Below are 57,671 nucleotides of genomic sequence, written 5' to 3'. Positions count from 1 at the left end.
GGGACGAGCGGAGGACTCGCCGCTGTTGATCGGGTCGATCAAGTCGAACCTGGGTCATCTGGAGGCGGCGGCCGGTATCGCGGGTTTCATCAAGGCGGTGATGGCGGTTGAGCGGGGCAGCATCCCGCCGAGCCTGCATTTCCAGACGCCCAATCCGCACATCCCCTTCGGTCAATTGCGGCTGAAAGTCGCTGCGGCGCAGCATCAGTGGCCCCCAACCGAACACTTGCGCCGCGCCGGCGTGTCTTCATTCGGATTCGGCGGCACCAACGCGCACGTGGTGCTCGAGCAGGCGCCGACCACCGATAGCATTGCCCAGAACGAGATTTCAGCAGTGACGACACTGCTGGTTTCGGGCAAGAGCCAAGAGAGAATCGCGTCTCTTGCCGGGATGCTGGCTGACTGGATGACCGGCCAGGGCGTGAACGTGCCGTTGGTCGACGCTGCCCACACGCTCAACCACCACCGCACCGTTCATCCCAGATTCGCCACGGTGAGTGCCCGTGATCGCGCCCAGGCGGTGGCGGGCCTGCGAGCACTCGCCGAGGGTCGCTCCGTGCACGGAGTGACGCCTGCACACGACGGACCCTGCGGTGCGGGCACGGTGTTTGTCTATTCCGGGCAGGGTGCCCAGTGGGCGGGTATGGGGCGGCGGCTGCTTGTCGATGAGCCGGCGTTCGCGGAGGCAATCGATCAGCTGGAGCCGGTTTTCGTTGAGCAGGTGGGCTTTTCGTTGCAACAGGTGCTAACCAGTGGAGAGTCGGTGAGCGGGGACGCACGGGTGCAGCCGGTGACTATGGGGTTACAACTGGCGCTGACCGCGTTGTGGCGGTCCTACGGCGTTCAACCCGATGCCGTGATCGGGCACTCAATGGGGGAGGTGACAGCGGCGGTGGTGGCCGAGGCGCTCAGCGTGGACGAGGGGTTACGCATGATCGCCATTCGGTCGCGGTTGATGTCGCGACTGGCCGGCCAGGGCGCGGTAGCGCTCTTGAAACTCGACGCGGCCACCACCGCCGCACTGCTTGGCGACTATCCCGATGTCAGCGTGGCGGGTTACGCCTCACCGCGCCAGACGGTGATCGCCGGCCCACCGAAGCAGGTCGACGACGCGATCGCCGCCGTGCAACGGCAGAACCGTTTCGCCAGGCGGGTCAACATGGAGGTGGCATCGCACACCTCGCTAATGGACGCGGTGCTGCCCGAATTGCGTGCCGCATTGGCGGATCTCATACCCAAAGCACCTGTCATTCAGTTCTTTTCCACGGTCGCGGATCCCGCACGCGTTCCGGTGCTGGACGTTGACTATTGGGTGGCCAACGTGCGCAGGCCGGTCCGGTTCAGCGACGCCGTCACCGCCGCAGCTCAACACCACACCAGTTTCATCGAGATCAGCGCTCATCCGATGCTGACGCAAGCCATCACCGAAACGCTGGAAACGGTCGGCCATCACCACAGCATCGGCACCCTATGGCGCGACAGCGACGACACCATCAGCTTCCATACGAGTCTCAACGCCGTTCATACCACCAAGCCACCAGTCACACCGCATCCGCCGGAGCCGCATCCAGTGCTGCCCACGACCCCGTGGCATCATGGCCACCACTGGATCACTCGCAAGCGGCCACTGCCTCCGCGTGAAAGTGTTGGTACTGGCAGAGATTCGGTCGCACCGAACGTAGGCGTCGTGCCGTCGGAGTGGTATTGCGAACTGGGTTGGCCAATTCACCCTCTGCCGTGCGCCGTACGCAACGGCGCCAACGACTACTGGCTGGTGGTCGCCGAGGACAGTCTCGGAGCCGCCCTCGGTCGCATACTCGGCGACGACTCCCGGCTCAAGCTGCTGACGCACTCGACGCTGTCCGGGCACGCTGACCAGGCCGCGCTGCTGCGCGATGCCTTGGCCGGAGTCACCCACGTACTCTACGCTCCGGAAAGCTCATCGGGCGGCATGGACGCCCGCTTGGGTTATCGGCTGTTCAATGCCGCCAGGAGCGTGGCTGCAGCGATAGCCGGGTTGGCTTTGCCGCCGCGGTTGTTCCTGCTGACACGCAACGCTCAACCGATGTCGCCCGGGGATCGAGCAAATCCAGCGCACGCGGTGCTGTGGGGGTTGGGCCGGACACTAGCGCTCGAGCATCCTGAACTGTGGGGGGCCGTCGTTGATATCGACGAGTCGGTACCGGCGGAGCCGGCCGCCCGGTATCTGCTGGCTGAAGCGCTCGGTGGCGGCGGGGAGGATCAGGTCGTCTACCGCGCCGGCCTGCGACATGTCCCGCGCCTGCGCAGTCTTTCGGCCCCATCGACGGCGTCGGGTCAACTCGATGGGCAGCGCAGTCATCTGGTCATCGGTGCAACCGGCAACATCGGGCCGCATCTCCTTCGGCAGCTGGCTGACATGGGGGCCGCGAATATTGTTGCAGTGTCCCGCAATCCGGGTTCGCGGCTAGAGGACTTGGCGGCCGCGCTGTCGGCACAGGGCACGACTTTGACCACAGTCGCCGCGGACGCGTCGGATGAAGCGACGATGACCGCGCTGGTTGATCGGTTCGGCACCGATTTTGCCCCGCTGGGCGGAATCTACGTGGCTGCCTTCGGCGGTGGCCCGGTGACTCTGCGCGACATGACCGACGAGGACGTCACGGCAATGTTCGCGCCCAAGCTTGACGTGGTGTCGCTGTTACACCGACTGTCGCTCAATCAGCCAGTGACGCAGTTCGTTTTGTTTTCTTCGATCTCTGGGCTCGTCGGCTCGCGCTGGCTCGGTCACTACGCGGCAACGACCACCTTCCTTGATACCTTCGCCTTCGCGCGGCGCGCCGCCGGACTGCCGGCGACCGCCATCAACTGGGGACTGTGGAAATCACTGGCCAGCAATCAGAACGACGAACAGCAACGGGTGAGCTCCGAATCCGGACTCGAGCCGATGCCTGATGAGGTCGCGATCCAGGGATTGCGGTTGATCACCGGTCCCCACGTGCCAGCCCGATGCACCATCGTCGCCGCCGACTGGTCCCGGTTGGCAACGGCGTATCGCACCCGGGCACCGCTGCACATCGTCGACGACCTCGTGCCCGTAGAGGAAGGAGACCAGCCCGCCGCCGCGGCCCCGACCACGGAGTTCCTCGAGGCATTGCGCACGTGCGACCCGGCGCAACGGCGCGCACTGCTAGCGGATCACGTAACCAAGCTAGTCGCCGAGGTGATGGGCATGGACTCACCACAGTCGCTGGATCGATCGACCGGCTTCTTCCAATTCGGCATGGATTCGCTGATGAGCCTGACACTTCAACGGGCACTGGGGGAAACGATCGGAGTGACGGTGCCAACCTCGGTGGTGTTCGACTACCCCACAGTTGAAGCGCTCACCGACTACTTGGCGGCACTTCTTGCCGAATTCGCCGAGTTTGGCGGCCAGCACGGCGCGCCCAACGGCGAGCTCACCGAGGACGAACTGTTGCAACAGCTGTCGGAACGGCTGAGCGGAGCACGATGACCACCGCAGCCTCGGACCGACGGACGATCATCAGCGAAGCACTGCGCAAGATCGATGAGTTGACGGCGCGCCTTGAGATCGCCGAAAAATCCGATGTAGAACCAATTGCCGTGGTGGGCTTGGGCTGCCGATTTCCCGGTGGTGTCAACAATCCCGGGGAGTATTGGACGCTCCTGCGAGAGGGGCGCAGCGGTATCGTTCGGGTGCCGCCGGACCGGTGGGACGCCGACGCGTTCTACTCCGATGACCACACAGTGCCGGGCACCATATGCACACGGGAGGGCGGCTTTCTCACGTCTTGGAAGCCCGACGAGTTCGATGCGGAGTTCTTCAGCATCGCTCCGCGCGAAGCCGCGGCCATGGACCCGCAACAACGGTTGGTGCTCGAAGTAGCCTGGGAGGCACTGGAAGACGCTGGCATCACCGCACAGGCGATCCGCGGAAGCCAGGCTTCGGTCTTTATCGGCCTGACGACCAACGACTACGCGATGGCCTTCGCGGGCAAGGTACGACATATCGACGCGTATGCGTCCTTCGGAAATGCGTCGAACTTCGCCGCCGGACGGTTGGCGTATTTCCTCGGTGTCCGCGGTCCTGCGCTTGTCATCGATACAGCGTGTTCATCGTCTCTGGTGGCGGTACATCTGGCCTGCCAGAGCCTCCGCAGGTGGGAAAGTGACACCGCGTTGGCAGCGGGCGTCAATCTCATCCTGCGGCCGGAAAACAGCATTGCCTGCTCACGGTTCGGAATGTTGTCCCCTGACGGCCGTTGCAAGACCTTCGACGCGGGTGCCGACGGATATGTCCGCAGCGAGGGCTGCGGCGTAGTGGTGCTCAAACGAATCAGCGATGCGGTGCGCGACGGCGATCGGATGCTGGCGGTGGTCCGCGGTTCCGCAGTGAACCAGGACGGGGCCAGCAGTGGGCAGACCGTGCCCAACGGGCCGGCCCAACAAGCGCTGCTGCGTCAAGCCTTGGCGGCATCGCGACTGCAGCCATCGGATATCGACTACGTCGAGGCGCACGGCACCGGCACAGCACTGGGCGACCCGATCGAGCTCGATGCGTTGAGCCACGTCTTCTGCGAACGTGACGGCGCCGCACCGTTGGTGGTTGGGTCGGTCAAGACCAACTTGGGCCATCTGGAATCCGCCGCCGGTATCGCCGGATTCATCAAGACCGTGCTCGCCGTTCGGAATGGTTACATTCCCCGACACCTCAATTTCGAGCGTTTGACGCCGCATGCCAGCGAGGGTGTCTCTGAATTCATGATCGCATCGCAGCCGATGCAATGGCCACCGGTGCGACGCCAACGGCGGGCCGGGGTGTCGTCGTTCGGAGTCAGCGGCACCAATTCACATGTGGTGGTCGAGCAGGCTCCCGAACCTGATCCTGTTCTGCCGCAAGCTAACCCGGTGGTAACGACGCTGGTCATCTCTGGCAAGACGCCCGCGCGGATCGCGTCGACGGCGCAGAGGTTGGCCGACTGGTTGGAGGCCGACGGCCACGGTGTCGCATTGCCGGATGTTGCTCACACCGTGAATCATCACCGATCCCGATACCCGAAGTTCGCCACGGTGAGTGCGCGTGACCGCGCGCAGGCATTGGCCGGGTTGCGGGCGCTGGCCGAGGGCCGCTCGGCTGCGGGAGTGTCAGGCGCTCATGTAGGGCCGTGTGGCGCTGGCACGGTGTTCATCTACTCGGGCCAGGGGTCGCAATGGGCGGGGATGGGCCGTAGGCTGCTGGGCGACGAGCCTGCGTTTGCGTCGGCAGTGGCCGACTTGGAGCCGGTTTTTATTGCGCAGTGCGGCTTCTCGCTGCAGCAGACGCTCGACAATGGCGATCCCATTGTCGGCATTGATCGTATTCAGCCCGTGCTGGTCGGGATGCACTTGGCGTTGACTGCGCTATGGCGGGCGTACGGCGTTCACCCCGACGCGGTGGTCGGGCATTCGATGGGCGAGGTGTCGGCGGCGGTGGTCGCCGGTGCGCTGAGCCCGGGTGAGGGGCTGCGAGTAATCGCGACTCGGTCGCGGCTGATGGCGCGGCTGGCCGGTCAGGGCGCCATGGCGCTTTTGGAGCTGGGTGCCGTCGACACTGAGGCGCTGATCGGCGGGTATCCCGGCGTCGGCCTGGCGGTGTATGCCTCACCGCGTCAAACGGTGGTCGCCGGTCCGCCCGATCAGGTAGACGCGGTCATCGCGCTGGTAGCCGCCAAGGATCGGCTGGCCCGCCGCATCGAAGTCGACGTCGCCTCCCATCACCCCACCGTCGATCCGATACTCCCCGAATTACGCTGCGCTCTTGCCGATTTGATGCCGCGAACGCCGTCCCTCCCGGTGATCACCACCACCGCTGACCACATGGCCACTGGGACAACCATGTTCGACGCGGAATATTGGGCAGCCAACCTCCGCCAGCCGGTGAGGTTCACACAGGCTGTGGCCGCGGCCGCCGAAAAACACAGCATGTTCGTGGAAGTCAGTCCACACCCGCTCCTGACACATGCCGTGAGTGACACCCTGGGACGCGCTCACCACCACAGTATCGGAACCCTGCAACGCGACACCGATGACACACTGACGTTCCACACCAACCGCAACGCCACGCACACCATCCACCCCCCACAAACCCCACATCCCTGCGAACCGCATCCGCCCATTCCGACGACCCCCTGGCACCACACACAGCACTGGATCAGGTTCGACAAGCAAGTGGAGGCCGCAGGCGGCACGCCCAAACCAGGCACGTTGCTCGGCGAACACATCGCGGTTACCACCACACCTCCGGCAGATGTTTGGCAGGCGCGACTGGCGCCGGAAGCGAGGCCGTATCCGGGTGATCACCGCATCAGTGGCGTAGAGCTAGTCCCGGCATCCGTTGTGTTACTGACACTTTCGACAGCAGCATCCGAGTGTGGTGCACCGATGTTGTCCGATGTCCGTTTCGAGCATCCCATCGTCGTCGACCAGCCGAAGGTGATTCAGGTGGTCGCCACCGACCGATCGATCATCGTGTCTTCAAGCCCGGCGGCCGACGCCCCCGCGGACCGTTGGGTACGGCACGCGACCGCCCGAATGTCTCAGCGGCGTGAGGCCGACAATCGTGAGCGCACCGATACCGTGTGGACGGACCAACCGCTCGACTTCGACGTGTCGTCGATTGCCGACCTTCAGCGGTCATGGGGCCTCGAGGGACAGCCGTTCGCGTGGTCGATCGCGTCCTTGCAGTCGATGTCGGGCGGGCTCTGCGCCGAGGTCGACTTGCCACAGGCTTCCACGGTCGCACTCCTCGACGCCGCCGTACATGTGGCACGCCTCGCGGACGGCACGAACCCCCGCCTGATGTTCCCGGCCTCCGTTGAAAGTGCCCGGCTCGCTGCAGGAGTCGCCGCCGGGCGCGGTCGGGTTGAGATACGTCGGCGGCGCGGTCCGGGTGACGAACTCGTCGTCGATATCAGCGTCACAGCTCCCGACGGTATTACGAGTGTCGATATCCGCGGCTTGCGGTATGTGAGTGTTGACTCAGGTCCTGGTGCGGACAGCGAGCCGGCCTCAATCGCGCACGTGATCGAGTGGCGACCATGGGCGGGGCATGCTGCCGGGACACCCGTTGATGCGTCGGGCACGCTTGCGGTTGTCGGGGGCAGTGAGGCCGTCCAATCACTGCGCGAGAAGCTCGCCGATGCGGGCTATCCAGTGGCCGATGCCGCCGAAGCGCGATACGTCGTGTACCTCGCCGAACCCGAGGCTGTCAGCGGGGGTGACACCGATCTGGACTGCGCCGTTCGATCGTCGGCGGAGGTCGCTGATCTTGTCCACCGGCTCGCAGAACGCGACGACAACCACCCGGCAACCCTTTGGATCATCACCCGCGGAGTGCGAGAAGGGTTGGGTGACAACGGATTATGCCAGAGCTGCCTATGGGGGCTGGCCGGTGTCATCGAAGCTGAGCAGCCGCAACTGTGGGGTGGCCTGCTGGACCTGCCAGCCGGCGAGGACATCGCTGATCACGCTGTGAGGCTGTCGTCGGTGCTGGCTACACCGGCCAGATCCATTTTGGCGCTGCGTGGTGGCGAGTTCCTCGCGCCCGCCTTGGCGGCGGTGTCCGGTGAACGCGTACGAGAGCCGCTGACGTGTCGCCCGGATGCGGCGTATCTGATCACGGGAGGCCTGGGCGCGCTCGGACTGCTCACGGCCACATGGCTCGCCGACCGTGGTGCGCGTCGCCTGGTACTGGCCGGCCGCACCGCACTGCCGCCCAGGCGCGACTGGGACAACGACGCGAACGGCACGAACCTTCGTCGCGCGATCGCCACGATCCGGGCGCTGGAGTCCAGGGGCGTGACGGTCGAGGCCGTGGCGCTCGACGCAGGATCGGCTGATGCAGTGCAGCATCTGCTCGCCAGGCGCGACGGTGATGGGGCCGCGCCGATACGCGGTGTCGTGCACGCCGCCGGGGTCACCGACAGCCAACTGCTCACCGAGCTCGACGACACGCGACTGCGGCGCACGATGTGGCCGAAGATCGCGGGCGCACAGGCACTTCATCAAGCGTTCCCCCCGGCCACTGTCGACTTCTTGTACCTGATTGCCTCGGCAGGGGCGATATTCGGTGTTCCTGGCCAAGGCGCGTATGCCGCGGCGAACGCCTACCTAGACGGCCTCGCCCGTGCGCGTCGCCAGAAGGGCTGCCATACCGTCAGTCTCGACTGGGCAGCCTGGCGGGGGATTGGATTCGCGACCGATGCGCCGGTCGTCGCGCAAGAGCTGGAACGGATGGGGTCGCGGCCGATCACCCCGGAGGAAGCATTCGCCGCGTGGAAACACGTCGACTGCTATGACGTCGCGCAAGCGGTGATGATCCCGATGCGCTCCGCGCCCACGGGCGACCAGCCGCCGAAGCGGGCATGGACGCAGATGGCGGCCGAGGACATGCTTGGCGAACTCGAGACCGAACTGCGAACCATCGTGTCCCGCGAACTGGGGATGCGGAATGACGAATTGGAACTGGACCGACCGTTCGCCGACATGGGTCTCAACTCCGTGATGGCCATGTCGGTGCGACGAGAAGCCGAGTTACTTGTCGACACTGAGCTTTCGGCGACGATGATGTGGAACCATCCGACGATTGCGTCATTGGCTGCCTACCTGGCCAACAAGCTCGCATCACACGGCACCGACAGCGACATGGATGGAGTGTCGGCCGAGACTGATGGCCTTCTCGACGCGCTGTTCGACACGGTGGAAGCCTCCGCCTGCAATGAAGGCGGTCTCTGATGGCAGCCACCGCCTTCAGCCGGATCGCTGCTATGACCAACGCCCAGCGCGACGCGCTGGTGGATCAGTTCGGCAAGGCGTCACGGCTCGCCGCAGCCGAACCCGTGGCGGTGGTGGGCATCGGTTGCCGCTTCCCGTGTGATGTTGTAGGACCCGAACGTTATTGGACTTTCTTGGCCGATGGCAGAGATGCGGTCGGTGAGGTGCCGCCGGATCGCTGGGACGCTGACGCCTATTACGACCCGGACCTCGCCGCGCCGGGGCGCATGGCTTCCAAATGGGGAGGGTTCCTGCGCGAAATCGCGGAGTTCGACGCCGATTTCTTCGGGATCTCTCCCCGCGAAGCCGAAGCAATGGACCCGCAGCAACGCGTGCTGTTGGAGGTGGCCTTCGAAGCGCTCGAGCATGCTGGCATCGCGACCGACCACCTCGGCGGGATTCGGGCCGCGGTGTTGATGGGAGTGTATTACACTGAGTATCAAGGTATTTCGGCGGCGAATCCAGACGCGATAGACGCCTATTGCGCCACCGGCAACGCCCACAGCATCACGGTGGGGCGCATCGCCTACACGTTGGGACTGCGCGGTCCCGCGGTTGCGGTTGACACAGCGTGCTCATCGTCGCTGGTGTCGATCCATCTGGCCTGCCAGAGCCTACGGCTGCGCGAGAGCGATGTCGCCCTCGCCGGCGGCGTCAATCTCATCTTGCGCCCGGAAACGCAACTCGCGCTGTCTAAATGGGGGATGTTGTCGCCGCGGGGCCGGTGCCGCGCATTTGACGCTGGGGCGGACGGCTTCGTGCGCGGCGAGGGTGCGGGGGTTGTTGTACTCAAGCGCCTCATCGATGCGGTGAGTGACGGGGACAGGGTGCTTGCAGTCGTACGTGGCTCGGCGGTCAATCAGGATGGCCGCTCCAACGGTCTCACCGCGCCGAACGCGCTGGCGCAGCAAGACGTGATCTCGCGCGCATTGCAGTCGGCCGATGTGACCGCGAGCTCGGTCAATCTCATTGAGACGCACGGCACGGGTACCGCGCTGGGTGATCCAATCGAGTTCGACGCGTTGGCCGCGGTCTACGGCCGGGGAGACGGCCCGTGCGCCTTGGGAGCGGTGAAGACGAACTTCGGTCACCTCGAGGCCGCAGCCGGGATCGCCGGGTTCATCAAAGCGGTTCTGGCGCTGCAGCGCAGTAGGATTCCGACGAACCTTCATTTCACACATTGGAACCCGGCCATCGACCCGGTGCCGACGCGGCTGTTCGTTCCCACAGAGACCACGGCGTGGCCGCAGTGTGCAGGTCCGCGGCGCGCCGCGGTGTCGTCGTTCGGTTTGGGTGGCACCAATGCGCATGTGGTGCTGGAGCAGGGACCTGATCCGTTATCGTCGTCGCGCGACGGTGAGTCTCCCGCGGTGACGACATTGGTCGTGTCGGGCAAGACGTCTGAGCGGCTGGCGTCGACGGCTGCGATGCTGGCGGATTGGATCGAAGGCGACGGGTCAAGTGTGGCGTTGTCGGCCGTAGCCGAGACGCTCAACCACCGAGCCCGCTACGCGATATGCGCCACAGTGTGCGGACGCGATCGTGGTGAGGCAGTCGATGGGTTGCGCGCGCTGGCCGCCGGCCGATCCGCACCGGGGGTGCAGGAGCGGCGAGGCGAGTCGCGGGGCCCGGGCATCGTGTTCGTGTACTCGGGTCAGGGCTCGCAGTGGGCCGGAATGGGCAGGCGATTGCTGGCCGACGAGCCTTCTTTCGCCGCGGCAGTGGCCGAATTGGAGCCAATTTTCGTTGCGCAGTGCGGCTTTTCGCTGCAGCACGTCCTGCAGGCCGGTGAGCCGATAGCCGGTATCGATCACATCCAGCCAGTCCTCGTCGGTATTCACCTGGCGTTGACGCAACTGTGGCGCTCGTACGGGGTGCAACCGGATGCCGTCATTGGTCACTCGATGGGGGAGGTGTCGGCGGCCATCGTCTCCGGAGCGCTGACTGTTGCCGACGGACTGCGCGTGATAGCGACGCGGTCGCGGTTGATGGCGCGGCTGTCCGGCCAGGGTGCGATGGCACTGTTGGAATCGGATGCGCCGGCCACCGAAGCGTTGATCGCCGACCACCCCGACGTCGCGCTGGCGGTATACGCCTCACCGCGTCAAACGGTGATCGCTGGACCGCCCGACGAAGTCGACTCGTTGATCGCGGCCGTCACGGCGCAGAATCGGCTCGCACGACGCATCGACGTGGACGTGGCTTCTCACCATCCGACTATCGATCCGATACTGCCCGAGTTACTCGGTGCCCTGGCGGATTTGGATCCTGTCACCCCGAAGATCCCGCTGATCAGTGCCACCGCGCCTGCCGGTCAGCCGCCGGCATTCGACGCGTCCTACTGGGTTGCAAATGTCCGCAACCCGGTACGATTCGCGCAGGCGGTGGCGGTTGCCGCGGAGAACCACTCCACGTTCATCGAGATCAGTCCCCATCCGCTGCTGACTCATGCGCTCACAGAAGCCATCGAATCGGTCAGGCCGGGCGGGAATGGTTTTGTCACCGGCACTTTGAACCGCGACGACGACGAAACATTGACCTTCCACACGCAACTCGTCGGCGTTCAGACGCCGACGGGTAGTACCGGTAGCCGGAGCCGGCTGGCCGACGTCCCGCCCACACCATGGCAACATCAACGCTACTGGTTAGCGAACCGGCCGACGGGCCAGATGCCGACCGGTGCCCACCTGCTGCTGGGCATGCACGTCGAAATGCCTTCGGGTCACGACCACGTTTGGCAGGCCGACGTGGGAACCGATGCCGTCGGCTGGTTGGCGGACCACAGAGTACACGGCCAGCCCGTCATGCCCGCAGCAGGTTTTGCCGAAATCGCGCTTGCCGCAGGCAGCGAAGCTCTCAGCCTGCCGCCGGCAGGGGTGGCGGTGACCCGGCTCGAAGTGGAGCAGATGCTGCCACTGAACGGCGAGACACGGGTGACAACACAGCTCACCCGAAGCGCGGACGACGAAATACGAATCGAGATCCATTCCAGGTCAACGGGCGGTCATTGGTGTCGCCACGCGGTGGCACAAGTCGAGGCAACGCAGCCCTCGCATCGTGCGGTTCTGGCCAACGAGGAGGCGGACCCAGGAACTGAGGTGGCAGTTGGGGATTTCTACAGTGCGCTGCGCCGCACGGGCGCACAACACGGCCCAGCCTTTGCGGCGTTGACTCGGATCGTGAGGCGGGACAACGGATCCGCCGAGACCGAGATCGCACTGCCCGACACGGCTACCGCACACCGAGGCCTCCGAATCCATCCCGTGATGCTCGACGCAGCGCTGCAAACACTTGCTGCCGCCATGCCCGCCGAAACACTGGACGCCTCAACGGAAGTCACATACCTGCCGGTTTCGATCGATCGCATTCAGCTGCTCGGCGCGGTGGGGCGGCGAGGGCGCTGCCGCGCGGAACTCGTCAGCCTGGACGACGACGGCGCCGGCAAGCTGGGGCGTATCACGCTGATGGACGCGTCGGGGACACCAACGGCGGAGATCAGCGGGGTGTATCTGCGACGCGTCGAACGCCGAGCGGTGCCATTGCCACTGGACCAGAAGATATTCGATACCGGCTGGCTGGAGTGCCCTACGCCGGCGCGTAACGATGTGTTGCCTGCCGGCAGTTGGTTATTGCTGCACAACGACTCCGATAGCGAGGCACTGGCAGACGCCTTCGCGACCCGCCTCGGCTCACCGAGTATGAGAGTAATCACCGAAGACCTGTTTGATGAGGCCGCGGTGCTCGAGGCGTTCGCGAAGACCGCCTCAGCTCCTGGACTTCCGCCCGCCGGGGTAGTCATCCTGGTCGGAGGGCACCTATTCGACGGCACTGCCGCACCCGACGCGCTTCAGCGTACGCGCGAATTGATCTGGGCCATCTCGACGACGCTGCGGGCGGTCATCGGCGGCTGGCATGGGCAATCGCCGAGGTTGTGGTTGGTCACTCGCAGCGGTCTCGCGGTTACAAAAGATGAGTCGGGCGATCCGGGGATCGGTGCGCTTCGAGGCCTCGTACGTGTGCTCGCCTACGAGCACCCGGATCTGCACACCACGCTGGTCGATGTGGGCCCGGCGGACGATGCCGTTGCCACGGTCACCACTGAACTTCAATCACCGGCCGCCGACGATGTGATCGCCTGGCGTGGCGGGCGCAGATACGTCGAACGACTGAGGCGCGCGGCCCTGAGTGTTGCAGTCCACGATCCGGTTGTCCGGCGCGACGGCTCATACGTCGTCACCGGTGGCCTCGGTGGCCTTGGCATGGTCGTCGCGCGGTGGCTCGTTGACAGGGGAGCCGGCCGGGTCGTCCTCAACGGCCGCACTCCGCCCTCAGATGCGCAGGAGGCTGACCTGGCCGACCTGCGTGCTCATACCGAAATCACGTTCGTCGCAGGCGATATCGCGTCACCCGGAGTGGCGGAGCAGCTGGTGTGTACTGCCGAAGAGAACGGACTGCCGTTGCGCGGAGTAATGCACGCCGCTGCCGTCATCGAGGACGCTCTGGTGGCGACTCTCAACAAGGAAAGCTTGGGCCGCGTGTGGGCGCCGAAAGCGGAGGGCGCGCTGCGGCTGCACGAAGCGACTGCACACAGGCAGCTCGACTGGTGGGCGGGCTTTTCGTCGGTGGCCTCCTTGCTCGGCTCGCCGGGGCAGGGCGCGTACGCGTGCGCCAACGCATGGCTCGACGCACTCGTCGAGTGGCGCCGAACTTCGGGTCTGCCTGCCATTGCGCTCAATTGGGGTCAGTGGTCAGAGGTCGGAGTCGCCCGGTCGCTGAGGTTCGGCGTACTTGATCCCATCAGCCCCGCTGAAGGTGTCGCAGCCTTGGATTCGCTGCTGGGCAGCGACCTCGTGCGGGTCGGTATCACCCGGCTGCGTCTTGATCGCGCGGCGGCAGCGTTTCCAGAGATCCGCAAGCTTGGTTACTTCGCCGAGATGGTTGAGGAACTCGACGCCATCGATTCCGGGGGCGATTGGCCCGGTGTGGATGCCCTGCGCGAACTCACGCCCGATGACGTCGACAGGATCGTCACAGAACGGTTGCGCCAGCGCATCTCGGCGATCATGGGCTACCCCGACCAGTCGGCAATTCCGGGAACGAAGCCGTTGACGGAGATCGGAATGGACTCGCTCATGGCGGTGCGCATCAGGAACACCCTTCGTGATGATTTCGGGGTGGAGCCAGCCGTGGCCCTCCTGTTGCAAGGTGCTTCGTTGGGAGATCTCGCCAATGAACTCACTCAACAGTTGGGCCTGGGCTCGCATGACGACGCGGACAGACCCAACGCGCTGCGCGACCGAGCGCATCAACGTGCCGCGGCACGCCAACGTGCCGCCACACGGCGAAAGGTAGGACAACGAGTGTGACCAGCAGTGCCCGGATGTCATCGGGCCCGGAATCGCTGCCGCCCAACGCGATCGCCATCACCGGTATCGCGGGCAGATTCCCCGGCGCCGACTCGGTATCGGCGTTCTGGCGTAATTTGCGCCGCGGCGAGGAGTCGATCGTGACGCTGGCGGAAGACGAGCTCATCGCGGCCGGCGTACCCGATACCGCCCTCGCCAACCCGGCGTATGTGCGGCGCGCGGCACTCCTAGACGGCGTTGCCGAGTTCGACGCGGAGTTCTTCGGTTTTACGCCGCAAGCCGCCCGAATGATGGATCCGCAACACCGCCTGTTTCTGCAGTGTGCATGGCATGCCCTGGAAGACGCCGGTTGCGACCCGGCGCAGTTTGACGGGTCGATTGGGGTGTACGGAACGAGCTCTGCCAGCGGATATCTGCTGCACAACCTGATGTCGCACCACGACCCGAATCGGATCATCGGGCAGGGCGCTACCTTCGACATGATCAACCTGTCGATGCAGAACGACAAGGATTATCTGGCGACTCGGGTGTCGCACCAGTTCGATCTGCGGGGTCCGGCACTCTCGGTCCAGACGGCATGCTCATCGTCACTGGTCGCGGTACACCTTGCCTGCCAAAGCATCTCGAGCGGTGAGAGTGACATGGCCCTTGCCGGCGCCGCGTCGATCCGCGTGCCCCACCGCGTCGGCTACTGGCATGATCCGGGCTCGATGGTGTCGCGGAGCGGGCATTGCCGGCCTTTCGACGTGAGGGCGGACGGCACGGTCTTCGGCAGCGGCGTCGCCGTCGTGGTGCTCAAGCCGTTGACGCGCGCCCTCGAAGACGGGGACCGCATCCACGCCGTCATCAGAGGATCGGCAATCAACAACGACGGGTCGACGAAGATGACCTATGCGGCGCCAAACGCCGTCGGCCAGGCAGAAGTAATCGCTGAGGCGCATGCGGTGGCGGACGTCGACGCGTCAACGATCAGCTATGTCGAAACTCACGGAACCGGAACGCCTTTGGGCGACCCAATCGAGATCGAAGGGCTGCGCCAGGCGTTCGACCTATCCACCGCAACCCGACCGGGGCCGTGCGTGATCGGTTCGGTCAAGTCGAACATCGGGCACCTCGAGGTCGCGTCCGGGATTGCGGGCCTGATGAAGACGATCCTTTGTCTCGAGCACAAGGCTTTGCCGGGGACACTGCACTACACGAGTCCGAATCCTGAACTGCGGCTTGACCGCGGCATGTTTGTCGTACGAAGCGAGCACAGCGCATGGGAATGCGGCGGCGTTCGCCGTGCGGGGGTCAGCTCATTCGGCGTCGGTGGCACCAATGCGCACATCGTGCTGGAAGAGGCACCCCCGGTGCCGGCGCCTGCCGTGCAGAACGGTCCGCGGGTCCTCCTGCTGTCAGCGCGGACGGCCGAATCTTTGCAGCAATTCAGGTCGGCGATACATGCCGAATTATCGGACGCCGACACTGAGCTCAACTTGCCTGATGTCGCGTTCACTCTTGCCAACCGCCGTGCGGCGGATATCCGACTGGCGGCAGTGGTCAAGGATCAACAGGATGCGGCGGCAGTGCTGGCCGCCGATGAACACGACAACGTGTTCATCGGCGAAGCGCCCCACCACGAGCCGGGTTCGAGTTCAGTGGCGTTCATCTTCCCCGGCCAGGGGGCGCAACACGTCGGGATGGCGCAAGGGCTCTACGAGACCGAGCCGGTGTTCGCCGAGCACTTCGATCGATGCGCGGCCGGGTTCGCCGAGGAGATGGGAATCGACCTTCGCGGAATGGTCTTCGACGCGGCGGGACGGGACCTGGACCGCACGGACCACGCCCAGCCCGCGCTCTTCGCAGTCGAGTATGCGCTGGCCCTGCTGGTCGAGTCCTACGGCGTTCGCCCGACGGCCCTCGCCGGACACAGTATCGGTGAGTATGTGGCAGCCACCGTCGCCGGAGTCTTCGATCTGCCGATGGCGATCAAGGCGGTGTCGGTGCGCGCCCAGCTGATGCAAGCCGCACCTCGTGGCGTCATGGTGGCGGTGCCATTGAGCCCCGAGGCGGCCACCGAGCACCTGACCGATGCCGTCGACCTTGCCACGGTCAACGACCCGCACAGCTGTGTCGTTGCCGGCTCTGACGAAGACATCGGCGAGTTTTCACGGCGCCTGGCCCGACACGGCATCGTCACTCGTCGCGTCCGCACATCGCATGCCTTCCATTCCAGGCTGATGGAGCCTGTCATCGACGAGTTCAGAGGGTTCTTGTCACGGATGACCTTGTGCGAACCGCGGATTCCGCTGCTCTCGAACGTCACCGGAACATGGATGTCGGCCGCCGACGCGACGAGCCCAGCTAACTGGGCACGCCAGATACGAACGACTGTCCGATTTTCCGACGAGCTCGACGCGCTGCTCGCCGATCCGGCTCGCGTGGTGGTCGAGGTCGGTCCTGGCGGCAGTCTGACCGGCTCCGCGATCCGACACCCGAAGTGGTCAAACGAGCACCGCGCCGTACGGCTGATGCGCCATCATGCCCAGAACCGCAACGATCACGACACATTCCTGCTCGGCCTCGGGCAGCTTTGGTCAGCGGGCATCGAAGTCGATTGGACGGCCGGGTTGGGAGACAGTCAGCCGCACCGGATCTCGCTTCCCGGTTATCCCTTCGAGCGACAACGGCATTGGGTTGATCACAAGGCCAGCGTCGACGGGACGGCGGGTACGCCCGTGACGAATCGTGCAATGATGACGCGGTCGGGTGGATCTGAGCCGAATACCCGTACAACCAACGACGGCTCGCAGATAGAGGCTGTCCTACAGGAGATTTGGTCGCGGTGCCTCGGCGTCGACTCGATCAACCGCAACTCCAATTTCTTCGAGGTCGGCGGCGACTCACTCATCGCGATCAGCGTCGCGATGAACGCCGCCAACGACGGACTCGACATCACGCCGCAGGACCTCTATGAGAACCAGACAGTCGCCGCGCTCGCCGAGAGCTTGGCCGCTCGGTACGCGGCGGGCCTGGCTCGTCAGTCGACAACGGATGTGCTGCATCCGCCTGCTCCGCCGAACATCTCGTACTTCCTCGAGCACGGGCTGCGGGAGGCGGGCCGGTGGCGCGTGCCGCTGATCCTCCGATTGCGCCCCGACATCCAGGCGGAGGATGTCCGCGCCGTGCTCACCGCTGTGACGAACCATCACGATGCGCTGCGCCTGCGGATCACTCAGCGAGCAGGAACGTCGGAGCAGCATGTCGCCGATCCACAGCACTTCTCCGAACTGACCACCCACTCCCTTGCCGCTGGCCTCACAGCGGGCAGTGTCGAGGAAAGGGACGCGGTGCTCGGCATTCTCATGGACCAGATCCGCACAGAGGACCTGTGCAGTGCACCGTTGCGCGCCATGTTCATCCGGGGGGTGGCGGGCGCACCGTGTTGTCTAGCGATGAGCCTGCACGGCATGGTGAACGACAACGTGTCCCGCGACATACTGTTCGCCGACATATTCACGGCCTTCGACCAGCTGTTGTCGGGCAAAATAATTGCACTGCCACCGGTCACCACACCATGGCGGGAATGGTCACAACGCTGCGCCGGGCTCGCCACGCATCCCGCCGTCGTCGGAAGCCGCGACTACTGGCTGAACAATTCCGCCAAAGCCACGCTGCACATAGCCGATTCGGCGTCCTGCCAACCGGAAGTCGACGACTTAGCGCGACTTTCAACCACGCTCACCTGGTCACAGACAACGGAGATTGACGCTGCCCGGCGGGAATTGCGCGTACCAATCGACGCCATCCTGCTAAGCGCATTAGGCCGAGTGATTGCGGCCGCTGTTGGTGATGGATCCATCACCGTGGACCTCGAGGGACAGGGTCGATCGGTCCTCAAACCCGACGTTGGCGTACACCGCACCATCGGCTGGTTCACAACCATTTACCCGATCGATCTACCCTGCAGGAACAGTCAGGACGTCACCGCGAGCGAGATTTTGGACAAGGTGCACGACACGCTGAAAGCGGTCCCGCACTACGGAATCGGTTACGGGCTGTTGAGATACATGTACGCCCCGACCGCACGGATGCTGGGCGGTATTGGGCGCTCGGACATTCTCTTCTCGTACGTCGGCACGATTCCGGAGCTGCCGCACGTTTCATCCACCGATGCTCCGGTGCAATTCGACGGCGACACGGCAATGCCGGTGCGGGAAGCCATCCCGGGCTTGGGCCATGCGATCGAACTGCGCGTCTACCGCTTCGCCGGCGCGCTACATCTGGACTGGTGGTATGACACCCGGCGAGTTGAACCGGCCATGACGCAGTCGCTAGCAGACGGCCTGCCGATCGCCCTGACGGAACTGGTCCAGGAGGCGTTCGCCGGAACCGAATTCGAGACCGGCAGTGTCGGATTGGCCTTAGTCGACTTGTCGTCGGCCACCAGCGGCATAGGAGAACGTGATGGCTCAACACCGTAAGGCGGTCGTCGTCGACGGGATCCGAAAGACGTTTGGCTCCGTTGTCGCCCTTGACGACATCAGTTTTGATGTCGGTCGCGGCGAAGTGCTCGGGTTGCTCGGACCCAATGGGGCAGGCAAGACGACAACAGTGGACATTCTGTCGACGCTGACGCGGCCGGATCACGGCTATGCGGAGGTCGCCGGCCATGACGTCGTGTCCGATCCCGCAGGAGTGCGCCGGTCAATCATGCTGACCGGGCAGCACGTCGCCATTGACGACATGCTGACCGGTAGAGAGAACATCGTGATGTTCGGCCGATTGCAAGGCTTGGTGAAATCGGAGGCACGGGCGCGGGCGAAGGATCTGCTCGACCACTTCGAGCTGTCCGACGCAGCCGACCGCCGCGTCAGCACGTATTCCGGCGGGATGCGCCGGCGGATCGACATCGCGTGCGGACTCGTGATCCGTCCCGAAGTGGTGTTCCTCGATGAACCCACAACAGGACTGGACCCTCGTAGCAGGCAAAGCATTTGGGACCTGGTCTCTGACTTCAAACAGGCCGGCGTCGCCACGTTGCTGACTACGCAGTACCTCGAGGAGGCCGACGTGCTCAGTGACCGCATCATCGTGATCGATCACGGCACGATCATTGCGGAGGGAACTGCCGATGAACTCAAAGAGCGTACGGGAGCGACCTACTGCGAGATCGTCCCGCGCGATTTGAAGGATGTGCCCGCGATGGCCGAGGCGCTCGGCCCCTTATTGCCCACGAATGCCCGGTCCGCGCTGACGCCTGCATCCGACCGTATTGCGATGCCCGCACCCGAAGGGCCGAACACTCTCGTGCAGGTGCTGCGCCAGCTCGGCGCCGCCAACATCGAGTTGCTCGACATCGCTCTGCGGCGGCCATCACTTGACGAGGTATTCCTCGCGCTGACAACCGAAAGCAACGGTGGGACGCCCGCGAAACGCGGTGAAGCGGTGATGCTTTCGTGACTATCACCTCAGACCTCCAGTCGGCGGCCCGACCGACGACTTCCACCGCTCAGCAGTGGTGGGTGTTGTCGGTTCGGCTGATCAGGCCGACAGTGCGAGACGGGGAGTTGCTCACTCAATTCACCAATTCCATCTTCTTCACGGCCGGCTTCTACATCCCGCTCAAGAACCTCATGGGCGCCTTTGACGAGGGGATGAGTAGCTATGCGCAGTACCTGACGCCGTTGATCGTGCTGCAGGCGGTGTCGTTCGCCGCCATATCGGCGGCTTTCCGGTCGGCGAACGACTCGGTGCAGGGGATAAACCGCCGGTTCAAGGCGATGCCGATCGGCGCGCTGACGCCGCTGGCGTCACGTATGTCAGTCAGCATGTACCGCTGCGTCATCGCATTGGCCATATCGCTGATCTGCGGCCACGTAATCGGCTTCCGGTTCCACGGCGGCGCCGTATACACCGTGTCCTTCTGCCTTTTGGTCTTGCTGATCGGGGCGGTGCTGTCGTTCCTCGGCGACCTGATCGGCGCTGCGAGTGAGAATCCGGAGGCCACCGCGCCCTTGTTGCTTGTGCCGCAAGTGATCTTCGGGCTTCTCTCGGCTGGGATTCAACCGGTGGAACGGTTTCCGGAATGGATACAGCCTTTCGTCAGGAATCAACCGGTATCCCAGTTCATCTACGCTCTGAGGCCGCTGGCCGGCGATAGCACGGCCGCGGCGGGCGAGGTGACGTGGTGGGTGCTCGGCTCAGCGCTGGCTTGGGTGATCGGATTGATGGTGATCCTGATCCTCATGCATCGCCGGGTTTCCATGAGGCGGCGATGATGGCCGTATTGGTGCACGATATCGCGCGTTCGGCCCGGAACGGCTTCGACGGCGCGCGACGCGACTGGTGGCTCCCCCCCGGCGCCTCGGGTCGCCATCGCATGCGACGGTTTCGCGAGAATTCACCGCGTTCCCTCGTGCAGCACACCTGGCTGCTTACCAGTCGAATACTCCGCAGGTGGAGCCGCGATGCGGCGACGGTAATCGAGTCGTTAGTGATGCCTCTTGCCCTGCTCGTGACCTTGAACATCGTTCTGGGCGATGGTATTTCACAGGTCACCGGGCACAGCGCCCTTTACGGCACCGCTCCGCTGGCGGCGATGGTCGGTGCCATGACCGGAGCGATGGTCACGGGAATCAGTCTGATGAGTGAACGCACAGAGGGCCTGCTGTCCCGCCTCTGGGTGTTACCCGTGCACCGGGCAGCGGGCCTGTTGTCGAGACTGGCGGCCGATGCGGTCAGGATCGTGGTGACCACCGGGGTCGTCCTTTGCGTTGCGCTGCTGCTGGGGTTGCGCTTTCGTCAGGGGTTCTCGGGATATGTTGCATGGCTTGTCATCCCGGCTGCATTGGGGGTGGCATTCTCGGTCTTCGTCATCACGCTAGCGTTGTACGCGGCCAACGCGGTGATGATCGAACTCACGGAGGGCATTTGGGCAGTGCTGATGTTTTTCAGTACCGGTTTCGTGCCACGCGACCAGTTCCCCCGGTGGATACAGCCGGCCGTCGAACACCAACCCGTCAGTTGCGCCATCGAGGCGATGCGCGGAGCGTCACTCGGTGGTCCGGTACTGGCGCCGACCGTGGAAATGCTGCTGTGGGCGGCAGGCATCGCAGCCGCCTGCGCGGTACCGATGGCGGTCGGATACCGACGAGCGAGCACACGCGAATGACCAGTGGGGAAGTCTGAATGATGTTCTCAACGTCGGTAATCCGAAAACTTGCGCCGAGCGAAGAATGGTACGCGCAAAGTATGACGTTCGGTGCGATCACGCTAGCGCTCAGTGGTCAACTCGATGGTGAGGCAATGTCGGCGGCTTTCGACGCGCTCCTCGATTGTCATCCGGTACTCGCCGGTCACCTCGAGAAGGACGCTGATGGCCGGCATCAGATCGTCGCTGATGACTTCCTGCATCCCGGCATATTGGTAATCGACGACGACAGCAGGAACGCGCCGGCCATCTCGCTCAACCCCGCTGTGGCGCTGATCAATCTGATGGTGAAGCACACCGGAGGACGGAGCGAATTGACGCTCTATGTCCACCACAGCATCGCCGACGGTCATCACGCGGCTGGTCTGCTGTTCGAGCTCTTGTCGCGCTACACGGATGTGGTATGCGGCGGCGGGACCACCGCGTCGATAAGCGTGCAGCCCGCCCCCGAATCGCTGGAGACCGTGCTGGAACAGAGAGGCATTCGCAAGATCGCACGGTCGGGTCTCGAGCGATTCATGCCGGCGATGTTCGCCTACGAATTACCCCCTCCGCGCCGCGCGGCACCGGCCATCGACCCGGAGAAACCGGTGGCGGCCCCCGCCGCGCGCGGGCGGTTGAGCCAGCACGAGACGACTGCGCTGATGGAGTTCGCGCGGGCCCATCGGTTGTTCCTCAACCCGCTGGTCTCGGCCGCGATCCTGTTGGCCGAGTGGCGATTACGCGGAACGCCTGCCATACCGGTGCCCTACGTCTACGTCGTGGATCTGCGAATGCTGCTCAAACCCCAGGTGTCCGCGATGGGCGCAACCAACCCGTTGGGAATGGCCACCTATCTCGCGGCGGTCCGGCCGGACACGACGCTCGTCGGCCTCGCGCGCGACGTCGCGGCCCAGTTTGCGGCCGACATGTCCGACGGTGTGGTGCAGCAATCGATGCTTCACTTCAAACCGCAGTACGACGAAGGTCAGCGTGGGCTGCCCGATGTCGTGTCGTCCACGAACCTCGGCCGGACACCGGGCCTACGCACACCTCCTGATGTGCACGTGGAGGATTGGCGAACGGACATCTATCGCGCGTCGTCAGTCGTCGACATGTATTCGGTCGGAATCTTCGGCGAGCAGCTGGCTGTCGAGCATCACACCTACGCGCCTGAGCCGCAAAAATCCGTTGATTCTGTGCTTCAGATCCTGCGTGCTGCCGCGCTGGACTATCAGCGGTCGAGAACGGCTTGATCATGCTGTGGCTCAACGTTTCCGAACGCATAGCGATGGTATTGCAGCGTCCTGTACAGAGGCGGTACCGCGCGCACCACCCACTTGGCGAACCGGAATGCAGCCGATGCCCGGTTGAACGTACCTGCTTCGAAGAACGGGACCGCTATCAGCAATCGGACACCGGGAACACGCGCCAGGATGTCCTGCGGCGAGTTCACCGCCCAGTACAGCGTCGAACCGGACCGGCGCACCAACGTGTGCGCCTTCTGAGTCCTGATCCCGAAGCTGTTGTAGAAGTCGATTTGCATTTCCCCGCACGAAAAGTGGTCGACAATGCGTCGCAGGAGCGCGACACCATCGCGCTCCGTCAAGTACATGCTTATGCCTTCCGCGAGCAGAAGCACCGGGCGGTGCGAAGGAATTCCGCTGAGCCAGGACGGATCGGTGGCAGAGGCGGCGATCAGGTGATACCGGGGCCGCGATTGGTAGATCTTCTCGCGCAACGCGATGACCGCCGGATAGTCGACGTCATACCACTCGACATCAGGACCGGGATCCAGCCGAAAGACCCTGCTGTCCAGGCCGCAACCGAGATGCACAACGGTGACGCCCTGGTGAACTGCGATGAACTGGGACGCCCAGATGTCGTACTGCGCAGAGCGGACGGTGACCAGAGGCGCCCACCGACCGGTGATTCCGATCTCTCGCCAGTCGTAATCAATGCGGCTGATTGCCTCCTTCGCGTACGAGTCACCCAGAACGGGGCGATCAAATCCAGCGTCCAGCGCCTTGAGGTACAGCGTCGTGAGCATGGTTTGAGCTGCCCCGCTGAGATCAACGGAAACCTTGTCAGTCACCTGACCGAGGTTAGTGCGCGAGCGCCGCCCGCGACGAAGAACCGGCACGAATGTCGATGGCGACGAAGGAAGGTAGTGATGTCATCGGAACTTGATCAACAGCTCGCCGGGGGGAGCGAAGTGGCCGGCGATCGTGGATCCCCGGCGCGGTCTCCGCAAGTATTGCTGGTCTACTACACGTACACCGGGCAATCACAAAAGGTACTCAACAGTGCGGGAAGCGCGTTCGCTGACCGCGGGTGTGAGGTACACGAAGCTCGGATTGAGTTTACTGATCCACGTTTCGCACAACGGTTTTCGCGTTTCCCGATGCGGCACGTGTGGCCCGATATGCTGAGCGTGCTGCCTGCGCAGATGCGCGGTACAACCGCGGAGATCCGAACACCCGAAGAGGTTAACAAACGAGACTACGACCTCGTATGTATCGGATCACCGACCTGGTGGCGGACCACAAACATGCCAATGCGCTCTTTCTTGCAGACCGACGAAGCAGGAATGCTGCTCTCCGGCAAGCCGTTTGCGGTGTTCGTGGTGTGCCGGCGGTACTGGCGCGAGAACCTGGAGACCGTCCGGCAGCTGGGAGAGCAGCAGGGTGGCCGCTACGTTGACGGAATTCATTTCGAATACCCGGGCGGACAGCTCCGTTCAATGCTTTCGTTGACCAGCTATCTGGGATCGGGTGAGTACCGCGACAGATACATGGGTGTTCGCATTCCCAGGACAAATGTCCAGCCGGAGCAGCTGGAGGAGACCCGCTCGTTCGCCAATGCGCTCGCGGACCGCTTGTTCGTCAAAAAATAGGCCAGGTAGGGAGGGCGCTTCGCTATGCCCCATACGTTCGAGGTGTCGTTCGAGTTGCCCGCCAGCGTGCAACGTGTCCACTCGACGCTGGCCGATGAAAAGTATTGGCTGGCAAGGCTGGCAGCCTTCGGCGGCGGCACAACGCTGGAGTCCTTCCGCGTGGATCCCGACGGTGCGATCACCGTATCCACCAAGCAAGACCTACGCCATGGCGCGATGCCTGGATTGATTGCGAAAGTTTATCCAGGTGACCTCACCGTGCTGAGATATGAGTCTTGGAGGCCGATCGGCGACCTGGTGCGGGGATCGATCAGCGTCACCGCGCCCGGCGCGCTGGGGTCGGGCCGCGGCGACGCGTTACTGACTCCGACGCAGAACGGCACACTTTTGAAATTCACTGCGACGGCGGTGTTCAAGATTCCGTTAGTCGGCGGAACCATCGAAGGTTACGTCGCACGCCAGTTCGCGGACGGGATCGCTGAAGTCCAACGCTTCACCACCGAGTGGTTGGAGGACACACCTCGGGCACGGGCACGGCATAGGAGAAACACATGACCGAAACCGTGAAGTACACGCCGGTTGCGGGCGGTGCACCCGGGGCCGTCCCGACTACTGCCGAGGCACTGGCCCGGCTGGATATGCCGCTCCTGGAAACGATGATGACTCAGCGGGCACTACGACGTGTGCTGCCCGATCCTGTCGACGATGCCGTGGTGCTGAAGTGCATCGAGTTGGCGCTGCGCGCCCCGACCGGTGCGAACGGACAGAATTGGGAATTCATCGTCGTGAAGGACCGTCGGGTAAAAGAAAAGCTGGCGAGGCGTTACCGGCGGGCCTGGCTGGTGTATTACGGCATGGTCCTGCGCCGGGTCGCGGCCCGCGACGAGTCGATGGCGAAGATCGCGCGGGCCGTGCAGTGGCAAGTCGACCATTTCGCCGAGGTCCCGGTGCTCGTAGTCGCCTGCCTGCACCTCAGCCTCCGTGAGGGACGTGTGCCGTTCGCGCTCATGCCCCATGCGGCACTGTCGGGATACTGGGGTTCGATCTATCCCAGCGTGCAGAACCTCCTGCTCGCCGCTCGGGCCATGGGGTTAGGTGCCTCGCTGATCACCCTACCGCTGTGGCGCCAAGGACCGGCCCGCAGAATCCTCAAACTGCCGCTGTCCGTTACTCCTTGCTGCATCGTGCCCCTTGGGTGGCCACGCGGCAATTACGGGCCGACAAGCCGCAGACCGGTGCAACAGGTGACACACCTCGATGCGTACGGCAACCGCGCTTGGGAGGACTCATGAGGCCGACAGCCGGATGGTCATTGCCAAACGCAGTGAGGCTGGCAGAGTTTCAGCTGACCCGCGACGCTGCGACCAAGCATCCTCCATCAGTGGCCGCAGTTTGCCCTACCCATGCCCCTGTTGCTGGAATCGTCTATCTCTCGGAGGGCGGCGGCCGCAGGAGTACATCAATCGCGCGACTTTCACTGGGCCGCAACTGTTTTATGACGAAAGGATTGTGATGAACCGCAAATTGTCGCCAAGCTTAGCCACACCACAATGCGGTGCAGAAGGATTCGGGCCTGAAGTCATATTTCAGACCCCAGAACCGAGGGGCGCCAGGCATGCGGTCGGACGACCGAAACACCGGGGTCGGCATCGTCCTGTCAGTGGTGATCGCCGGTATAGGAACAAGCGTCGTCGTCAGGCCCCCAGCGAAAGCCTCTCGCACCGAAAAGTGCAGCGCTTCTGCGCGACAACGGGTGTGGTGGCACTCGTGGGGGCAACCGTGGTCACCGGTCTTCCGGCCAAGGCATCACAGGAGATGCGGGTCGCCAACGCAAACATACGGCTAACCGCGGACTCGTCCTCCATCGCAAACATTCCGATCAATCTCATCTATGCACTCGCAAATGTTCCTTACAACGAGGTGCAGGCTTTCGACGAGTTGGCGCGGGCCTTGTTGTTCACCGGCAATTGGTTCGTCGGTAGCTCGACGAACATCTGGGGATCGGACCCCGCGGACCCAGGGCACTACCAGTCGGTCATTGACTTACTGGTGCCGTTCCCGGCGTTGTCCGGGCCCGCCGGCCATCAGCTATCCATGCTGGCTGCCGCCGAGCTACCAGTGAATGCCGCATGCGGCGCACTGACATGCCCGCCGCTCGTTCCGTTGCAGCCGATCACCGGGATCACGGCAATCGACAAGACCATTTGGAGCGCAGCGATATTGCTGGGCTATCCCTTCCCGCTCCTCAACAACTTCTTCCAGGTACCCCTCTCGCAACTTATGGCCGGGTACACCTTCGGTGACATCGTCGATCCCGCTGGCCCGGTCCAAAGCGGATACGGTTTCGAAGGCACGATTCCCGGTCCCAACGGCGAACCGTTGATGCCCTGGTCCGGAACCACCTTCACGCTGAATCCGCTGGCGCCGTGGATGAATTTTTTCAATAGCCTGACCGCGACACCTCCGGACCCCGCTGACGGCATCAAACTCGCATCCGCATCCGAGATCAGCCAGACCCTCGCGGCTGTCCTGGCCGGCCTCGTCATCGATTTCAATCCGTTTGTCCCTGGGAGCCCTCTCTGCCCCGGCGAGTGCGCTTTGCCTGCCTCACTGACGACCGAGGGGATCGTCAAGAGCATTCTCGCCGGATCGCCGGGGAATCCCCTTATAGAGCAATGGCTGACGGACACGGCGAACGGAACGGCCAACGGCCCGACGCAAGAGCAAATCGACTCCGCCATAGCACTGCTGCAACCGGAATTAGCAGCTTTCAAGTTCGACCCCGGCACAACGGCCGCGATCAATGCGGCGCTCAACCTCATCAATCCCGTACTTCCGATCATCGCCGGGCACAGTGGACTGCTGGGCGCCTACGACGGCCCCGCACTGCTGTCCGATATCGTACGGCTGCTGGGCTTCGGCGCTGCGTCGAGCGCCGTCGAACCGCAGATCGCGTCCACTGCAACACCGCTATCGGACAACGTATCTCAGAAGGCGGCGTCGCCAACGAGCGGTGCGCTGGATGGCACGAAGGCGATGGTTGCGAACCTGAAACCGGCGACCGGCGCGTCGGGCGGACATGACGATTCTACCGGCACCGAGGTTACTCTCGACTCAGCGTCGACGACGACGGATCCTCAACCGACTGGCGAGCTAGATCCCACCGAAGGTGAGCCCGCGGAAAATCCCAAACCAACGACGTCGGCCGACCGAACTGTCGACGGCAATAAGGTTCAACCGCATCGAGTCGGCGGCCTTGATACGCCCAGAGGGCTGTCCGGGGCCGTGAATTCCGTGATGTCTGTTGTCAATTCAACTATTTCGTCCGTCACGGGTGTGCTGAAGGGCGCCAGTGGCCAATCCGGCGACGCGAAGGACAGCCCGACCTCCGCCGGCACCGAGAAGCGCGGTGGCGTTGACCACCAAGCCAACTAGAGGACGGCTGTGCCCATGACGACTCCTCAGTTCGACGCGGCAATAGTGGGAGCCGGTTTCGGTGGAATCGGAGCGGCGATCCAACTCAACCGGTTGGGCTATACCAACATCGTGATCCTCGAGCGCGAGGACGATTTGGGTGGCACTTGGTATGTCAACCGGTACCCCGGCCTCACCGTAGACGTCCCCTCGACCACCTACTCCTACTGGTTTGAGCCGAACCCGTATTGGTCTCGGCTCTATGCGCCGGGATCAGAACTGAAGCGCTACGCCGATCACGTGGCCGACAAGTACCACGTACGCCGGTTTATGCGGTTCGACACCGTGGTGGACGGCGCGCGGTGGAACGATGCGGACGAACTCTGGCAGGTGGAGATCAACGGCGGTCAAACATTGACCGCCCGCTTCTTGATCGCTGCAACAGGATTTCTCTGCCAGCCCCGCAATCCGGACATTCCGGGTATCGATACGTTCACCGGCCGGATCATCCACACAGCCAAATGGGATGAAACATATCAATTTACGGGGAAGCGGGTGGCAATCATCGGAACGGGTTCCACCGCCGTGCAGGTCGTCCCTGAGTTGGCGAAACGAGCTTCGGAGCTGATTGTCTATCAGCGCACTCCGACATGGGTGATGCCGAAGATCGACGTCGTCTTTCTGCCCGCTGTGCAACGACTCTTTGCCCGGGTACCGCTTGCCCAGCGCATCGTGAAGTGGTGCACCGACACGTCTATGGAATTCATGATGGTGCTCACTATGTGGAAATTCCGCTACTTCAAGAAGGTCAACGTCATCGCCGGCCAGATCGCGACGCTCCTTCGGTTTGTCACGGTCCGCGACAGGCAGTTACGCGACAAGCTCAATCCAGACTATGACTTCGGTTGCAAGCGACCAACTATGTCGAACACTTACTACCACACGTTCACCAAGCCGCATGTGCACTTGGAAACCGCGGGTATCGCGGCCATCGAGCCAGACGGCATCGTGAATATCAGTGGTACGAAAAAGGTCATCGACACGCTGGTTCTTGCAACGGGTTTCGACGTCTGGGACGCCAACCTGCCGGCAATTGAGGTGATCGGACGCCATGGACGCAATCTCGGGAAGTGGTGGCGCGAAAACACGTTCCAGGCTTACCAGGGCGTCGCGGTGCCAGGCTTCCCGAACTTCTTGACGCTAGCTGGCCCCTACGCATGGGTGGGGCTGTCGTGGTTCAACACAGTGGAATATGAGATGAGACACATGAACCGTCTGTTCAGTGAAGTGCAGAGGCGGGGAGGCCGCACCTTCGAAGTCACCGAACAGGCGAACACTCGATTCCATGATCGGATGACCCGACTCCTCGAAAGCTCGGTCTTTCGCCTCGGCAACTGTGCGACATCACGGTCCTACTGGTTCAGCCCTACGGGGGAAGCACCGCTCTTTCGGCCGACCTCGGTACGTAGTGCCGTGGCAGAACAGGATCGATTCCCGTTAAGTGACTATGCGATTGCGTGACACCGCCACCCAACCCGAACGCACCTTGCTCGAAGTAGTCGGCAAGGGGAGTGTGAGCACATCCCACCCTGCGCCCTTGCTCTTCGTTCACGGGGCCTGGCATGCCGCGTGGTGCTGGAATGAGCACTTCCTCGACTTCTTCTCCAGCAAGGGTTATCACGCTGTGGCTCTGAGCCTTCGCGGCCACGGAAGCAGCTCGGCCCCGAGGCCTCTGCGTGCTTGTTCGATCGCAGACTTCGTCAACGACGTCAGCTGCGTTGCAGACAGCCTGCCAAGTAGGCCGGTGGTGATCGGCCATTCCATGGGCGGCCTCATCGTGCAGAAGTATTTGGAGTCACACGAGGCTCCCGCGGCTGTTCTGATGGCGTCGATGCCTCCCAACGGGTACCTCGGATCAGCCGTCCGCTGGATGAAAAGGCACCCATGGCATTTCGCGAAGATGATAATCACCGGGAAGTCGCTGTCCTGTGTCAACACCCCGGAATTGGCCCGCGAGAGATTCTTCTGTGCGCACACACCGGACGCACATGTCCTCGCGTATGCCGCGCGACTCCAAGAAGCCAGCGCGCGCGCCGGCGTCGACGGCCTGTTCGTTCTCCCGCGGCCCAAACGCGTGACCACGAAGCTGTTGGTCTTAGGGGCCGGCGACGATGGCGCAGTCACACGCAGAGAAGTTCTCGCAACGGCGCGCGCATATCGCAGTCGAGCAGAGTTCTTCCCCCACATGGGACATGACATGATGCTCGAACCGGGATGGGCCGCCGTTGCCAACAGGATCCACGGGTGGCTGGAAACTCAAGCCCTATGAAGCAAACCCGCAGTCCTGATCCGATGAACGCCAAGCCGATTGCTCTGGTGACCGGGGCGACTGGTGGCATCGGTAATGCCACCTGTCGCCGACTTCAACGCAGCGGGTATCAGGTCTTCGCAACGGGTCGAAATCTCGAGGCTCTCGCTGACCTCAAGTCACATGGGTTGCAGGTGCGTCCCCTCGATGTCACCGATGAAGGCGCCGTCTGCCGACTTGTCGAAGAAATCGATACCGAGCACGGCGGTGTTGATGTTTTGGTCAACAACGCCGGGCTCGGGTTCGCGAGCCCACTCGAGCAGGCCGCGTTGAGCGATCTGCGGAGCGTATTAGAGACGAATGTGGTTGCCGTGCTGCACCTCTCGCAGGCGGTCTTGCCCGGCATGCGCGCCCGGCGAGCGGGAACGATAGTCAACATCGGTAGTACCGGCGGAAGATTTACGACTCCTTGTGCGGGGGCGTACCACATCAGCAAATACGGCATCGAGGCGCTTTCACTTGCCTTACGGGCCGAAGTGAAGCAGTTCGGTGTTCGGGTGGTACTGATCGAGCCGACCGGCGTGCGAACGAAATTCGCCGACGCTCAGCTGACCGCTACTCGCTTGAGTGACGTTAACGATCCGTATGGCGAGTTCAAACGGCGTTACGCGGAGCTCACCGGCTCGATGGCCCAGATGCCCGTGGTGTCGATCAAGCCCGATACGGTGGCGCGCGCTGTGGCGCGTGCGGTCGACGCCAAACACCCAAAGCCCCGCTATATCGTCGGCCTGTCCGGAAAGGCCTCCGTACTGGTGCGAAATCTTGTAAGTGACCGGATGTGGGATCGACTACTGCAAGGACCTTTGGGCCTATAACGATTGGGATGCAACATGTTTGACCGGGTAAAGCGCGATCGCAAGCCTGCTGGAAGCGCAACGTCGGACGGCCGTGCCCGGGATACTCGCCGGATGGCTGCAACCGCCCGTACGGACGCGATCAACCGCATCGGCACCACACCGCTTTACAAGAAGTTCTTGGGCAAGTACTGGTACCCCTTCGTGACCCGCCGACTGAAGCCCGAGGACGTGCTCTTTTTGAATCTGGGCTACGAAGAGGATCCGCCCATGGGTTTGCCTCTAGGAGCGTCAGATGAACCGAACCGCTTCTGGATTCAGCTCTATCACCGCACGGCGACTCAGGTCGACATCAGCGGCACGCGGGTACTGGAGGTCAGCTGTGGCCACGGGGGTGGAGCGTCGTATCTGGTGCGCAGCTTGCAACCGGCCTCGTATACGGCGCTGGACTTCAACCCGGATGGCATCGCATATTGCCGGAAGAGGCACGACTTGCCCGGACTCGAATTTGTCCATGGCGACGCCGAAGCGTTGCCGTTCCCGGACGACTCGTACGACGTGGTGATCAACGTCGAAGCTTCGCACGCATATCCGCGGTTTTCCCGCTTCCTCGCCGAGGTAGCCCGCGTGCTGCGGCCGGGAGGGCAGTTCCTCTATGCCGATCTGCGCGTCCGCGAGGAGTTTCACGCGTGGGAGGCGGCAATTTTCGACGCCCCGTTGCTGATGCTTGCGGAAAGAGAGATCAATGCCGAAGTGCTGCGCGGAATGGAACGGAACGAGCAGCGGTCTTTGGACCTGATCGGCCGCTGCCTGCCGTCGGTGTTGCGGCCGTTCGGCCGACTGTTCGCCGGTGTACCAGGTTCGAGAATGTATCGCGACATGCAGCGCGGGAAGATCTCGTATCGCATGTATCACTTCGTCAAGGAATGAGTGGGTCGACGTGGCAACACAGACAAGAGATCCGGTACGACTTCCGCCGACGCTGCGGTTGCCGAAGGTAATCCAAGGCGTCGCGTTTGTGGCTGCGACGCACGGAATGTTCGCCGCCCTGAGCCGACGGTACGGCAGTGCGGTCACGCTCAACTTGCCGGTGTTCGGCCAGACGGTCGTCATCAGCGATCCGGCGTTGGTCAAGGATCTTTTCGGCACGTCCGGAGAACTGGTGGAGCGCCCCACGATCCTCGGCGAATTCTTCGGTCCCGGTTCGACCTTCAGCCTCACTGGTGAGCAGCTCGTCGAACGGCGCAGGGTGGTGTTTCCACCCTTCAACGGCAAGCGGGTGGACAGATACGAGGAAGTCGTCGAAGAAGAGGTCTTGCGGGAAATCGCCACCTGGCCGCAGGGCCGCGAATTCAGAACGCTGGAGCCGATGCAACGCATCACGCTCGGCGCGATCCTGCGCGCCGTCTTCGGCGCCGGAGGGCCCGCGCTGGACCAACTGCGCGTCCTGCTGCCACCCGCACTCGCGGTTGGCGGCCGTCTGATGCTGCTTCCGCGGATTGCGCAACGCGACTTTGGTCGGTGGAGCCCGGGCGGTCGTTTCTCGGTCTACCGCCGTCAGATCGACGCTGTCATCGACTCCCTGATTGCGGAGGCTCGCGCCGACCGTGCACTCGACAAGCGCGAGGATGTGCTTGCGCTGCTGCTGCAGGCGCGTTACGACAACGGTGACCCCATTCCAGATGGACACATCGCCGACGAATTACTCACCATGGTGACTGCCGGCCACGAGACGACCGCTTCTGAACTGTCCTGGGCGGTGGAGCGGCTGTGTCGCCATCCCCGGCTGCTGGCCCGCCTCGCCGACGAAGTTGACGCCGGCGGATCCGAGCTAAGACAGGCGACGATCTCAGAAGTTCAGCGCACCCGCCCGGTGATCGACGGCTTGGCGCGGCGCACTAAGACGCGAATGCGACTGGGGGAGTGGGTTATACCGGAGGACACCATTCTGATCTTCAGCATTCGTTTGGCTCATCTCTCCGAGCAGAGCTTCGCCGATGCAGCGTCGTTCAACCCAGACAGATTCCTTGAGGCGGGCCCAAAACCTGTCGCGTTCATGCCCTACGGCGGCGGTGTGAATCGGTGTATTGGAGCCGCGTTCGCCAATATGGAAATGGACGTCACCTTACGCGTCCTATTGCGCGACTTGCATTTCGAGCCAACCGATGCGCCGGCCGAGCGGCGCCACAGCCGCGGCGTGGCAACCGCGCCGGCACGGGGTGGGCGGGCAGTGATTCGTCGGCGCACCCGCGTGGCCGACCACACAGTCGAGGGTGAATCCTCCCGCACCACGACTCGACCGGTGTCGAAGCACTGAGCGTTGACGCCATCGTCGTCGACCCGGGCGCCGGTGCAACATAGACCCGATGTTGGTCACGAACGGTGTTGCAGCGTGGAGTCAGGCATGTTGTCCCGGATCGTCGACATCTCGTACTAGCGCTCGCGGAGCCGCCGCGACCGACCCCTCGGCCACAGCTTGCATCCATCCTGTTGTACTATTGAAAACGATATTCATTAACGTTAACAGGATCGATGAGGGGCATGTCAGCGCATTGTCAGGTCACCGGCCGAAGCCCTAGCTTCGGCAACACCGTCTCGCACTCACACCGACGCACCCGCAGGCGGTGGAATCCCAACATTCAGAACAAGACGTACTTCCTGCCGTCTGAGGGGCGCCGCATCAAGCTGCGGGTCAGCGCGAAGGGCATCAAGGTCATCGACCGTGACGGCATTGAGGCGGTTGTGGCCCGGCTGCGGCGGCGTGGAGAGAAGATCTGATGGCCCGCAACGAGATTCGTCCCATTGGCAAGCTGCGATCGACGGCGGGTACGGGCTATACCTACGTCACTCGAAAGAATCGGCGCAACGATCCCGACCGGTTGGTGGTGCGCAAATACGATCCCGTCGCGCGGTGCCACGTCGACTTTCGTGAGGAACGCTGATGGGGCTAGCGACCGCGCACCGCCAGGTGCGTGCTTCGAACGGTGTGGAGGTCGACGAGGGCATTCGGGATCTGCTCGAGGCATTGTGGCGTCGCGGTATGGTCACCGAGTTCTCGTGTCAGGGCCACGACGGCGAGCTTGCCCATATCTGCTTCGCCTGCGCCTACGACGCTCATCGGTTCACACAATGCCCCGGCGATTTTCTAATCACGCTCGGTGAGTATCGCGCTTGGGTAGACTTCCCGGCACACCTGATCGGTGAACTCACGCGCTATTGGAGTAGCTGATGGCCAAGAAGTCCCGAATGCGACGGCCGCCGCTGCCAGAGCTCAAGCGGCAGAAGAAGAATCCGCTCAAGGCACTCGGCGTCACCACAATCGATTACAAGGACACGCACCTGCTGCGCACCTTCATTTCCGAGCGCGGCAAGATTCGGTCGCGGCGTGTGACGGGCCTGACGCCGCAGCAGCAGCGTCAGGTCGCGATCGCGGTCAAGAACGCCCGCGAGATGGCCTTGTTGCCGTTCGTCGAGACTAAGTAAACGGCTTCAATTCGATGCCGTCGGCGATGAGCCGATCGCGAACGGCATTGGCAATCTGAACTGCTCCGGGGGAATCACCATGCACGCAAACGGATTCCACCGTGATCGGGATCATCGACCCGTCGGCGGCGGCCACCCGGCCCGCGGTCACCATCGAGGCCACCCGGTCAGCGATTTCATCGACGTCATGCAGCACGGCGTTGGGCAGACGCCGCGAAACCAGTTGTCCGTCAGAGCGATACGCGCGGTCGGCGAACGCCTCGGGCACCGTGCGCAGCCCCAATTCCTGCGCCGCCGCTAAGAACGCCGAGCCCGCCAATCCGAGTACAGGCAGTCCGGGGTCAACGGCGTGCACAGCATGGGCGACCGCACGGGCTTGGTCATGGTTGGTGACAATCGTGTTGTACAGCGCGCCATGGGGTTTGACATAGCTGACCGTCGAGCCCGCGGCGTGGGCGAGCGCCTGCAGCGCGCCGATCTGGTAAATGACGTCGGAGGTCAGGTCCTCGGGCGCCGCGTCGATGAAGCGGCGGCCGAACCCGGCCAGGTCGCGATAGCTGACCTGTGCGCCGATCCGCACGCCGCGTTCGGCGGCCGCCCGGCAGGTTCGCGCGAGCGTGGTGGCATCCCCCGCGTGAAAGCCGCACGCCACGTTGGCGCTTGTGACCACATCGAGCATCGCGTCGTCGTCGCCGAGCCGCCAAACCCCGAAGCTCTCGCCCAGATCGGCGTTGAGGTCTATTTCCCTGGGGAGCGCTTCAGCCACGGCTGCCAGCCTATGCCGGTGCGGGCGCGGTCCAGCCGTTCTCCGAAACGAATTCGCTCAGGGGACGACCAAACGTCCAGTGGTCGATCTCCAGCTGCGGCCGGGGCGGAAAATTGGGCACCGGTCCCAGGCACAGGATCGCGACGGGCTCCGCACCATCGGGCATCGCCAGCAGCGCGCCGAGCCGGACGGGATCAAAGATCGACACCCACCCCAATCCGAGTCCTTCGGCGCGTGCGGCCAGCCACAGATTCTGGATCGCGCAGGACACCGACGCCAAGTCCATCTGCGGCAGGGTGCGCCTACCGAACACATGGTCCTGACGGCCGTCGGCCAGCGCCACGACGAACAGTTCGGCGCATTCGAGGATGCCCTCGACCTTGAGCGTGAGGAATTGGTCGCCGCGGCGCCCCAACGCCTCGGCGGTGCGCATCCGCTCCTCATCGACGAGTGCATGGATTCGCCCCCGCAGGTCCGCGTCGGTGATCCTGATGAACCGCCACGGCTGCATCAGCCCGACGCTGGGCGCGGCGTGTGCGGCCTGCAGCAGCCTGGCGAGCACGTCCTCAGGCACTTCCGCGCCGGGCACGAATCTGCGCATATCGCGCCGCTCGGCGATGGCGCGGTAGACGGCCGTTCGCTCCGTCGCGCTGAAGGCGTGCTCGCTCACGCGGGACAGCATAGGTGGCACCATCGATGCGGTGAGCCGCGACGATGTGTTGATCACCGCAACCGAATTGGCCCAGCGGATGGGCGTCGGTGAGCCGTTGACGATTCTGGATGTCCGCTGGCAGTTGACCGAGCCCGACGGCCGGCCCGCCTACGAGCAGGGCCACCTGCCCGGGGCGGTCTACGTGTCGCTCGAGGATGAGCTGACCGATCACGGTGTGAGCGGGCGCGGGCGTCATCCGCTGCCCTCGGGGCGCAGTGTCCAGGCCGCGGCCCGGCGGTGGGGCATCCGCGACGGAGTGCCTGTCGTCGTCTACGACGACTGGAACCGCGCAGGCTCGGCGAGGGCGTGGTGGGTGTTGACGGCCGCGGGCGTACCGAATGTGCGCATCCTCGACGGCGGACTGAGCGCGTGGAGCGGGCCTTTCGAGACCGGGGCCGTGGCACCGGAACCCGGCGACGTGACGGTGCCGCACGACGACTTGTACGCCGGCGCACTGCCGACCTTGACCGCCGAGCAGGCGGCCAAAGCCGCCGTCCTGCTCGATGCGCGGGCACCCGAGCGATTCCGCGGTGAAGTAGAGCCCGTCGACCCCGTTGCCGGCCACATCCCTGGCGCCAGAAATGTACCGAGCACAGGATTACTGACCCCGGCCGGCACGTTCGCGCTCGACCGGCTGCCCGCTATCGATGGGTCGGTCGGGGCCTATTGCGGATCGGGCGTCACGGCATCGGTGGTTATTGCGGCGCTGGCCGCCAACGGCGTCGACGCGGCACTGTATCCGGGGTCATGGTCCGAATGGTGTTCGGACCCAACGCATCCCGTCGAGACCGGCTAACCCTCGAGTTCCTGGCCGTCATAAGCGCCCTTCTCCCACGCCTCGCGGATCGCGAACTTCTGGATCTTTCCGGAGCCGGTGAGGCGGAAGCCATCGACGGCGTACCACTTCGTCGGTGTCTTCTGTGGCGAGATATGCGCTCGCATGTGCGAACGCAGCTCGGCGATTGTGGGTAGTGCGGTCGGATCGTGTGGTCGGATGAATGCGCCGACGACTTCGCCCCAGTGGTCGTCGGGTAGGCCGACAACCGCGGCCTCGGCGACGGTGGGGTGACGGTAGAGGATTTCTTCTATCTCGGCGGGGAAGAGATTCTCGCCGCCGCGGATGATCATGTCCTTGCACCGGCCGACGATTCGGCAATATCCGCGATGGTCCATCACGCCGAGGTCACCTGTGCGCACCCAGCCGTCAGGAGTCACCGCCTTGGCCGTCGCCTCCGGCATTTCAAAGTAGCCGAGCATGGTGAAGTACCCGCGGGCCCAGAGTTCGCCGGGCGTGCCGATCGGCACCGTTTCCAGCGTCGTGGGGTCGACGATGCGGATCTCGGTGTGCGCCAGCGGTTTCCCGACAGTCAACCCCTTGTCCTCGGCGCTGTCAGACGGACACGTGTGGGTGAGGACGGGCGAACACTCGGTCTGGCCGTAGATGATCGTGAAGTCGACGCCAAACGTGTCTTCAACGTGTCGGACCAGCGCCTCGGGTACTTGGGTACCTCCGGCTACAGCCGACTTCCACGACGACAGGTCGCGGCGTGACGCATCGGGGTGCTCCATGGCCGCAATCAACATCGTCGGCACGCCGCCCGCATACCAGAGCTTTTCGTGCTCGATCAGCTGCAGGAAAAGCCCCGGGTCGAAAAGCGGCATCAGCACGGCCTTCGCGCGGCGGTCGAGCGCCCCAAGTACGCCCATCACACACCCGGCCGTGTGGAACAGCGGCATCGGGATGAGCATGCCGGCACCGTCGGGTATTTCGACCCGATCACCCCACAGTCGGGCATTGTTGACGATCGCGCCGTGGCGGAGCATGACCCCTTTGGGGAAACCAGTTGTGCCACTTGTGTATTGAATCTGCGCGGGGTTGTCGGTATCGACTATCGGCAGCGCGACGTCGGATGCTCCGGCCGTCAGTTCGTCGAGATGATCAAGCCGAAAGACGTGGCGTAGCTCGGGCAGTTCGGGCCGGATGACCTCGATGTGCCCGGTCAGCGGATTGCCTCTGACCTCGGGAACCAGCAACAATCCGGCAGCCTTGGACTGTCCGAGAATGTATTTCGCCTCGGCGGCCTGCAGGCTCGGGTTCACCGTTACGAGGGTAAAACCGGCGAGCGCAGCGCCGTATTCGACGATCACCCATTCCGGAAGGTTGTGTGCCCACACCGCGACGTGTTCGCCAGGCTCGAAGTGATCCAGGAGCCAACGCGCACAGCGTTCCGCATCGCCGAGCAGTTGGGAATAGGTCCACTGACGCCGGTCCGGCGTTGGCAGCCCCTCGATGAGTGCGATCCGGTCAGGCACCTGTGCGGCAATCTCACGCAGCCGGCTGCCGACAGTTGCGTCCTCGAGCAGCGCAGGACCGCTGCCGTCGGGAATCCAATGTGACGTGGTCAAAGCACTCATCTGTCGCCCCCCGGTGCCAGGTGACCAACAGCTTAGCCGGATGCAGGCTGCCGGTCGCGACTTCCGATCGCCCAGCACACCAAGAAGATTGCGAACGAAATAGTTGTGACGAACACTGACACCGGAACACCGGGCGCAAGCGACAGCACAATCCCCCCGACGGCGGCGATCTCTGCGAAGACCACCGACGCGACGATCGTCGCAACCGGCGAGACGAACACCCGCACCGCGGCCGCGGCCGGAGTGATCAACAACGACATCACCAGCAGCGCACCGACGATCTGCACGCCTTGTGCCGCGGTCACCCCGACGAGCGCCGCGAACACAATGCCCAACGCCCGCACCGGAACTCCCCGGCCCGCGGCCACCTCCGGATCGACCGTTGCGAACAACAACGGGCGGTAGGAAACCGCAAGCACCGCGACGACGAGCACCACGATGACGCTCAACAGTGCCAACCCGGAATATCCGACGCCGACGATCTGACCGGTCAGCAGCGCGAAGCTGGTGCCCGTTCGGCCCGGATACAGATGGATGAACAACACCGCAAGGCCGAGCCCGAAGGCGAGTACGACCCCGATGGCCGAGTCCCGTTCACGCGCACGCTGCCCGAGGATGCCGAACAGTATGGCGGCCAGCCCACACCCGACCAAGGCACCGAGCCCGACGTTGAAACCGGCCAGCAGCGCGAAAGACGCTCCGGTGAGCGACAATTCACTGGATCCATGCACAGCGAATGACATCTGCCGCATCACTATGAACGGCCCGATCAACCCGGACACCAGCGCGAGCAACGCAGCGGCCAGCAGCGCCTGCTGAACGAAATCGCGGCCAAGCAGATCCGCTGTGACGTCGAACGAGAACAGCTTTGACAACATGTCGGTGAGTCGTTCAGTCATGGCCATGTCCGCTCGCATGACCCGAGTAATCCTCTTGGCCAACCACGACGTAACGGGCACCGACCTTCAGCACCTCGATGTCGGCGCGATAGAGCTCCGACAGCGTCGCCGAGGTCATCACCTTCTCGACGGTGCCAACGCGGAACCGTCCGTCGACCAGGTACAGCACCCGATCCACATATGGCAGAACGGGATTCACCTCGTGCGTGACGAATAGCACCGCGGTGTGGGCCTCGCGGCGGCGCTGATCGATCAGGGCGGACGCCAGCCGGGCGTTGGCCGGGTCGAGGTTGAGCAGCGGCTCGTCGCACAGCAACAACACCGGATCGCTCGCCAATGCCTGCGCGATTCGGATCCGCTGGAGCTCACCGCCAGACATCACGCCGACCGGAATGTCGGCCAGGTGCACGCCGTTGACTTGATTCAACGCGCGCTGCACGGCGACATGTTTGGCCGCGCGGTCGCCGGGCCGCAGGCTGACCACGCCCCAACGATGGCCGTCGTAACCCAGCCCGACGAGGTCTTGCCCGCGCATCGACAACCCACGCTCCACCGAGCGGTGTTGCGGGACGTATCCAATGCGTTCGCTGCCCGCACGCACCGGCTGCTGCGCGACCGCTACCTTGCCTGCGGTCAAAGCCATTTGGCCGAGCAGCACCTTGAGCAGCGAGGTCTTACCGGTTCCGTTGGGGCCAAGCACGGCGACGAACTCACCGGCGCGCACGGTCAGGTCGAGGTGGTCCCACAGCACGCGGTCGCCGAATGCCAGCCGGGCGCCGGTCAGTTCGGCGATGACGTCAGCAGCCACAGACAGAACTTATCGGTTCGCCTGCGGCGCCTTGTCCAGCTGGTTCGCCATCTGGTCCACGGTCTGCCGCTGCCAGGTCAGGTAGTCGGTGTCGGCGGGAAGCGTCTCCGTCACTGTGATGACAGGCACCGAGGCTTGGTTGGCGGCGTCCTCGAGCTGCTTCGTGACGTCGGTCTGGGTTTGGGTGTTGTAGACCAGCGCCGACACCTGGCGCGTCTTGATCAGGTCGAGCATGGCGGCAAGGTCGGCAGGCGACGGATCACTGTCGCCTTCGATGGCCTTGGTGAAGCCCTCGGGCGTCTTGTCGGTGATTCCAGAATTGGTCAGCAGGTAGTGCGCGACGGGCTCGGTCGCGACCACGGTCGCTCCGGGATGCGCAGCTCCGATCGCCCGCTCCGCGGCGGCGATGGTGTCGGCCTGGTCGGCGAACTTGGCGGCGTTGGCCTTGTAGTCGTTGGCGTGCTCGGCGTCGGCCTGCGACAGCTTGTCGGCGATCTGATTGGCGACTGACTTGACGGTCTCCAGGTCGTAGAACACATGCTCATTCGCCGGCTGCGGAACAGAAGCCGGCAGCAGCGAGTAGGCGTCGACGGCCGTCACGTCCTTGTGGCCGGACAGCACGTCGTCGACCCAGTGGTCGTAGCCGCCGCCGTTGTAGACGACCAGCGTCGCGTCCGTGATGGCGGCGGCGTCGGAGGGGGTGGCCTCGAAGGAGTGCGGGTCGTCGGCGGGGTTGGAGATGATCGACTTGACCGACGCGTGGTCACCGGCGACGGCGCTGGCCACGCTGCCCCACACGTTCGTCGAGGCCACCACCGACGCCGTTCCGTGTTGATGGTTGGACGCGGCCTTGTTGTCATGGCTGCAGCCGACCGCACCGGCGATCAGTGCCGTGCCCAAAGTCAGACCCACCGCTGCCTTGATCGCGCGCATTGCCTGCTCCTAATACAAATGAAAACCGTTTCCAATTACTCTAGCGCACGTCTACCGGGCTTTATCAACTCGATCCGCTAACCTCGGGGAGCATGTCGAGGAGTCCCACGCCCAGGCGGCGTGCGACGCTGGCCTCGTTGGCGGCCGAGCTCAAGGTCTCGCGGACCACCATCTCCAATGCGTACAACCGGCCGGATCAACTGTCACCCGACCTTCGCGAGCGTGTGCTGGCCACCGCCAAGCGGCTGGGATACCCGGGACCGGACCCGGTCGCTCGATCACTGCGCACCCGTAAGGCCGGCGCGGTCGGCCTGATGATCACCGAGCCGTTGAATTATTCGTTCTCCGATCCTGCCGCGCTGGATTTCGTTGCCGGACTTGCCGAATCGTGCGAGGAGGCGGGACAGGGCCTGCTTCTGGTTGCCATCGGGCCGAACCGCAGCGTCGGCGACGGGTCGGCGGCTGTGCTGGCAGCGGGCGTCGACGGCTTCGTCGTCTACTCGGCCTCGGACGACGACCCGTACCTGTCCGTCGTGCAGCAGCGGCATCTGCCTGTGGTGGTCGTCGATCAGCCCAAAGATGTTCCTGGCACCTCTCGGGTCAGCATCGACGACCGCGCGGCGATGCGAAAATTGGCGGAATATGTTGTGGGACTGGGCCATCGGGAGATCGGTCTGCTGACCATGCGGCTCGGCCGCGACTGGCCGCTCGGCGGGCCCAGGCCCACGGTCGCGGATCCTGATCGCGTGCAGACACCGCACTTTCATGTGCAGCGTGAGCGCATCCACGGCGTCTACGACGCGATGCGGGGGGTTGGGCTGGATCCCACGTCGCTGACCGTGGTGGAGAGTCATGAGCACCTCCCGACGTCGGGTGGCGCGGCGGCCGAGGTGGCGCTGGACGCGAATCCGCGAATCACCGCGCTGATGTGCACTGCTGACGTGCTCGCGTTGTCTGCGATGGACTACCTGCGCGCGCGGGGGATCTACGTGCCGGGCCAGATGACGGTCACCGGATTCGACGGCATCCCGGACGCAGTGCGCCGCGGCCTGACGACGGTCGTGCAGCCGAGCATGGAGAAGGGCCGCCGCGCAGGCCGGCTGCTGCACAACCCGCCGCGCGACGGCCTGCCGGTAGTGGATGTGCTGCCAACCGAAGTGGTGCGCGGCCGCACCGCAGGCCCCCCCGCTTGAGCGATTTCGGCGCGCCTACGCCCGCTCAGAGTCTGCTACCGCGCCGAAAACCCTAAGTGTCGAGAAGTTGCGCGCAGCGCAGCAGCCCGATGTGGCTGTAGGCCTGTGGGTGGTTGCCCAGCGCGCGCTCGGCGACCGGGTCGTACTCCTCGGACAACAAACCCGTCGGACCCGCCGCTGCGACCAGCCGGTCGAACAGCGCCTCGGCCTGCGAGCGCTGATCCGTCAGCAGGTATGCCTCGAGCAGCCAGGCAGCGCATAGATGGAAGCCGCCCTCGGTGCCCGGCAGCCCGTCGTCACGGTGGTATCGGTAAACGGTTGCACCGCTACGCAATTCGGCTTCGGTGGCGACGACCGTGGCGGCGAATCGCTCGTCGGAGGGGTCGATCAACCCCGACAGCCCGATGTGCAGCGTGGCGGCGTCGAGGTCGGTGCCGTCGTACGCGGCGGTGAACGAGCGCACCTCGTCGTTCCAGCCGCGTTCGCGGACCTGCGCTGAGATCGCATCGCGTAGCGTGGCCCAACCGGGCGGGGCTTCGCGACCGAACTCCCTGGCCAGCTTCAGCGCACGGTCCACCGTCAACCAGCACATCACCTTGGAGTAGACGTGATGCCGAGGATTGCCGCGAATTTCCCAGATGCCGTGATCCGGCTCCACCCAACGGCTTTCGACGGCGAACACCATCTCGCTGACCAGGTTCCAGTCAGCATCCGTCAGCGCAGCCGAAACACCGTCGGCTACCCGGCGATGACTCAGATCGCAGATCAGCTGCACCACAGGACCGAATACGTCGAGCTGCACCTGAACGTTGGCAGCGTTGCCGACCCGCACAGGCCGCGAACCCGCATACCCAGGCAGCGAGTCGATGACCGCCTCAGGGCCGAGGATCGCTCCGGACAGCGCATACAGCGGATGCAGCCGCTCGGGCCCGTGCATCGTCTCGATCACCCCGTGCAGCCAGTTCAGATAGCCCTCCGCCTCGACGGTCGAGCCAAGCGACACCATCGCCGAGGCGGTCATCGCCGCGTCGCGGATCCAGCAGTAGCGGTAATCCCAGTTGCGAACGCCACCGATCTCCTCTGGCAGCGATGTGGTGGCCGCTGCCATGATCGCGCCGGTATCGGCATGTACCAAGCCCCGAAGCGTCAAGGCCGACCGCTTCATCAGCTCCGGTTTCAGCGACGGCAGCGAAAGGCGCGAAACCCAATCGCTCCAATAGCCCTCCGCGCGTGCGCGCCGTGACGCATCGTCGACCGGAGCTTCGGCCAAATCCTCTGTACCGCAGCGCAATTCCAGCACAACCGGACCTTGGGACGGGTCGATGACGGCCTGCGCAGTCTGGTGAATGCCGTCGGGAACGATCTCCCACTGCACGCCTGGTGAGCGCAACACCATCGGGTCGTTGGTCGCGAACACCCGTAGGCCACCGTCGTCGACGCGCAGATGCACCGGGGCCTGGGCGAACTCGGGCCGCGGCGCGAACTCGACAACCGCCGGGGCTTGGCCGCTGATCACCCGGATCAGGTCGGTGCGGCCTGCGCCGACGTCGTGTGACAGGTAATCGGTGACAAGCAAACTGGCCCAACGGGTTTCGACGGTCATCGTGCCGGTCACGTAGCGCTGTGAGAGCGGCAGCGCCTCGCGCTGAGGGCCGATCGAGAAGTGTCCTGCTGTCGCATCGCCGAGCAGTCGGGAGAACACGGCGGCCGAATCGGCCTGCGGATGGCACATCCACACCACGTCGGCGTCGGGCGTCAGCAGGGCGACTGTGCGCGAGTTGGACAGCATCGTCAGCCGCTCGATCGGCGTGGTGTGTCCGCCGAGCAACCAGGTTCGACGCGCGTCGAGCAGGCATTCCAGCACCGTCGCAACATCTTCCGGCGATTCGATGCGATAGCCCGCCAACGTGTCACCGTCGCCGACCTTGATGCCGACGTCGGGTCCGTGCAACCGGCGGAACGCCTTCTCGTCGGTGACGTCGTCGCCGATGAACACCGCGGCCGACGCGCCGTTCTGGTGCCGCAAGATGTCGAGCGCCTGGCCCTTGTCGGTCTGGATGACCGCGAACTCGAGAACAGCCTTGCCCTCGGTGATCTGCGCATCCCAGTGCTGCGACGCGGCGCGCGCCTTCTTCAGCGCCTCATTTGCGTCGGTGGAATCGGCGTTGCGCACGTGCAGCGCCACACTGGCCGGCTTGATTTCGACAGCGACGCCCGGATACTCCGCCGCGATCGCGCTCAACGCGTCCTTGATCTTACCCAGCAGGGTCTTGGCGGCATCGTCGATCGCGTGCACGAAGCCGGTGTCGAACTCAGAGCCGTGGGAGCCGACCAGATGAACCTCGGCGGGCATCCGCGACAGCGTCGCGAGGTCGCGCAGTGCACGACCGGAGATCAGTGCAGCCGTCGTCGACGGCAACGCCGCAAGCGAGCGCAGCGCCGCTGCTGATTCCATCAGGGGACGCGCATCGTCGGGATTCGCGACGATCGGGGCCATGGTGCCGTCGTAGTCGCACGCCACCAGGAGCCGCGGAACCCGGGCGGCTGTGGTGAGCGCGCGTTGCAGTTCGATTGGTAGCGGTGACGCCACCCGCTAAATCTTAGGGTGCTCGCCGTCGCCGATGAGTAGTCGTACGGCAAGATCCAGCCGCTTGCTGACGTCGGTTGCCGATGCGCGCCGGGTGAGCCAGGCCAGCAGATTGGACAACCAGACGTCGGAGATCACGCGCGCAATGTGGTACTGGTCCTCGGTCGGCTCGCCGTCGCTCATCGCCCGGGCGAACATCGAGTCCATCAGCTTGCCGACATGATCAACCTCACCGGCGGCAGAGGCGTCGGCGAACACGAATGCCCGGGTCATCGCCTCGGTCAGCAGCGGATTGCGCTGCATCGCGCGGTTGAGCTTGCCGACCATCAGGTTGAGCCGCTGATACGGCGTGCCGCCCGACATTGCCGCGCGGTCGGTCTTGGCGTCGATGCGCTCGAACTCCCTGCCCAGCGCGGACACGAGCAGGTGCACCTTCGAAGGGAAATAGCGGTACAGCGTGCCGACCGCTACGTCGGCGCGTTCGGCGACAGCGCGCATCTGAACGGCCTCGTAACCGCCCTTCGACGCGATGGCCAGGGTGGCGTCCAGGATGCGCTTGCGGCGCTCGCGTTGGGCTTCGGAACCGAGCTCGGACTCCGCCAATACCGCCACATTCATCACCTGGCGCGGCCGAGAATCCGACCCTGAACCCGAGTTGGGCTGTGCTGGTGACGACATGTGGTCGGCTGCTCCTTCATCGTGCGTACTCGCCGAAAACGATACGCATGTGCGGCTCCATTTTCTCACCTCGGCGCCGCTGCGGCATCGACGTGTCCTGCTCTAATGGCGGTCGACTTGACGGTCAAACGCTGGCACTATTAGAACACGTTCTAGTGGGAAGCACGCTGTTCTCACCCAAACGGTAGGAGTCTACGGTGTCGGCCACCATCACTGATGAGCAGTTTGCCGCGCGCGAACTGGTCCGAAGCTGGGCATCCAGCTCGGGCGCGGTCGCGGCCGCGCGTGCCGTCGAGCGCGGCGACGCCGACGCTTGGCGTACCGCGTACCAGGGCGTGGCCGACCTGGGACTCTTCGGCGTCGCGCTGCCCGAGGAGCATGGTGGCGCCGACGGCACCGCCGAGGATCTGTTGGCGATGGTCGATGAGGCGGCTGCCGCGATGGTGCCAGGTCCCGTTGCCACGACGGCCTTGGCCACGCTCGTCCTCGGTGGCTCACACGTCGAGTTACTCGAAGCCCTGGCATCGGGGCAGCGGACGGCAGGTGTCGCGCTTTCGGCAGACCTCCGATTCGGCGACGGGCGGGCCAGCGGGACGGCGGAGTGGGTGCTGGGGGCCGATCCACAGGGCGTGCTGCTGCTGCCCGCAGGGCATACGTGGCTGCTCGTCGACGCGGCGGCCGACGGCGTGACGCTGGAGTCTTTGAAGGCCACCGACTTCTCCCGCCCGCTGGCGCGGGTGGTGCTCGACTCCGCTCCCGCGGTAGCGCTGGACGTTTCCGCCCAGCGTGTCGAGGACCTGGCAGCGACGGTGCTGGCCGCCGAGGCGGCGGGCGTGGCCCGTTGGACGCTGCAGACGGCCACCGAGTATGCGAAGGTGCGCGAGCAGTTCGGCAAGCCGATCGGCAGTTTCCAAGCCATCAAGCACATGTGCGCCGAGATGCTGCTGCGGTCTGAACAGATTTCGGTGGCGGCCAGCGACGCGGCCGCCGCTGTCGCCCATCCTGATGAGCGCCAACTCTCTGTCGCTGCTGCTGTAGCCGCGGCGACCGCCATCGAAGCCGCGAAAGCCAACGCCAAGGACTGCATCCAGGTGCTCGGCGGAATCGGCATCACCTTCGAACACGACGCGCATCTGTATCTGCGTCGCGCATACGGGATTTCACAGTTCCTCGGTGGCCTGTCGCGATGGCTGCGACGGGTCGCCGCGCTGACGGCTGACGGTGTGCGTCGCGAACTGCACATCGATCTGGACTCGGTGGCCGATCTACAGCCCGAAATCGCTTCTGCCGTAGCCGAAGTCGCTGCACAGCCAGTCGAGAAGCAGAGGGTTGCCCTGGCCGAGGCCGGGCTGCTGGCGCCGCACTGGCCGCGTCCGTACGGCAGGGAAGCGAGCCCGGCCGAACAACTGCTGATCGATCAGGAGATGGCCAGGGCCGGCGTGACCCGTCCCGATCTGGTGATCGGATGGTGGGCCGCGCCGACGATCCTCGAACACGGCAGCCCCGAGCAGATCGAGCGCTTCGTTCCTCCCACTCTGACGGGCGAGCTGTTCTGGTGCCAGCTGTTCAGCGAGCCGGGCGCGGGCTCCGACCTGGCGTCGCTGCGAATGAAAGCCGTTCGCGCCGAAGGCGGTTGGAAGCTCACAGGGCAGAAAGTCTGGACTTCGCGGGCGGATTGGGCGCAGTTCGGTGTGTGCTTGGCACGCACCGATCCCGATGCCCCGAAGCACAAAGGAATCACGTACTTCCTGATCGACATGAAGTCGCCGGGCATCGACATCAGGCCGCTGCGCGAGATCACCGGCGACAACCTCTTCAACGAAGTGTTCTTCGACGAGGTGTTCGTGCCCGACGAGATGGTCGTCGGTCAGGTCAACGACGGCTGGCGACTGGCCCGCACGACGCTGGCCAACGAACGCGTCGCGATGGCGCACGGCACCGCGCTCGGTAATCCGATGGAAGAACTGCTTCGCACCGTTTCCGAACTCGACCTCGATCCCGCCGTTGCCGATCAGTTGGGCGAGCTGATCCGGTCGGCGCAGGTCGGTTCGCTTCTGGATCAGAAGATCGCCCAGTTGATCCTCGGCGGTCAGGACCCCGGCCCACAAGCTAGCGCCCGCAAGCTGATTGGCGTGCGTTACCGGCAGACGCTCTCCGAGTTCCGGATGGAACTCTCCGAAGGCACAGGCATTGTGGAGAACACGGAAGTGCACGACTTCCTCAACACCCGCTGCCTGACCATTGCGGGCGGCACCGAGCAGATCCTGCTGACGATGGCCGGTGAGCGGCTACTGGGGCTGCCCCGCTGACTGCAGTCTGCGTCCGTAGCACCAGATCCGCCAGAACCTGTGTGTTTCCTGTGTGCAAGTGCATGATGGGTTGAGTCCGACGGCTCGGATGTCGCTCCAATCGGCGAAGGAGCACGAGATGCTGGTCAACTCATGCCTGCGGCGCCTCGCGGTAGCCATCGCGTCGGTGGCACTCTTCGCGGCCGCTCCATTGTTGTTGACCGGGAGTTCTTCGGCCGTCGCCGATCCAGGCCTGACTGTCCCGCGGCACATTTCGCCCAGCCCACTGCACCAGCGTCCAGACCGTGACGGCGACGGCTTGTTCGACGACGACGAAACCGATGTCTACGGCACCGATCCGAACAATCCCGACAGCGATGGCGACGGCGTCGACGATGGCCAAGAGGTTTACGACGGGACCGATCCCGCGGTCCCGGCCAAGGCACCTGTGCAGTGCCCGGATGGGGCTACGCCGTTGGGTGGGTTCTGCCCGACTCCGACAGCACCGAAGCCGACGCCTACCTCTGTGCAGTGCCCGGACGGAGCTACTTCGGTCGGTGGGTTCTGCCCGACGCCGACAGCACCGAAGCCGACTCCTACCTCTGTGCAGTGTCCGGACGGAGCTACTTCGGTCGGTGGGTTCTGCCCGACGCCGACAGCACCGAAGCCGACTCCTACCTCTGTGCAGTGTCCGGACGGAGCTACTTCGGTCGGTGGGTTCTGCCCGACGCCGACGCCGAAACCCTAGCGCTTCCTCCGTAACAGTCTGAGCAGTGTCGAAGTACGACTGCCGCTCGCGAATCAGACTGGGGCGCGAAACTGCGGCCAGATCGTTCTAACCTGTGTTTCCGCGATCTGCCCGCAGTTTCGAGAGGAGCCTTTCTAACTGAACGTGGTCTGCGCACACGCGTCCGGCGAGGTGATGTTCACGCCGGCGTAGACGACCTGAATGTGGGCGCAGACGATCACGTCGGCTGTCAGCATCGGCTGGCCTGTGTGCCAATCGGTGGGTTGGATCTGGCCGGTGATGAAGTACTTCTCGGGCGGCCCGCCGCCGAAGTAGATCGTGGTGATCTCGCGCGTGCCGCCTGCCTTGAAGACCCTGGTGTTCTCGGCGACGACCTGGGTCTCCAGGTAGTTGTACTTGTTCATCGAGCGCACCGTGGTGGTCTGCCGTGCCCAGAGGTCCCCTGGGAACCCTTCGACCCCGTCGCCGTCGCGGCGTTGCGCCTGCGTCGTGAAGTAGCACTGCTTGTCAGGTAGTGGACAGTTCAGCGTGGTGTGCATCTCCAAAGCGGTGCCGTCGGGCAGCGGGATGGAGGAGTCGCCATTGTTGGTCGCGGCCGACGAAACCGCTGGCATCCAGAGCGCAACCGTCGTCACGCCCGCGCAGAACGACCCGACAAGACTGCTCAACCGCTTCGTCACGTTGCTTCCCTCCGGGGCCGGCTCGGCGGCGACATCCAACTTCGGTGCGGCGAATGGTAGCCCGCGCTCACTCGTCGTAGGTGACTTCGACGGAATCCGACCGCGGATGGGCCTGGCAACCCAGGATCAAGCCCTCGTCGAGATCCTGCTGCTCGAGCACATCGTTGACCTCCATCTCCACCTCGCCGCTCTTCTTCAGTACCGCGCACGCACCGCAGTGCCCCTCGCGGCAGGAGAACGGGGCGTCGAGACCCTTGTCCAGCAGGACGTCGAGCAGCTTCGCGTTACGCGGCCACCGCACCTCGTGGCGCTGGCCGTCGAGCATGACGATGGCCGTCGCCGGTCCCTCGTCGCTGTCGTCCTCCTCGATGACTACCGCCGCGAAGGGGTCGGACTCCAGCGACTTGAACACCTCGATGTGGATCTTGTCCGCGGCCGCGCCAGAGTTCTGCAGCGCCTCCTCGGCCGCTGCCATGAACGGCCCTGGGCCGCAGATGTAGGCGTCGCGGCCGATATACGGCGCGGCAAGGCCGGCCAGCGCCGCCGCGCTCGGCAGCCCCTGGACGGTCTCCAGCCAGTGCACAACCGTCAACCGGTCCGGGTACTTGGCCGCCAGCTCGCGCAGCGCACTGCCGAAAATCACCGACTTCTCATCGCGATTGGCGTAGATCAACACCACCTTGCCGCTGCCCTCGGCGAGCGCGGATTTGAGGATGGCCATCATCGGGGTGATGCCGCTGCCGGCCGCCATCAGCAAGAAGTCCTGATCCAGCGTCTTGGGCACGAACGTGCCCGACGGCGCCAGCACGTGGATCTTCATGCCGGCATGCGCGTGGTCGCACAACCAGTTCGACGCATACCCGTCCACAGTGCGTTTGACGGTGACGGTCAACGGGTCGCCGGTGAACGGGGAGCTGCACAGCGAGTAGCAGCGGGCCACCGAACCCGTGCGGTCGCTTGGCACCCGCAGCGTCAAGAACTGCCCCGGCGAGTACCGCAGCCGATCGGCGGGGATGTCGACACCGTCAGGCACGGCGAACACCAGTGACCGCGCATCGTCGGTCTCCTCGACGACATCGGCCACTTGCAGCTCGAGCACGTGGCTACCAAGCGGCTCGTCGGTCACTAGCGGCGCCCTTCCTAGTCAAAGATCCGGTTATAACTAGAACAGGTTACAGAAATGCATGTGTCCAGGTCCAGCCGCCGCAGATACACCCTGCTCGACACAAATCGTAACGTGTTCTAATCTTCTTCCAGGTCCGTACTCTCGGGAGGCAAAGCAGTGACGTCCATTGAACAGGGTGACGTGCAGTCGGTCCTAGCCGGCATCGACGACCTGTTACCGCTGATCGCCAAGAGAGCCCAGGCGACCGAAGATCTGCGTCGACTGCCCGACGAAACCGTTTCCGAGCTCGTTGAGGTGGGCTTCTTCAAGCTGCTCCAGCCCGAGCAGTGGGGCGGCCTGCAGTGCGACCCGACGGTGTTCTACGAAGCCGTGCGGCGCATCGCGACGGCCTGTGGTTCCACCGGGTGGGTCAGCTCGATCATCGGCGTGCACAACTGGCACCTCGCGCTGTTCGACCAGCAGGCCCAGGAAGAGGTCTGGGGCGACGATCCGTCGGTGCGCATCTCCTCCTCGTACGCGCCGATGGGTGCGGGCACCGTGGTTGAGGGTGGCTACTTGGTCAACGGCTCGTGGAACTGGTCCTCGGGCTGCGACCACGCCACGTGGGCGTTCCTCGGCGGCCCGGTCATCAAGGATGGTCGGCCGGTCGACTTCGGTAGCTTCCTGATTCCGCGCACCGAGTACCGCATCGACGACGTCTGGCACGTCGTGGGTCTGCGCGGCACTGGCAGCAACACGGTCGTCGTCAAGGACGTGTTCGTGCCGCGGCACCGCTTCTTGTCGTACAAGTCGATGAACGACCGCACCGCGGGCGGCCTCCAGACCAACACCGCACCGGTCTACAAGATGCCTTGGGGCACAGTGCATCCGACGACCATCTCGGCGCCGATCGTCGGCATGGCGTATGGCGCCTACGACGCCCACGTCGAGCACCAGGGCAAGCGGGTGCGCGCCGCATTCGCGGGGGAGAAGGCCAAGGACGATCCATTCGCCAAGGTCCGGATCGCCGAGGCGGCCAGCGACATCGACGCCGCGTGGCGTCAGCTGATCGGCAACGTCGGTGACGAGTACGCACTGCTCAAGGCGGACAAGGAAATTCCGTTCGAACTGCGCGCCCGCGCCCGTCGTGATCAGGTGCGCGCCACCGGCCGCGCCATTTCGTCGATCGACCGGCTCTTCGAGGCGTCCGGTGCCACCGCGTTGAACAACGACGCTCCGGTGCAGCGGTTCTGGCGCGATGCGCACGCCGGTCGGGTGCACGCGGCCAATGACCCCGAACGCGCGTACCTGATCTTCGGGAACAACGAGTTTGGGCTGCCACCGCAGGACACGATGGTCTGATGACATCGTTCGCCGCCGAAACCGCTCAACAGCAAGAGATCACCTTCGAGTCGACCTCCCGCTACGCGCAGGTTCGCGACGATATGCGGCTGCATTATCACGAGGCCGGCGTTGGCAACGACAAGACGGTCGTGCTGCTACACGGGGGTGGACCTGGTGCCTCGAGTTGGTCCAACTTCGGGCGCAACATCAGCGTGCTGGCACAGCATTTCCACGTGCTCGCCGTCGATCAGCCCGGCTACGGCCACTCCGACAAGCACACCGAGCACGAGCAGTACAACCGCTACAGCGCCACAGCGCTGCTGAATTTGTTCGATCACCTCGGCATCGAAAGTGCTGACCTGATTGGCAATTCGCTCGGCGGCGGCACCGCGGTACGGTTCGCGTTGGACAACGGCAGGCGCGCGGGCCGGCTGGTGCTGATGGGCCCGGGCGGGCTTTCGGTGAACCTGTTCGCACCCGACCCGACCGAGGGCGTCAAGCTACTTGGCAAGTTCTCCTCCGAGCCCACCCGCGAGAACCTCGAAGCGTTCCTGCGAATCATGGTGTACGACCAGAAGCTGATCACGCCCGAGCTGGTTGACGAACGCTTTGCGATCGCCAGCACACCGGAATCGCTGGCCGCGACGCGCGCGATGGGAAAGTCGTTCGCCGGCCCCGACTTCGAACTCGGCATGATGTGGCGCGAGGTGTACAAGCTGCGCCAGCGGGTACTGCTGATCTGGGGTCGGGAGGACCGGGTGAATCCGCTCGACGGCGCGCTGGTTGCCCTCAAGCAGATCCCCAAGGTCCAGTTGCACGTGTTCGGCCAGTGCGGACACTGGGCACAGCTGGAGAAGTTCGACGAGTTCAACAAGCTGACTGTGGATTTTCTGGGAGGCGGGTCATGAGTATCCGGTCACTTGGCTACCTGCGGATCGAGTCGACGGACGTCGCGGCGTGGCGTGAATACGGCCTCAAGGTGCTCGGCATGGTCGAAGGCAAGGGGCAGACCGAGGGCGCGCTCTACTTGCGGATGGACGAATTTCCGGCGCGGCTGGTGATCATCCCAGGCGAGAGCGACCGCCTGCTGGAGTCCGGTTGGGAATGCGCGAATGCCGAAGGGTTGCAAGAGATTCGCAACCGACTGGATCTCGAAGGCACGCCTTACAAAGAGGCCACCGCGGCCGAACTGGCTGACCGCCGCGTCGACGAGATGATCCGATTCCAGGATCCGTCCGGCAACTCCCTCGAGGTTTTCCATGGCGCTGCGCTGGAGCACCGCCGCGTCGTCAGCCCCTACGGACACAAGTTCGTCACCGAGGAGCAAGGCCTTGGCCACGTCGTACTGACCACTCGCGACGACATGGAGTCGTTGCATTTCTACCGCGATGTGCTGGGGTTCCGGCTGCGTGATTCGATGCGGCTGCCACCGCAGCTGGTTGGCAGACCTGCAGACGGGCCGCCCGCATGGTTGCGATTCTTCGGCATCAATCCCCGCCACCACAGCCTCGCGTTCATGCCGGGTGAGACACCCAGCGGCATAGTTCATTTGATGGTCGAGGTCGAGAATGCCGACGATGTCGGGCTGTGCCTGGACCGAGCGCTGCGCCGCAAGGTACCGATGTCGGCCACGCTAGGCCGCCACGTCAACGACAAGATGCTGTCGTTCTACATGAAGACTCCCGGCGGCTTCGATGTCGAATTCGGTTGCGAAGGGCTCGAAGTCGAAGACACTGACTGGGTGGCCCGCGAAAGCACCGCGGTCAGCCTGTGGGGTCACGACTTCAGCGTCGGCTTCAAGAGCTAGCTGACCAGCGCTCGCGCGAGGAATATCGAATTGATTAAGGAACCGCTCGACCCTCGCACATTCCGAAATGTGCTGGGGCAGTTCTGCACCGGCATCACCGTGATCACCACCATGCACGATGGCGCTCCGATCGGCTTCGCCTGCCAGTCATTTGCGGCGTTGTCGTTGGACCCCCCGCTGGTGCTGTTCTGCCCGACCAAGGTGTCGCGGTCATGGCAGGCGATTGAGACCAGCGGGCACTTCTGCGTCAACGTGCTGCATGAGAAGCAGAAGGACGTCTCGGCGCGGTTCGGCTCCAAGGAACCCGACAAGTTCACCGGACTCGATTGGCGCCCTTCGAAACTCGGTTCGCCGATCATCGACGGGACGCTGGCACACATTGATTGCACCGTGCATTCGGTGCATGACGGCGGCGATCACTACGTCGTCTTCGGCGCGGTGCACTCGTTATCGGATGTGCCGCACAAGAAGCCGCGGCCGCTGCTGTTCTATCGCGGCGAGTACACCGGGATTGAGCCCGACAAGAACACTCCGGCTCAATGGCGCGACGATCTCGAGGCGTTTCTCACCGCGACCACCGACGACACCTGGCTTTAGATACAGCCCGCCGCACACGGGTCGGCCACCGGAAGCGAATCCGGCGGCGGGACGTTCGGATCGACCGGCTGCAATTGGGTGACGTCGATGTCATGATCCAAATCGGGTGCGACCGGGATGAACTTGCAGAAGTAACTGATCGCCAGCTCGCACGGGCTGTCGTTGGGATCGGCATTCGCCGGGCCGGCTAGGAGCATACCTGCAGCGAGCGCTGCCACCGCGGCGACCGCCGTCCTCATCAGCATCGGCTCACCTTACGCTGGATCGCTGCGACCGGGGCGGCGTCTACGCCCCACGGGTCAAAGTCCCAGCTTCTGTTCGACGAACTCCACGATGGCCGCAACCACTTCGCGATGCACAGTCTCGTTGAGGATGTCGTGATGTGCGCCGGGAAATTCCAGGAGCTGCAGCGGCTCTATCTGCTCGGCGTAGGCGCGCACCGGGTCGATGGGCGCGATTGGATCGTTGACTCCGTGCACCGCAAGGGTCGGCACCGCAAGCTTGGGCAGCTCCGCCCCAAACCTGTCCCACGCCCTGTCGAGTTCACGCGCCAGCGGTTTGCCGTCCGCGTCGACGAACGCCAGCGGATCGTTTTCGAGCGAGTCGAGATAGAACGGATCGCCGGACAGCCAGCCGGGGTCCAGGTCGAAAGATGTGTCTGCGTCCAGCATTTCAGGTATGGGGACCAGTGGGGCACCGGAGATGATGCCCGCCTGGTAGCGCTCCGAGTGATCTAGTAGTCGGAACAGAGCGACGACCGCGCCGAATGAATGCCCTTGCGCGATCAGCGGCAATCCGGGCTGCTCGCGCTCGGCGAGCTCGGTCAGTGCCCCGCCCAGCGCGGAGCTGTCCTCGATCGAACCGAAGTCACCGCGGTCGCCGGGGCTGAGCCCGTGGCCGAATTGATCGACGGCCCACAGATCGATGCCGGCAGAATTGAGCGCGAAGCCGTAGCGGTGGTAGACGCCGGTGTGCTCACCGAAGCCGTGCAAGAAGATGATGGCGGCGCGGGGCTCGGCGGCAGCCCAGTGCCGGTAGTAAGCGGGGCCCTTGGGGTGCTCGATGAACGGCATCCCTTGACTGCACCAAGCTGCGGCTCGAACCGCAAGGCTTCGGATCACGCCGTTAGCGATTTCGGCGTGGAGTCAGGCGCCGAGCGCGCCGCGCCGACCGTAACAAATCACGTCAGACTAGTCACTGACCCCGGCCGAGCAGGACGTCGCGCTGTTGGTGCACGCGATCGCGAATCGCGTCTACGACAGCCGAGACCTCGGGCCTGCGTAGGGTCTCGGCGCGGGTGACCAGCCAGTAGGTCAACTGGATGGCCACCGTGTCGGGCAGGACACGCACTAGGTCGTCGTGGCGGTCGGCCATGAAGCAGGGCAACAGGCCGATGCCTGCGTTGGCCCGGGTCGCTTCAACGTGCACGAAAACGTTTGTGGACGTCACCGATTCGCGCATCGCGGGGGCAAAGCTTGTCGCGATATCGAGATCGTCGACCTGCAACATCGAGTCGATGAAGTAAACCAACGGATAGCGGGTGAGGTCTGCGATGCTCGTTGGTGTGCCGTGCTCGGCGAGGTAGGTTTGCGATCCGTAGAGCCCGAGACAGTAGTTGCCAAGCCGAATCGCCTTGGCGCGATGCACCTTTGGCTCTCCAACGACGATCTCGACGTCGAGGCCGGACCGCTGCTGGGTGGCCCGCCGGGTAGCGGCGACGATCTCGACCGCCACCTTGGGATGCCTGCGCTGTACCTCAGCGGCGGCAGGTGCTGCGATGTACGCGCTGAACCCGTCTGTCGCCGAGATTCGCACCACGCCTTCCAAGGTGCGCACACCGCCAGGGTCGACGGTGAGGGAGCGGACCGCGGACTCGACGGCCTCTGCTGCGGACAGCGCCTCGCGGCCGAGGTCGGTGAGCTCCCATCCGCCCGCGACGCGTGCGAGAACGCGGCCCCCGATCGACTGTTCCAGTGCGGCGATGCGGCGCGAGATCGTCGTGTGGTTGAGACCCAGCTCCTCGGCCGCGGTGTTGTAGCGCCCGGATCGGCCCACGGCCAATAGCACCAACAGATCGTCGGCGCTCGGCCGGCGACCAGGCGAGGGCAGGGGCATGTCAGCCATATCTGCATTTTTGCAGATACCTCCTGCAGATTTGACCATTGCATCGGCCCGGTATCTGCATGAATACTCACGGCAGATCTGTGTCCGCCATCACATATGAGGCAGGAGTGTGCGATGAGTGTCCGCGACGACACACGGCAGGTAAGCGATCAAGCCGGGTCGATCACCACAGGGCTGAAGCGCGTGGTGGCGGCCTCGATGGCCGGCACCGTCGTCGAATGGTACGAGTTCTTCCTCTACGGCACCGCCGCCACGTTGGTGTTCAGTAAGGTGTTCTTCGCCAAGGGGGACAGCGACCTCGACGCGATCCTCGCCGCGTTCCTCACCTACGCAGTGGGCTTTGCCGCGCGCCCGATCGGCGGCGTGGTCTTCGGCCACTTCGGTGACAAGTACGGGCGTAAGAAACTGCTGCAGTTCAGCCTGCTGCTCGTCGGCGCCGTGACGTTCCTGATGGGCTGTCTGCCCACGTTCGGCCAGGTCGGCTACTTGGCGCCGGCGCTGCTCGTCGTGCTGCGGTTTCTTCAGGGCTTCGCCGTCGGCGGCGAGTGGGGCGGTGCGGTGCTGCTGGTCGCCGAACACAGTCCCAATCGGAGTCGTGCGTTCTGGGCCAGCTGGCCGCAGGCCGCAGTGCCGGTTGGCAACATGCTGGCCACGGTCGTGCTTCTCGTGCTGACGACGACGCTCACCGATGACGCGTTCCTGTCGTGGGGCTGGCGGGTCGCGTTCTGGCTGTCGGCCGTCGTCGTACTGATCGGCTACTACATCCGCACCAAGGTCACCGACGCACCGATCTTCGTCGCCGCCCAGCAAGAGGCCGAACGGGTCAAAGCCGTCTCGTATGGCGTGTTCGAAGTGTTAAAGCGCTATCCCCGTGGCGTTTTCACTGCAATGGGTCTACGATTCGCCGAGAACATCATGTACTACCTGGTGGTCACCTTCTCGATCACCTACCTCAAGGTTCAGGTCCACGCCGACACCAGCGACATCCTGTGGTGGCTGCTGGCCGCTCATGCTGTTCACTTCGTTGCAATTCCTTTGGTGGGCAAGCTGTCCGACCGGGTCGGCCGTCGGCCGGTGTACTTCGTCGGTGCGCTCGCCGCCGGAACCTGGGGCTTCTTCGCGTTCCCGATGATGAATAGCGCCAACTACCTCGTCATCATGGGCGCGATCATCATCGGGTTGATGATCCACGCGATCATGTACGCGCCACAGCCCGCGATCATGGCCGAGATGTTCCCCACCCGCATGCGGTATTCCGGTGTGTCCCTTGGCTATCAGGTCACGTCGATCGTCGCGGGCTCGCTCGCCCCGATCATCGCGGTCAAACTGCTCGAAATCTACGGCTCCTCGCTGCCGATCGCGCTCTACTTGGCCGGCGCCGCGGTCATCACCCTTGTCGCGGTGTACTTCACCCGCGAGACCAAGGGCATCGATCTGGCTGCGGTGGATCGCGCCGACCGCGAGGACCTCGCCAAGGTGGCCGGCGCATGACCGATCTCGACGGTCGCACGGCGTTGGTCACCGGCGGCGCGAGCGGGATCGGGGCGGCCTGCGCCAGGGAGCTCGCTACCCGCGGCGCCACGGTCACCGTCGCCGACGTCGACGCTGCCGGTGCCAAGGATCTGGCCCACGCTATCGGCGGGCAAACCTGGGCGGTGGACCTTCTCGACGTCGCATC

General features: G+C 64.3%; 46 protein-coding genes (2 of these 46 running past the window's edge). 31 read left to right on the top strand and 15 right to left on the bottom strand.

Annotation, left to right across the window (positions count from 1 at the left end):
* The 8 genes from MYCSM_RS28365 to MYCSM_RS28330 all read left to right on the top strand — a co-directional run.
* A protein-coding gene (locus tag MYCSM_RS28365) for an SDR family NAD(P)-dependent oxidoreductase (RefSeq protein ID WP_015309623.1) crosses the window boundary here: on the top strand, window positions 1-3,496 show its 3' portion. Its footprint begins 1,280 nt before the window's first position; 3,496 of the gene's 4,776 nt are visible here — the last part of the coding sequence; its start codon lies off the left edge, out of view; the stop codon is at window positions 3,494-3,496.
* Window positions 3,493-8,775 (top strand): type I polyketide synthase, encoded by a 5,283-nt coding sequence (locus MYCSM_RS28360; protein WP_015309622.1) that lies wholly within the window; start codon window positions 3,493-3,495, stop codon window positions 8,773-8,775. Before MYCSM_RS28365 ends, MYCSM_RS28360 begins: the two co-directional genes overlap by 4 nt.
* Window positions 8,775-14,180 (top strand): type I polyketide synthase, encoded by a 5,406-nt coding sequence (locus tag MYCSM_RS28355; protein ID WP_015309621.1) that lies wholly within the window; start codon window positions 8,775-8,777, stop codon window positions 14,178-14,180. The genes MYCSM_RS28360 and MYCSM_RS28355 overlap by 1 nt, the downstream gene beginning before the upstream one ends.
* Before the next feature lie 14 nt (window positions 14,181-14,194).
* Entirely contained in the window at window positions 14,195-18,646 is a 4,452-nt protein-coding gene (locus tag MYCSM_RS28350) for a type I polyketide synthase (RefSeq protein ID WP_041312796.1), read from the top strand.
* A complete protein-coding gene (locus tag MYCSM_RS28345) occupies window positions 18,630-19,625 on the top strand; it encodes an ATP-binding cassette domain-containing protein (RefSeq protein WP_015309619.1) in 996 nt (331 codons plus the stop codon). The genes MYCSM_RS28350 and MYCSM_RS28345 overlap by 17 nt, the downstream gene beginning before the upstream one ends.
* The gene (locus tag MYCSM_RS28340) at window positions 19,622-20,443 is read left to right on the top strand and encodes an ABC transporter permease (protein WP_015309618.1); all 822 of its coding nucleotides are present in this window, start codon (window positions 19,622-19,624) and stop codon (window positions 20,441-20,443) included. The genes MYCSM_RS28345 and MYCSM_RS28340 overlap by 4 nt, the downstream gene beginning before the upstream one ends.
* Before the next feature lie 101 nt (window positions 20,444-20,544).
* Window positions 20,545-21,336, top strand: coding sequence for an ABC transporter permease (locus MYCSM_RS28335; protein WP_041315190.1), 792 nt, complete (start codon window positions 20,545-20,547; stop codon window positions 21,334-21,336).
* A 17-nt stretch (window positions 21,337-21,353) separates the two neighbouring features.
* Window positions 21,354-22,610 carry a phthiocerol/phthiodiolone dimycocerosyl transferase family protein gene (locus MYCSM_RS28330; RefSeq protein ID WP_015309616.1) on the top strand — a complete coding sequence of 419 codons (1,257 nt, stop codon included), beginning with the start codon at window positions 21,354-21,356 and terminating at the stop codon, window positions 22,608-22,610.
* Here the strand turns inward: MYCSM_RS28330 and MYCSM_RS28325 are convergent.
* A complete protein-coding gene (locus MYCSM_RS28325) occupies window positions 22,589-23,449 on the bottom strand; it encodes a class I SAM-dependent methyltransferase (RefSeq protein ID WP_015309615.1) in 861 nt (286 codons plus the stop codon). The genes MYCSM_RS28330 and MYCSM_RS28325 overlap by 22 nt on opposite strands.
* Window positions 23,450-23,527: 78 nt before the next feature.
* Between MYCSM_RS28325 and MYCSM_RS28320 the strand changes: the two genes are divergently transcribed.
* The 13 genes from MYCSM_RS28320 to rpsR all read left to right on the top strand — a co-directional run bounded on the left by MYCSM_RS28320 (window position 23,528) and on the right by rpsR (window position 34,309).
* Window positions 23,528-24,250 carry a flavodoxin family protein gene (locus tag MYCSM_RS28320; RefSeq protein ID WP_232425685.1) on the top strand — a complete coding sequence of 241 codons (723 nt, stop codon included), beginning with the start codon at window positions 23,528-23,530 and terminating at the stop codon, window positions 24,248-24,250.
* A 24-nt stretch (window positions 24,251-24,274) separates the two neighbouring features.
* Window positions 24,275-24,805 carry a DUF2505 domain-containing protein gene (locus tag MYCSM_RS28315; RefSeq protein ID WP_015309613.1) on the top strand — a complete coding sequence of 177 codons (531 nt, stop codon included), beginning with the start codon at window positions 24,275-24,277 and terminating at the stop codon, window positions 24,803-24,805.
* On the top strand, window positions 24,802-25,542 hold the full coding sequence (locus tag MYCSM_RS28310; protein ID WP_015309612.1) for a nitroreductase family protein: 741 nt from the start codon (window positions 24,802-24,804) through the stop codon (window positions 25,540-25,542). The genes MYCSM_RS28315 and MYCSM_RS28310 overlap by 4 nt, the downstream gene beginning before the upstream one ends.
* Complete coding sequence (locus MYCSM_RS35385; RefSeq protein ID WP_157681414.1) at window positions 25,508-27,685, top strand: hypothetical protein; 2,178 nt, start codon at window positions 25,508-25,510, stop codon at window positions 27,683-27,685. Before MYCSM_RS28310 ends, MYCSM_RS35385 begins: the two co-directional genes overlap by 35 nt.
* 15 nt (window positions 27,686-27,700) lie before the next feature.
* Window positions 27,701-29,185 carry a flavin-containing monooxygenase gene (locus MYCSM_RS28300; protein WP_015309609.1) on the top strand — a complete coding sequence of 495 codons (1,485 nt, stop codon included), beginning with the start codon at window positions 27,701-27,703 and terminating at the stop codon, window positions 29,183-29,185.
* A complete protein-coding gene (locus tag MYCSM_RS28295) occupies window positions 29,172-29,993 on the top strand; it encodes an alpha/beta hydrolase (RefSeq protein WP_015309608.1) in 822 nt (273 codons plus the stop codon). The genes MYCSM_RS28300 and MYCSM_RS28295 overlap by 14 nt, the downstream gene beginning before the upstream one ends.
* A gap of 23 nt (window positions 29,994-30,016) precedes the next feature.
* Window positions 30,017-30,847 carry an SDR family NAD(P)-dependent oxidoreductase gene (locus MYCSM_RS28290; RefSeq protein ID WP_041315176.1) on the top strand — a complete coding sequence of 277 codons (831 nt, stop codon included), beginning with the start codon at window positions 30,017-30,019 and terminating at the stop codon, window positions 30,845-30,847.
* A 93-nt stretch (window positions 30,848-30,940) separates the two neighbouring features.
* Window positions 30,941-31,756, top strand: coding sequence for a phthiotriol/phenolphthiotriol dimycocerosates methyltransferase (locus tag MYCSM_RS28285; RefSeq protein ID WP_041312794.1), 816 nt, complete (start codon window positions 30,941-30,943; stop codon window positions 31,754-31,756).
* A gap of 10 nt (window positions 31,757-31,766) precedes the next feature.
* Window positions 31,767-33,143: a cytochrome P450 gene (locus MYCSM_RS28280; protein ID WP_015309605.1), complete on the top strand. Its 1,377-nt coding sequence runs from the start codon at window positions 31,767-31,769 to the stop codon at window positions 33,141-33,143.
* A 224-nt stretch (window positions 33,144-33,367) separates the two neighbouring features.
* On the top strand, window positions 33,368-33,604 hold the full coding sequence (gene rpmB, locus MYCSM_RS28275) for a 50S ribosomal protein L28 (RefSeq protein WP_015309604.1): 237 nt from the start codon (window positions 33,368-33,370) through the stop codon (window positions 33,602-33,604).
* Window positions 33,604-33,768 (top strand): 50S ribosomal protein L33, encoded by a 165-nt coding sequence (gene rpmG / locus MYCSM_RS28270; protein WP_015309603.1) that lies wholly within the window; start codon window positions 33,604-33,606, stop codon window positions 33,766-33,768. Before rpmB ends, rpmG begins: the two co-directional genes overlap by 1 nt.
* Window positions 33,768-34,055, top strand: coding sequence for a hypothetical protein (locus MYCSM_RS28265; RefSeq protein WP_015309602.1), 288 nt, complete (start codon window positions 33,768-33,770; stop codon window positions 34,053-34,055). Before rpmG ends, MYCSM_RS28265 begins: the two co-directional genes overlap by 1 nt.
* The gene (rpsR, locus tag MYCSM_RS28260) at window positions 34,055-34,309 is read left to right on the top strand and encodes a 30S ribosomal protein S18 (RefSeq protein WP_015309601.1); all 255 of its coding nucleotides are present in this window, start codon (window positions 34,055-34,057) and stop codon (window positions 34,307-34,309) included. The genes MYCSM_RS28265 and rpsR overlap by 1 nt, the downstream gene beginning before the upstream one ends.
* On the opposite strand, the gene MYCSM_RS28255 is transcribed toward rpsR, so the two are convergent.
* Window positions 34,302-35,075 (bottom strand): LamB/YcsF family protein, encoded by a 774-nt coding sequence (locus tag MYCSM_RS28255; RefSeq protein ID WP_015309600.1) that lies wholly within the window; start codon window positions 35,073-35,075, stop codon window positions 34,302-34,304. The two genes, rpsR and MYCSM_RS28255, sit on opposite strands and share 8 nt — an antisense overlap.
* Before the next feature lie 10 nt (window positions 35,076-35,085).
* Window positions 35,086-35,757 (bottom strand): 5,6-dimethylbenzimidazole synthase, encoded by a 672-nt coding sequence (bluB, locus tag MYCSM_RS28250; protein ID WP_015309599.1) that lies wholly within the window; start codon window positions 35,755-35,757, stop codon window positions 35,086-35,088.
* A 19-nt stretch (window positions 35,758-35,776) separates the two neighbouring features.
* Between bluB and MYCSM_RS28245 the strand changes: the two genes are divergently transcribed.
* A complete protein-coding gene (locus tag MYCSM_RS28245) occupies window positions 35,777-36,583 on the top strand; it encodes a sulfurtransferase (protein ID WP_157681413.1) in 807 nt (268 codons plus the stop codon).
* On the opposite strand, the gene MYCSM_RS28240 is transcribed toward MYCSM_RS28245, so the two are convergent.
* Genes MYCSM_RS28240 through MYCSM_RS28225 form a run of 4 tightly spaced genes read right to left on the bottom strand, consistent with a single transcriptional unit; the run spans window position 36,580 to window position 40,842 of the window.
* Window positions 36,580-38,202 carry an AMP-binding protein gene (locus MYCSM_RS28240; protein WP_015309597.1) on the bottom strand — a complete coding sequence of 541 codons (1,623 nt, stop codon included), beginning with the start codon at window positions 38,200-38,202 and terminating at the stop codon, window positions 36,580-36,582. The genes MYCSM_RS28245 and MYCSM_RS28240 overlap by 4 nt on opposite strands.
* A 32-nt stretch (window positions 38,203-38,234) precedes the next feature.
* Window positions 38,235-39,101 (bottom strand): metal ABC transporter permease, encoded by an 867-nt coding sequence (locus tag MYCSM_RS28235; protein WP_041312792.1) that lies wholly within the window; start codon window positions 39,099-39,101, stop codon window positions 38,235-38,237.
* Window positions 39,094-39,909, bottom strand: a complete 816-nt coding sequence (locus MYCSM_RS28230) for a metal ABC transporter ATP-binding protein (protein WP_015309595.1) — start codon at window positions 39,907-39,909, stop codon at window positions 39,094-39,096. The genes MYCSM_RS28235 and MYCSM_RS28230 overlap by 8 nt, the downstream gene beginning before the upstream one ends.
* 9 nt (window positions 39,910-39,918) lie before the next feature.
* Complete coding sequence (locus MYCSM_RS28225) at window positions 39,919-40,842, bottom strand: metal ABC transporter solute-binding protein, Zn/Mn family (RefSeq protein ID WP_015309594.1); 924 nt, start codon at window positions 40,840-40,842, stop codon at window positions 39,919-39,921.
* Between the two features lie 92 nt (window positions 40,843-40,934).
* Here MYCSM_RS28225 and MYCSM_RS28220 point away from each other — a divergent pair, with 92 nt between their 5' ends.
* Window positions 40,935-42,035: a LacI family DNA-binding transcriptional regulator gene (locus MYCSM_RS28220; protein ID WP_015309593.1), complete on the top strand. Its 1,101-nt coding sequence runs from the start codon at window positions 40,935-40,937 to the stop codon at window positions 42,033-42,035.
* Window positions 42,036-42,087: 52 nt separating this feature from the next.
* Here the strand turns inward: MYCSM_RS28220 and otsB are convergent, their stop codons facing one another.
* A complete protein-coding gene (gene otsB / locus MYCSM_RS28215) occupies window positions 42,088-44,625 on the bottom strand; it encodes a trehalose-phosphatase (RefSeq protein ID WP_015309592.1) in 2,538 nt (845 codons plus the stop codon).
* A gap of 3 nt (window positions 44,626-44,628) precedes the next feature.
* A complete protein-coding gene (gene kstR, locus MYCSM_RS28210; RefSeq protein ID WP_198345129.1) occupies window positions 44,629-45,234 on the bottom strand; it encodes a cholesterol catabolism transcriptional regulator KstR in 606 nt (201 codons plus the stop codon).
* A 263-nt stretch (window positions 45,235-45,497) separates the two neighbouring features.
* Between kstR and MYCSM_RS28205 the strand changes: the two genes are divergently transcribed.
* Window positions 45,498-47,609, top strand: a complete 2,112-nt coding sequence (locus tag MYCSM_RS28205) for an acyl-CoA dehydrogenase (RefSeq protein WP_015309590.1) — start codon at window positions 45,498-45,500, stop codon at window positions 47,607-47,609.
* A 130-nt stretch (window positions 47,610-47,739) separates the two neighbouring features.
* Here the strand turns inward: MYCSM_RS28205 and MYCSM_RS28200 are convergent, their stop codons facing one another.
* Entirely contained in the window at window positions 47,740-47,991 is a 252-nt protein-coding gene (locus MYCSM_RS28200) for a hypothetical protein (RefSeq protein WP_041312790.1), read from the bottom strand.
* Between MYCSM_RS28200 and MYCSM_RS28195 the strand changes: the two genes are divergently transcribed.
* A complete protein-coding gene (locus tag MYCSM_RS28195) occupies window positions 47,908-48,336 on the top strand; it encodes a hypothetical protein (protein WP_442928548.1) in 429 nt (142 codons plus the stop codon). The genes MYCSM_RS28200 and MYCSM_RS28195 overlap by 84 nt on opposite strands.
* A 134-nt stretch (window positions 48,337-48,470) precedes the next feature.
* On the opposite strand, the gene MYCSM_RS28190 is transcribed toward MYCSM_RS28195, so the two are convergent.
* Both MYCSM_RS28190 and MYCSM_RS28185 read right to left on the bottom strand, forming a co-directional pair.
* Window positions 48,471-48,950 carry a hypothetical protein gene (locus tag MYCSM_RS28190; protein ID WP_157681533.1) on the bottom strand — a complete coding sequence of 160 codons (480 nt, stop codon included), beginning with the start codon at window positions 48,948-48,950 and terminating at the stop codon, window positions 48,471-48,473.
* Between the two features lie 133 nt (window positions 48,951-49,083).
* Window positions 49,084-50,142 carry a ferredoxin--NADP reductase gene (locus MYCSM_RS28185; RefSeq protein ID WP_015309587.1) on the bottom strand — a complete coding sequence of 353 codons (1,059 nt, stop codon included), beginning with the start codon at window positions 50,140-50,142 and terminating at the stop codon, window positions 49,084-49,086.
* A 156-nt stretch (window positions 50,143-50,298) separates the two neighbouring features.
* On the opposite strand from MYCSM_RS28185, the gene hsaA reads away from it, so the two are divergent.
* The 4 genes from hsaA to hsaB are packed head-to-tail and all read left to right on the top strand — an operon-like array spanning window position 50,299 to window position 53,869.
* Window positions 50,299-51,483, top strand: coding sequence for a 3-hydroxy-9,10-secoandrosta-1,3,5(10)-triene-9,17-dione monooxygenase oxygenase subunit (gene hsaA / locus MYCSM_RS28180; protein ID WP_015309586.1), 1,185 nt, complete (start codon window positions 50,299-50,301; stop codon window positions 51,481-51,483).
* Complete coding sequence (gene hsaD / locus MYCSM_RS28175) at window positions 51,483-52,373, top strand: 4,5:9,10-diseco-3-hydroxy-5,9,17-trioxoandrosta-1(10),2-diene-4-oate hydrolase (RefSeq protein ID WP_015309585.1); 891 nt, start codon at window positions 51,483-51,485, stop codon at window positions 52,371-52,373. Before hsaA ends, hsaD begins: the two co-directional genes overlap by 1 nt.
* Window positions 52,370-53,272 (top strand): iron-dependent extradiol dioxygenase HsaC, encoded by a 903-nt coding sequence (gene hsaC, locus MYCSM_RS28170; protein WP_015309584.1) that lies wholly within the window; start codon window positions 52,370-52,372, stop codon window positions 53,270-53,272. Before hsaD ends, hsaC begins: the two co-directional genes overlap by 4 nt.
* 33 nt (window positions 53,273-53,305) lie before the next feature.
* Window positions 53,306-53,869 (top strand): 3-hydroxy-9,10-secoandrosta-1,3,5(10)-triene-9,17-dione monooxygenase reductase subunit, encoded by a 564-nt coding sequence (hsaB, locus tag MYCSM_RS28165; protein WP_198345128.1) that lies wholly within the window; start codon window positions 53,306-53,308, stop codon window positions 53,867-53,869.
* On the opposite strand, the gene MYCSM_RS28160 is transcribed toward hsaB, so the two are convergent.
* The 3 genes from MYCSM_RS28160 to MYCSM_RS28150 all read right to left on the bottom strand — a co-directional run bounded on the left by MYCSM_RS28160 (window position 53,866) and on the right by MYCSM_RS28150 (window position 55,984).
* Entirely contained in the window at window positions 53,866-54,114 is a 249-nt protein-coding gene (locus tag MYCSM_RS28160; RefSeq protein WP_015309582.1) for a hypothetical protein, read from the bottom strand. The two genes, hsaB and MYCSM_RS28160, sit on opposite strands and share 4 nt — an antisense overlap.
* A 54-nt stretch (window positions 54,115-54,168) precedes the next feature.
* Entirely contained in the window at window positions 54,169-54,942 is a 774-nt protein-coding gene (locus tag MYCSM_RS28155; protein WP_015309581.1) for an alpha/beta hydrolase, read from the bottom strand.
* A gap of 121 nt (window positions 54,943-55,063) precedes the next feature.
* Complete coding sequence (locus tag MYCSM_RS28150) at window positions 55,064-55,984, bottom strand: LysR family transcriptional regulator (protein WP_015309580.1); 921 nt, start codon at window positions 55,982-55,984, stop codon at window positions 55,064-55,066.
* Window positions 55,985-56,107: 123 nt separating this feature from the next.
* Between MYCSM_RS28150 and MYCSM_RS28145 the strand changes: the two genes are divergently transcribed.
* Window positions 56,108-57,484 (top strand): MFS transporter, encoded by a 1,377-nt coding sequence (locus tag MYCSM_RS28145; RefSeq protein WP_015309579.1) that lies wholly within the window; start codon window positions 56,108-56,110, stop codon window positions 57,482-57,484.
* Window positions 57,481-57,671, top strand: partial view of a 3-hydroxybutyrate dehydrogenase gene (locus tag MYCSM_RS28140; RefSeq protein ID WP_015309578.1) — the 5' end (the start) only. Its footprint extends 556 nt past the window's final position; only the first 191 of its 747 coding nucleotides appear in the window; it begins with the start codon at window positions 57,481-57,483; the stop codon falls past the right edge of the window. The genes MYCSM_RS28145 and MYCSM_RS28140 overlap by 4 nt, the downstream gene beginning before the upstream one ends.

Origin of the sequence: Mycobacterium sp. JS623, from assembly GCF_000328565.1 — a bacterium.
Classification (GTDB): Bacteria; Actinomycetota; Actinomycetes; order Mycobacteriales; family Mycobacteriaceae; genus Mycobacterium.
This window is presented reverse-complemented; position numbering and strand designations above follow the sequence as displayed.

What these genes read in the sequence shown, in the direction of transcription:
- MYCSM_RS28360 (WP_015309622.1), top strand. Translation starts at nt 3,493, where the DNA reads ATGACCACCGCAGCCTCGGACCGACGGACGATCATCAGCGAAGCACTG.
- MYCSM_RS28355 (WP_015309621.1), top strand. Translation starts at nt 8,775, where the DNA reads ATGGCAGCCACCGCCTTCAGCCGGATCGCTGCTATGACCAACGCCCAG.
- MYCSM_RS28350 (WP_041312796.1), top strand. Translation starts at nt 14,195, where the DNA reads ATGTCATCGGGCCCGGAATCGCTGCCGCCCAACGCGATCGCCATCACC.
- MYCSM_RS28345 (WP_015309619.1), top strand. Translation starts at nt 18,630, where the DNA reads ATGGCTCAACACCGTAAGGCGGTCGTCGTCGACGGGATCCGAAAGACG.
- MYCSM_RS28335 (WP_041315190.1), top strand. Translation starts at nt 20,545, where the DNA reads ATGCGACGGTTTCGCGAGAATTCACCGCGTTCCCTCGTGCAGCACACC.
- MYCSM_RS28330 (WP_015309616.1), top strand. Translation starts at nt 21,354, where the DNA reads ATGATGTTCTCAACGTCGGTAATCCGAAAACTTGCGCCGAGCGAAGAA.
- MYCSM_RS28320 (WP_232425685.1), top strand. Translation starts at nt 23,528, where the DNA reads ATGTCATCGGAACTTGATCAACAGCTCGCCGGGGGGAGCGAAGTGGCC.
- MYCSM_RS28315 (WP_015309613.1), top strand. Translation starts at nt 24,275, where the DNA reads ATGCCCCATACGTTCGAGGTGTCGTTCGAGTTGCCCGCCAGCGTGCAA.
- MYCSM_RS28310 (WP_015309612.1), top strand. Translation starts at nt 24,802, where the DNA reads ATGACCGAAACCGTGAAGTACACGCCGGTTGCGGGCGGTGCACCCGGG.
- MYCSM_RS35385 (WP_157681414.1), top strand. Translation starts at nt 25,508, where the DNA reads ATGCGTACGGCAACCGCGCTTGGGAGGACTCATGAGGCCGACAGCCGG.
- MYCSM_RS28300 (WP_015309609.1), top strand. Translation starts at nt 27,701, where the DNA reads ATGACGACTCCTCAGTTCGACGCGGCAATAGTGGGAGCCGGTTTCGGT.
- MYCSM_RS28295 (WP_015309608.1), top strand. Translation starts at nt 29,172, where the DNA reads ATGCGATTGCGTGACACCGCCACCCAACCCGAACGCACCTTGCTCGAA.
- MYCSM_RS28290 (WP_041315176.1), top strand. Translation starts at nt 30,017, where the DNA reads ATGAACGCCAAGCCGATTGCTCTGGTGACCGGGGCGACTGGTGGCATC.
- MYCSM_RS28285 (WP_041312794.1), top strand. Translation starts at nt 30,941, where the DNA reads ATGGCTGCAACCGCCCGTACGGACGCGATCAACCGCATCGGCACCACA.
- rpmB (WP_015309604.1), top strand. Translation starts at nt 33,368, where the DNA reads ATGTCAGCGCATTGTCAGGTCACCGGCCGAAGCCCTAGCTTCGGCAAC.
- rpmG (WP_015309603.1), top strand. Translation starts at nt 33,604, where the DNA reads ATGGCCCGCAACGAGATTCGTCCCATTGGCAAGCTGCGATCGACGGCG.
- MYCSM_RS28265 (WP_015309602.1), top strand. Translation starts at nt 33,768, where the DNA reads ATGGGGCTAGCGACCGCGCACCGCCAGGTGCGTGCTTCGAACGGTGTG.
- rpsR (WP_015309601.1), top strand. Translation starts at nt 34,055, where the DNA reads ATGGCCAAGAAGTCCCGAATGCGACGGCCGCCGCTGCCAGAGCTCAAG.
- bluB (WP_015309599.1), bottom strand. Translation starts at nt 35,757, where the DNA reads ATGCTGTCCCGCGTGAGCGAGCACGCCTTCAGCGCGACGGAGCGAACG.
- MYCSM_RS28240 (WP_015309597.1), bottom strand. Translation starts at nt 38,202, where the DNA reads ATGAGTGCTTTGACCACGTCACATTGGATTCCCGACGGCAGCGGTCCT.
- MYCSM_RS28235 (WP_041312792.1), bottom strand. Translation starts at nt 39,101, where the DNA reads ATGACTGAACGACTCACCGACATGTTGTCAAAGCTGTTCTCGTTCGAC.
- MYCSM_RS28225 (WP_015309594.1), bottom strand. Translation starts at nt 40,842, where the DNA reads ATGCGCGCGATCAAGGCAGCGGTGGGTCTGACTTTGGGCACGGCACTG.
- MYCSM_RS28220 (WP_015309593.1), top strand. Translation starts at nt 40,935, where the DNA reads ATGTCGAGGAGTCCCACGCCCAGGCGGCGTGCGACGCTGGCCTCGTTG.
- MYCSM_RS28190 (WP_157681533.1), bottom strand. Translation starts at nt 48,950, where the DNA reads ATGCCAGCGGTTTCGTCGGCCGCGACCAACAATGGCGACTCCTCCATC.
- hsaD (WP_015309585.1), top strand. Translation starts at nt 51,483, where the DNA reads ATGACATCGTTCGCCGCCGAAACCGCTCAACAGCAAGAGATCACCTTC.
- hsaC (WP_015309584.1), top strand. Translation starts at nt 52,370, where the DNA reads ATGAGTATCCGGTCACTTGGCTACCTGCGGATCGAGTCGACGGACGTC.
- MYCSM_RS28160 (WP_015309582.1), bottom strand. Translation starts at nt 54,114, where the DNA reads ATGCTGATGAGGACGGCGGTCGCCGCGGTGGCAGCGCTCGCTGCAGGT.
- MYCSM_RS28155 (WP_015309581.1), bottom strand. Translation starts at nt 54,942, where the DNA reads ATGCCGTTCATCGAGCACCCCAAGGGCCCCGCTTACTACCGGCACTGG.
- MYCSM_RS28150 (WP_015309580.1), bottom strand. Translation starts at nt 55,984, where the DNA reads ATGCCCCTGCCCTCGCCTGGTCGCCGGCCGAGCGCCGACGATCTGTTG.
- MYCSM_RS28145 (WP_015309579.1), top strand. Translation starts at nt 56,108, where the DNA reads ATGAGTGTCCGCGACGACACACGGCAGGTAAGCGATCAAGCCGGGTCG.